52 protein-coding genes and 1 tRNA gene (1 of these 53 running past the window's edge) are annotated in these 56,738 nt (G+C 68.7%); 13 read left to right on the top strand and 40 right to left on the bottom strand.

The window, feature by feature from the left end; translation table 11 throughout:
• From MET9862_RS04565 to MET9862_RS04625, 13 genes are all read right to left on the bottom strand, one after another.
• The coding region (locus MET9862_RS04565) for a hypothetical protein (protein ID WP_142581927.1) at positions 1-474 on the bottom strand (474 nt) is incomplete at its 3' end.
• A gap of 120 nt (positions 475-594) precedes the next feature.
• A complete protein-coding gene (locus tag MET9862_RS04570; protein ID WP_142581928.1) occupies positions 595-1,584 on the bottom strand; it encodes a nickel/cobalt transporter in 990 nt (329 codons plus the stop codon).
• A complete protein-coding gene (locus tag MET9862_RS04575) occupies positions 1,575-2,243 on the bottom strand; it encodes a DUF1007 family protein (RefSeq protein WP_142581929.1) in 669 nt (222 codons plus the stop codon). The genes MET9862_RS04570 and MET9862_RS04575 overlap by 10 nt, the downstream gene beginning before the upstream one ends.
• Before the next feature lie 256 nt (positions 2,244-2,499).
• Positions 2,500-3,228 (bottom strand): amino acid ABC transporter ATP-binding protein, encoded by a 729-nt coding sequence (locus MET9862_RS04580; protein WP_185156751.1) that lies wholly within the window; start codon positions 3,226-3,228, stop codon positions 2,500-2,502.
• A gap of 160 nt (positions 3,229-3,388) precedes the next feature.
• Entirely contained in the window at positions 3,389-4,081 is a 693-nt protein-coding gene (locus MET9862_RS04585) for an amino acid ABC transporter permease (RefSeq protein WP_142581931.1), read from the bottom strand.
• The gene (locus tag MET9862_RS04590; protein WP_142581932.1) at positions 4,081-4,803 is read right to left on the bottom strand and encodes an amino acid ABC transporter permease; all 723 of its coding nucleotides are present in this window, start codon (positions 4,801-4,803) and stop codon (positions 4,081-4,083) included. The genes MET9862_RS04585 and MET9862_RS04590 overlap by 1 nt, the downstream gene beginning before the upstream one ends.
• Positions 4,804-4,957: 154 nt before the next feature.
• A complete protein-coding gene (locus MET9862_RS04595) occupies positions 4,958-5,881 on the bottom strand; it encodes an amino acid ABC transporter substrate-binding protein (protein WP_142581933.1) in 924 nt (307 codons plus the stop codon).
• A gap of 417 nt (positions 5,882-6,298) precedes the next feature.
• Positions 6,299-7,417: a branched-chain amino acid ABC transporter substrate-binding protein gene (locus MET9862_RS04600; protein ID WP_142581934.1), complete on the bottom strand. Its 1,119-nt coding sequence runs from the start codon at positions 7,415-7,417 to the stop codon at positions 6,299-6,301.
• A 69-nt stretch (positions 7,418-7,486) separates the two neighbouring features.
• Positions 7,487-7,858, bottom strand: a complete 372-nt coding sequence (locus tag MET9862_RS04605) for a DUF6867 family protein (RefSeq protein ID WP_142581935.1) — start codon at positions 7,856-7,858, stop codon at positions 7,487-7,489.
• 2 nt (positions 7,859-7,860) lie between these two features.
• Positions 7,861-8,658, bottom strand: a complete 798-nt coding sequence (locus MET9862_RS04610) for an ABC transporter ATP-binding protein (protein WP_142581936.1) — start codon at positions 8,656-8,658, stop codon at positions 7,861-7,863.
• On the bottom strand, positions 8,655-9,560 hold the full coding sequence (locus MET9862_RS04615) for an ABC transporter ATP-binding protein (RefSeq protein ID WP_142581937.1): 906 nt from the start codon (positions 9,558-9,560) through the stop codon (positions 8,655-8,657). The genes MET9862_RS04610 and MET9862_RS04615 overlap by 4 nt, the downstream gene beginning before the upstream one ends.
• 6 nt (positions 9,561-9,566) lie before the next feature.
• Positions 9,567-10,946 (bottom strand): high-affinity branched-chain amino acid ABC transporter permease LivM, encoded by a 1,380-nt coding sequence (gene livM, locus MET9862_RS04620; RefSeq protein WP_142581938.1) that lies wholly within the window; start codon positions 10,944-10,946, stop codon positions 9,567-9,569.
• Positions 10,946-11,863, bottom strand: a complete 918-nt coding sequence (locus MET9862_RS04625) for an ABC transporter permease subunit (protein ID WP_142581939.1) — start codon at positions 11,861-11,863, stop codon at positions 10,946-10,948. The genes livM and MET9862_RS04625 overlap by 1 nt, the downstream gene beginning before the upstream one ends.
• 235 nt (positions 11,864-12,098) lie before the next feature.
• Between MET9862_RS04625 and MET9862_RS04630 the strand changes: the two genes are divergently transcribed.
• Positions 12,099-13,382 (top strand): dicarboxylate/amino acid:cation symporter, encoded by a 1,284-nt coding sequence (locus tag MET9862_RS04630; RefSeq protein ID WP_142581940.1) that lies wholly within the window; start codon positions 12,099-12,101, stop codon positions 13,380-13,382.
• An 8-nt stretch (positions 13,383-13,390) separates the two neighbouring features.
• The gene (locus tag MET9862_RS04635) at positions 13,391-14,284 is read left to right on the top strand and encodes an amino acid ABC transporter substrate-binding protein (protein ID WP_142581941.1); all 894 of its coding nucleotides are present in this window, start codon (positions 13,391-13,393) and stop codon (positions 14,282-14,284) included.
• Here MET9862_RS04635 and MET9862_RS29150 read toward each other — a convergent pair whose 3' ends face one another.
• Positions 14,285-14,455, bottom strand: coding sequence for a hypothetical protein (locus MET9862_RS29150; RefSeq protein ID WP_185156745.1), 171 nt, complete (start codon positions 14,453-14,455; stop codon positions 14,285-14,287).
• Positions 14,456-14,837: 382 nt separating this feature from the next.
• Positions 14,838-16,253, bottom strand: a complete 1,416-nt coding sequence (locus tag MET9862_RS04645; protein ID WP_142581942.1) for an FAD-binding oxidoreductase — start codon at positions 16,251-16,253, stop codon at positions 14,838-14,840.
• A 179-nt stretch (positions 16,254-16,432) separates the two neighbouring features.
• Between MET9862_RS04645 and MET9862_RS29155 the strand changes: the two genes are divergently transcribed.
• Positions 16,433-16,585: a hypothetical protein gene (locus MET9862_RS29155; protein WP_185156746.1), complete on the top strand. Its 153-nt coding sequence runs from the start codon at positions 16,433-16,435 to the stop codon at positions 16,583-16,585.
• A 49-nt stretch (positions 16,586-16,634) separates the two neighbouring features.
• Here the strand turns inward: MET9862_RS29155 and parC are convergent, their stop codons facing one another.
• Positions 16,635-18,881: a DNA topoisomerase IV subunit A gene (gene parC, locus MET9862_RS04650; RefSeq protein ID WP_142582009.1), complete on the bottom strand. Its 2,247-nt coding sequence runs from the start codon at positions 18,879-18,881 to the stop codon at positions 16,635-16,637.
• A gap of 157 nt (positions 18,882-19,038) precedes the next feature.
• The gene (gene recO / locus MET9862_RS04655; protein WP_142581943.1) at positions 19,039-19,755 is read right to left on the bottom strand and encodes a DNA repair protein RecO; all 717 of its coding nucleotides are present in this window, start codon (positions 19,753-19,755) and stop codon (positions 19,039-19,041) included.
• Positions 19,756-19,865: 110 nt separating this feature from the next.
• Here recO and MET9862_RS04660 point away from each other — a divergent pair, with 110 nt between their 5' ends.
• Positions 19,866-20,276, top strand: a complete 411-nt coding sequence (locus tag MET9862_RS04660) for a hypothetical protein (RefSeq protein ID WP_142581944.1) — start codon at positions 19,866-19,868, stop codon at positions 20,274-20,276.
• A 47-nt stretch (positions 20,277-20,323) separates the two neighbouring features.
• Positions 20,324-21,049 (top strand): gamma-glutamylcyclotransferase, encoded by a 726-nt coding sequence (locus tag MET9862_RS04665; RefSeq protein WP_142581945.1) that lies wholly within the window; start codon positions 20,324-20,326, stop codon positions 21,047-21,049.
• Here MET9862_RS04665 and MET9862_RS29160 read toward each other — a convergent pair.
• Positions 21,030-21,173, bottom strand: a complete 144-nt coding sequence (locus MET9862_RS29160; RefSeq protein WP_185156747.1) for a hypothetical protein — start codon at positions 21,171-21,173, stop codon at positions 21,030-21,032. The two genes, MET9862_RS04665 and MET9862_RS29160, sit on opposite strands and share 20 nt — an antisense overlap.
• Before the next feature lie 163 nt (positions 21,174-21,336).
• Between MET9862_RS29160 and MET9862_RS04670 the strand changes: the two genes are divergently transcribed.
• On the top strand, positions 21,337-21,891 hold the full coding sequence (locus MET9862_RS04670; RefSeq protein WP_142581946.1) for a hypothetical protein: 555 nt from the start codon (positions 21,337-21,339) through the stop codon (positions 21,889-21,891).
• Positions 21,892-21,910: 19 nt separating this feature from the next.
• Here MET9862_RS04670 and dnaE read toward each other — a convergent pair whose 3' ends face one another.
• The 22 genes from dnaE to MET9862_RS04780 all read right to left on the bottom strand — a co-directional run bounded on the left by dnaE (position 21,911) and on the right by MET9862_RS04780 (position 49,015).
• Positions 21,911-25,441, bottom strand: a complete 3,531-nt coding sequence (gene dnaE / locus MET9862_RS04675; RefSeq protein ID WP_142581947.1) for a DNA polymerase III subunit alpha — start codon at positions 25,439-25,441, stop codon at positions 21,911-21,913.
• Positions 25,442-25,935: 494 nt separating this feature from the next.
• Positions 25,936-26,643: an ABC transporter ATP-binding protein gene (locus tag MET9862_RS04680; protein WP_142581948.1), complete on the bottom strand. Its 708-nt coding sequence runs from the start codon at positions 26,641-26,643 to the stop codon at positions 25,936-25,938.
• A 19-nt stretch (positions 26,644-26,662) separates the two neighbouring features.
• The gene (locus MET9862_RS04685; protein WP_142581949.1) at positions 26,663-27,976 is read right to left on the bottom strand and encodes a lipoprotein-releasing ABC transporter permease subunit; all 1,314 of its coding nucleotides are present in this window, start codon (positions 27,974-27,976) and stop codon (positions 26,663-26,665) included.
• 10 nt (positions 27,977-27,986) lie between these two features.
• Positions 27,987-29,312: a proline--tRNA ligase gene (gene proS, locus MET9862_RS04690; protein ID WP_142581950.1), complete on the bottom strand. Its 1,326-nt coding sequence runs from the start codon at positions 29,310-29,312 to the stop codon at positions 27,987-27,989.
• 701 nt (positions 29,313-30,013) lie between these two features.
• Positions 30,014-30,349, bottom strand: a complete 336-nt coding sequence (locus MET9862_RS04695; protein ID WP_244612569.1) for a DUF1467 family protein — start codon at positions 30,347-30,349, stop codon at positions 30,014-30,016.
• 4 nt (positions 30,350-30,353) lie between these two features.
• Positions 30,354-30,758: a methylmalonyl-CoA epimerase gene (gene mce, locus MET9862_RS04700; RefSeq protein ID WP_142581951.1), complete on the bottom strand. Its 405-nt coding sequence runs from the start codon at positions 30,756-30,758 to the stop codon at positions 30,354-30,356.
• A gap of 332 nt (positions 30,759-31,090) precedes the next feature.
• Positions 31,091-32,764: a ribonuclease J gene (locus tag MET9862_RS04705; RefSeq protein WP_142581952.1), complete on the bottom strand. Its 1,674-nt coding sequence runs from the start codon at positions 32,762-32,764 to the stop codon at positions 31,091-31,093.
• A 16-nt stretch (positions 32,765-32,780) separates the two neighbouring features.
• Entirely contained in the window at positions 32,781-33,605 is an 825-nt protein-coding gene (locus MET9862_RS04710; protein ID WP_280178950.1) for a biotin--[acetyl-CoA-carboxylase] ligase, read from the bottom strand.
• Between the two features lie 5 nt (positions 33,606-33,610).
• Positions 33,611-35,056 carry an NADH-quinone oxidoreductase subunit NuoN gene (gene nuoN / locus MET9862_RS04715; RefSeq protein ID WP_142581954.1) on the bottom strand — a complete coding sequence of 482 codons (1,446 nt, stop codon included), beginning with the start codon at positions 35,054-35,056 and terminating at the stop codon, positions 33,611-33,613.
• A gap of 8 nt (positions 35,057-35,064) precedes the next feature.
• A complete protein-coding gene (locus MET9862_RS04720) occupies positions 35,065-36,585 on the bottom strand; it encodes an NADH-quinone oxidoreductase subunit M (RefSeq protein ID WP_142581955.1) in 1,521 nt (506 codons plus the stop codon).
• Positions 36,585-38,708 (bottom strand): NADH-quinone oxidoreductase subunit L, encoded by a 2,124-nt coding sequence (nuoL, locus tag MET9862_RS04725; RefSeq protein ID WP_142581956.1) that lies wholly within the window; start codon positions 38,706-38,708, stop codon positions 36,585-36,587. The genes MET9862_RS04720 and nuoL overlap by 1 nt, the downstream gene beginning before the upstream one ends.
• Before the next feature lie 81 nt (positions 38,709-38,789).
• Positions 38,790-39,095, bottom strand: coding sequence for an NADH-quinone oxidoreductase subunit NuoK (gene nuoK / locus MET9862_RS04730; protein WP_066921598.1), 306 nt, complete (start codon positions 39,093-39,095; stop codon positions 38,790-38,792).
• A 23-nt stretch (positions 39,096-39,118) separates the two neighbouring features.
• Positions 39,119-39,739 carry an NADH-quinone oxidoreductase subunit J gene (locus MET9862_RS04735; RefSeq protein ID WP_142581957.1) on the bottom strand — a complete coding sequence of 207 codons (621 nt, stop codon included), beginning with the start codon at positions 39,737-39,739 and terminating at the stop codon, positions 39,119-39,121.
• A 138-nt stretch (positions 39,740-39,877) separates the two neighbouring features.
• Positions 39,878-40,366, bottom strand: a complete 489-nt coding sequence (nuoI, locus tag MET9862_RS04740; protein WP_066921602.1) for an NADH-quinone oxidoreductase subunit NuoI — start codon at positions 40,364-40,366, stop codon at positions 39,878-39,880.
• Between the two features lie 25 nt (positions 40,367-40,391).
• The gene (nuoH, locus tag MET9862_RS04745; protein WP_142581958.1) at positions 40,392-41,414 is read right to left on the bottom strand and encodes an NADH-quinone oxidoreductase subunit NuoH; all 1,023 of its coding nucleotides are present in this window, start codon (positions 41,412-41,414) and stop codon (positions 40,392-40,394) included.
• Between the two features lie 8 nt (positions 41,415-41,422).
• On the bottom strand, positions 41,423-43,492 hold the full coding sequence (nuoG, locus tag MET9862_RS04750; protein ID WP_142581959.1) for an NADH-quinone oxidoreductase subunit NuoG: 2,070 nt from the start codon (positions 43,490-43,492) through the stop codon (positions 41,423-41,425).
• Between the two features lie 40 nt (positions 43,493-43,532).
• Complete coding sequence (nuoF, locus tag MET9862_RS04755; RefSeq protein ID WP_142581960.1) at positions 43,533-44,834, bottom strand: NADH-quinone oxidoreductase subunit NuoF; 1,302 nt, start codon at positions 44,832-44,834, stop codon at positions 43,533-43,535.
• A 9-nt stretch (positions 44,835-44,843) separates the two neighbouring features.
• On the bottom strand, positions 44,844-46,139 hold the full coding sequence (gene nuoE, locus MET9862_RS04760; protein ID WP_142581961.1) for an NADH-quinone oxidoreductase subunit NuoE: 1,296 nt from the start codon (positions 46,137-46,139) through the stop codon (positions 44,844-44,846).
• Between the two features lie 24 nt (positions 46,140-46,163).
• Positions 46,164-47,354, bottom strand: a complete 1,191-nt coding sequence (locus MET9862_RS04765) for an NADH-quinone oxidoreductase subunit D (RefSeq protein ID WP_142581962.1) — start codon at positions 47,352-47,354, stop codon at positions 46,164-46,166.
• 12 nt (positions 47,355-47,366) lie between these two features.
• A complete protein-coding gene (locus MET9862_RS04770) occupies positions 47,367-48,014 on the bottom strand; it encodes an NADH-quinone oxidoreductase subunit C (protein WP_142581963.1) in 648 nt (215 codons plus the stop codon).
• Positions 48,015-48,022: 8 nt separating this feature from the next.
• A complete protein-coding gene (locus tag MET9862_RS04775) occupies positions 48,023-48,610 on the bottom strand; it encodes a NuoB/complex I 20 kDa subunit family protein (protein WP_142581964.1) in 588 nt (195 codons plus the stop codon).
• A gap of 39 nt (positions 48,611-48,649) precedes the next feature.
• A complete protein-coding gene (locus tag MET9862_RS04780) occupies positions 48,650-49,015 on the bottom strand; it encodes an NADH-quinone oxidoreductase subunit A (protein ID WP_109950907.1) in 366 nt (121 codons plus the stop codon).
• Positions 49,016-49,373: 358 nt separating this feature from the next.
• Between MET9862_RS04780 and MET9862_RS04785 the strand changes: the two genes are divergently transcribed.
• The 7 genes from MET9862_RS04785 to MET9862_RS04815 form a co-directional block, all read left to right on the top strand.
• Positions 49,374-49,450: transfer RNA gene (locus MET9862_RS04785), tRNA-Asp, on the top strand.
• A gap of 248 nt (positions 49,451-49,698) precedes the next feature.
• Complete coding sequence (locus MET9862_RS04790) at positions 49,699-49,989, top strand: hypothetical protein (protein ID WP_142582011.1); 291 nt, start codon at positions 49,699-49,701, stop codon at positions 49,987-49,989.
• Positions 49,990-50,067: 78 nt separating this feature from the next.
• Positions 50,068-51,825 carry an ABC transporter ATP-binding protein gene (locus MET9862_RS04795; RefSeq protein WP_142581965.1) on the top strand — a complete coding sequence of 586 codons (1,758 nt, stop codon included), beginning with the start codon at positions 50,068-50,070 and terminating at the stop codon, positions 51,823-51,825.
• Positions 51,826-51,900: 75 nt separating this feature from the next.
• The gene (locus MET9862_RS04800; RefSeq protein ID WP_142581966.1) at positions 51,901-52,779 is read left to right on the top strand and encodes an aldose 1-epimerase family protein; all 879 of its coding nucleotides are present in this window, start codon (positions 51,901-51,903) and stop codon (positions 52,777-52,779) included.
• A gap of 6 nt (positions 52,780-52,785) precedes the next feature.
• Positions 52,786-53,481, top strand: a complete 696-nt coding sequence (locus MET9862_RS04805; RefSeq protein WP_142581967.1) for a uroporphyrinogen-III synthase — start codon at positions 52,786-52,788, stop codon at positions 53,479-53,481.
• 443 nt (positions 53,482-53,924) lie between these two features.
• Positions 53,925-55,667: a hypothetical protein gene (locus MET9862_RS04810; RefSeq protein ID WP_244612570.1), complete on the top strand. Its 1,743-nt coding sequence runs from the start codon at positions 53,925-53,927 to the stop codon at positions 55,665-55,667.
• 68 nt (positions 55,668-55,735) lie between these two features.
• A protein-coding gene (locus MET9862_RS04815) for a heme biosynthesis protein HemY (RefSeq protein ID WP_142581968.1) crosses the window boundary here: on the top strand, positions 55,736-56,738 show its 5' portion. The gene runs 488 nt beyond the window's last position; the window shows 1,003 of its 1,491 coding nt (coding positions 1-1,003); its start codon is at positions 55,736-55,738; its stop codon lies off the right edge, out of view.

The following is a 56,738-nucleotide window of genomic DNA, read 5'->3' on the forward strand; positions in this document are numbered from 1 at the left end:
GTGGCGGCGGTGGCTGGCGTCCTCGGCGCGCAGGCCGCCATGCCAGGCAGCCGAGCGGGCGGCGGCGAGCGCGGCGTCCCCCGTCTCGGCCGCCGCGCAGCGTTCCGCGAGCTCGGGCAGGCCGGCGACGCCGCAGAGCGGGCCGAGAATGCGCCGGATGCCCGCCACGGCAAGATGACGGGTGCGTGCGGCCTCGATCTCCGGCCGGTCGGCCGAGCCCGAGAGGCGCAGCACGAAGACCATCAGGCGATGCCGCTCGGCATCGGGCATGGCATCGTTCAATCCGAGCGCGTAGGCCGCGAGCGGATGCGAGAAGCAGGGCGGGCAATCGGCGCTGGAGCGGATCGCTCGGTAGGGCAGACCGGCCGCCACCACCGCCGCCTCGTTGATGCAGGTGCCGCCGTCCGGCCCCGGAAAGGGGTGCGATCCGGCGAGCAGGCGCCAGTTGAGGATATGCCCGAAGCCGTCAGCCATGCCGTCCTCGTCGTCCCGCGGGAGGCCGAGGAGCCTGCCACGGCACGGCGGGCTTGGCGAGGGGCACTCGCAGCCGCGCCCCTCTGCGGGACCTGAGATCCGCGTCGGCTCGCAGCGCTCTCAGGCGCCGCCGATCCCGAGCGCCAGGCCGGTGAGCATGGCGAGGCCCAGAACGAGCACGAAGGCCGCGGCCACGAGCTCGAGCCCGCCCAGGGCGATCTCGCCGGCCCGCCCACGCCCGCCCGCAAGGCGCAGGGCCGCGGTCTTGGCGAAGACCGCGAGGCAGGCGAGCGCCGTGGTGGTGAGCGCGGTGCCGAGCGCCATCGCCAGGACCGCGAGCATGCCGGCCCAGAGCACGCCCTGCGACAGGGCGAAGACCAGGAGCAGCACCGCGCCCGCGCAGGGCCGCGAGCCTGCGGCGAGCACCACGCCCGCGCGCTCGCGCCAGGATTCGGCCCGCGGATCGAGGCGGATATGGGCGCAGTCCGGGCCGCAGGCCGCCGGGTTCGCCGCCGCGAGGCGCCCGGCCTTGCGCCAGGTCACTGCGAGGCCGATCAGCGCCACGAGGGCGAAGCTCGCCGTTTCCACGAGGGTGCCGGCTCGCGACAGCGCCGCGGCCGTGGCGCCGAGGATCAGGCTGCCGATCCCGACGATCGCGATGGCGACGGCAGCCTGCAGCATCGCGGCGGCGAAGCTCAGGGCGCAGCCGCGCCGAAGCGTGCGCTCGCCGGCCACGATGTAGCCTGCGATCACCGCCTTGCCGTGGCCCGGCCCGGCGGCATGGAAGACCCCATAGGCGAAGCCGAGCAGCGCGAGCGGCATCCCGTCGCCGCCCGCCTTCAGCGCCTGGACGGCCGCCTGAAGGCTGCGGGAGAAGCTCGACTGGACGGCGAGCAGCCAGCCGCCGAGGCCCGTCGCGGCTGGCGCGGCCTCGCGGAAGCCGATGCCGAAGGGCGAGCGCGGGGGCGGCGCGACCGCACCTGGCATCACCAGCCAGGACAGGCCGGCGAGCAGAAGCGCAGCGGCCGCGATCGCCCCGGCCATCAGCGCGAGGCGCCGCGCGAGACGGCCGCGCGGCGCCTCAGCCGCCAGCCCGATGCTCACGGACATGCGACGAGAACCCGCTGCGCGTATTGCACGCCGTAATTGGAGGCCGCCGTCAGCGCCTCGAAGAAGGCTTCCGTCATGCCGGGCTTGGCCGCGTCAGCGGTTTTGGGATCGGGCGTCTTCGGCCGGGTGATCGTGGCGGCGCAGCCGGTGGGCGCCCCGGCGAGCCGCGCCGCGTCCGCGCCCTCGGCCAGGCCGAAGGAGACGAAAAAGGTCGGATCGTAGACTTCGAGCGCGACGACGCCGCGTCCCTGCGTCGCCGGCGCCTTCAGGGGCAGCAGGAAGCTCAAGGTCAGCGCGTCGCCCTCCATCGCCATGCGCGGCTCGGTGGGCTCGGCGAAGGTCTGCTCCTTGCCGGCGACCTTGAGCTTCGTGAAGTAGCCGAATTCCGCGAGGTTCTGGGTGTTCTCGGCCGCAAGTCCCGCAAGCTCGTCGGGCGTCAGCTTGCCGTCGCCGTTCTTGTCGAGCCCCTGCGTGACGAAGGCCGAGTAGGCCGCGTCGAACGTCCAGCTGTGACGGATGCCGGTGACCTGACCGGATGCGTAGTCGATCTCGGCCTTCGCGGTGACCCAGACATGCGGGTGGGCCGAGGCGGACGTGGCCGCCAGGACGAGAAGGCCGGCGACGGTGGCGAGGCGGAAGGCGGGCGCGGCGGTCGGCATGGGTCGGACGCTCGCGGGCTCTGGTAAAGGATCGGTGAACGCGCTTGCCCGCTTCATGGGGCGAAAGCGAGGCGTCCCGATCGTCCAGGCCTCGCGACGCGGTCTCGGGGGGAGCCCCGGGACTGCGCTGTCCAATGACCGCTCCTGCGCGCCTTAGAGCCGCGCCCGATCGCGTTGCGACGGGGCACGGCTCCAAGCCATTGTTGTGACGCGCTCTCTTACGCCGAACCGGCATCCATTCCGGCTTAAGACCGCTCTAATGCTGCAGGATCTTCGACAGGAAGGTCTGCGCGCGCTCGGAACGGGGCTTGCCGAAGAAGTCTTCCTTCTGGGCGTCCTCGACGATCTCGCCGCGGTCCATGAAGATGACGCGGTCGGCGACCTTGCGGGCGAAGCCCATCTCGTGGGTCACGACCATCATGGTCATGCCCTCCTTGGCAAGCTCCACCATCACGTCGAGGACCTCGCCGACCATCTCCGGGTCGAGGGCCGAGGTCGGCTCGTCGAACAGCATCACCACCGGGTTCATGGCGAGCGCCCGGGCGATCGCCACGCGCTGCTGCTGGCCGCCCGAGAGCTGCCCCGGGAATTTATGGGCGTGGGCCGAGAGGCCGACGCGGGCCAGCAGGTCGAGGCCGCGCTTCTTCGCGTCCTCGCCGCTGCGCTTCAGGACCTTGCGCTGGGCGATGGTGAGGTTGTCGGTGATCGTGAGGTGCGGGAACAGCTCGAAATGCTGAAACACCATGCCGACCCGCGAGCGGAGCTTCGGCAGGTTGGTCGACTTGTCCAGGACCTTGGTGCCGGCAACCGTGATCTGACCCTTCTGGAAAGGCTCCAGCGCATTCACCGTCTTGATCAAGGTGGACTTGCCCGAACCGGAGGGGCCGCAGACCACCACCACTTCGCCCTTGGAGACGCTGGTGGTGCAATTCGTCAGCACCTGGAAGTCGCCGTACCATTTGCTGACGTTGTCGATGGCGATCATCGTCTCGCCCGTGCGGGTCCCGGGCTGGATCAGGCTTCCCTGCTGCAGACCGTCATCGGTGGGCGCCTGGCCCGCCGGAGCGACGGGATTGGAGGGCGTGGGGGCCGGCATCGGCGTGGAGGTCATGGCACGATCCTCGTTGAAGCTGCGGCTTGCGCGCTCAGCGGATGATGGCGACGCGGGCCTGAAGGCGCCGCACCAGGAACGAAGCGGTCAGGCAGATCGCGAAATAGACGACAGCCGCGAAGAGATACATCTCGACGAGGCGGCCGTCGCGCTGCGCGACCTTCGAGGCGGCGCCGAGGAAGTCGGTCAGCGACAGCACGTAGACGAGCGAGGTGTCCTGAAAGAGCACGATCGTCTGCGTCAGCAGCAGCGGCAACATGTTGCGGAAGGCCTGGGGCAGGACGACGTTCTGCATCGCCTGCCAGTAGTTCATGCCAAGCGCCGAGGCCGCAGCCGTCTGCCCCTTGGGGATCGACTGGATGCCTGCGCGCATGATCTCGGAGAAGTAGGCCGCCTCGAACAGCGTGAAGGTGATCAAAGCCGAGGGGAATGCTCCGACCTGGATCGGATTCGAAGCGCCGGTCACGTAGGCGCCGATATAGGGAACCAGGAAGTAGAACCAGAAGATCACCAGCACGAGCGGCAGCGAGCGCATCAGCTCGACATAGACCTTGGCGATGTGCTTGAGGCCCGGCACGCCCGAGAGACGCGCCATGGCAATGAGTGTTCCCAGTACGATGCCCATGCCCGCCGCCATGGCGGTGAGCGAGACGGTGAACACCATGCCCTGCCCGAACAGGTAGGGCAGTGACGAGACGATGACGCTGAAGTCGAAGTTCGAAAGCATCAGCGCTGCCCCGGGATCGTCACGGCGCGCTCGATGAACGAGGCCGCCGTGATCACGACGATGTTGATGAGGACATAAAGGAGCGTGGCGGCCGTGAAGGCCTCGAACACCTGGAAGGAGAATTCCTGCATCGAGCGCGCGCGGGCGGTGAGCTCGAGGAGGCCGATGGTGAGCGCCACCGACGTGTTCTTGAGGTTGTTCAGGAATTCGGAGGTGAGCGGGGGCAGGATGATCCGATAGGCGTTCGGCAGCAGCACGTAGCGGTAGGTCTGGGTGACGGTGAAGCCCATCGCGGTGCCGGCCATGCGCTGCCCGCGCGGAAGTGACTGGATGCCGGCACGGACCTGCTCGGCCACGCGCGAGGCCGTGAAGAAGCCGAGGCAGACCACGCCCGTGTAGAACGGTGCGTTCGGCAGCTGCTTCAGCCAATTCCCCCAGGACGTCGGAAGGACTTCCGGCAGGACGAAGTACCAGAGGAACATCTGGACCAGCAGCGGAATGTTGCGGAACAGCTCGACATAAGCGGTGCCGACTGCGTTTGCCGCCTTGTTCGGCAGGGTGCGCAGGACGCCGATCACCGAGCCGAGACAGAAGGCCATCACCCAGGAACACAACGCGGTGGCGATGGTCCAGAGAAGCCCGGAGAGCAGCATGTCGGCATAGGTGCCGGCGCCTTCAGGCGAGGGCTCGAAGAAGATGCCCCAGTTCCAATTGTAGTTCATTGATTCGAGACTTCGCCGAGTCCGGGCCGAGGGAGGTTCAGCTCAGTCGAGCAGATCGCGTGCGGATGCGCCGCTGGAAACCGCTCGATGGGCCTGTTTCTGCACAGGAACCTCGCGTGGGACTCGCAAGCCCCACGCGAGGCGCAACGCCGGATCAGTAGACAGCCGGATCCGGGCTGTCGCTCGGGGTCTTGAACTGCTTCTCCATCGCCTCGGTCATCGGCAGCTTCAGATTGATGCCCCGCGGCGGGATCTCCTTGGTGAACCACTTGTCGTAGAGCGCCTTGCCCTCAGGGCTGGTGTAGAGCGCCTTCGTCGCCGCGTCGGCGACGGCCTTGAAGGGCGCGTCATCCTTGCGCAGCATGATGCCGTAGGGCTCGGGCTTGGAGAGCGCCTCGGTCGAGATCGCGTAGGCGTCAGGCGTCTTCGAGCTGGCGGCGAGCGAGGCGAGCAGCACGTCGTCCATCACGAAGGCGGCGGCCCGCCCGGTCTCGACCATCAGGAAGGCCTCGGCATGGTCCTTGGCCGGGAGAATGGTGAGGCCGAGTTTGCGCTCGGTGTTCGCCTCGTTGATCTGCTTGATGTTGGTGGTTCCGGAGGTCGAGACGACGGTCTTGCCCTTCAGATCCTCGATGGTCTTGAGGTTCGCGTCCTTCTTGGCGACGTAGCGGGTCGCCGTGAGGAAGTGAGAATTCGTGAACGTCGCCTGCTTCTGGCGCTCGGCGTTGTTCGTCGTCGAGCCGCACTCGAGATCGATCGTGCCGTTGGCGATCAGCGGGATGCGGGTCGCGGAGGTGACCGGGTTGAGCTTCACCTCCATCTTGTCGAGCTTGAGATGCGCCTTCACCGCCTCGGCAATCTTGTAGCAGATGTCCATCGCATATCCGACCGGCTTCTGGTTCCCGTCGAGGTAGGAGAAGGGCACCGAGGAATCGCGGTAGCCGATGGTGATGGCGCCGGTGTCCTTCACCTTCTTGAGCGTTCCGGTGAGTTCCTCGGCCTGGACTGAGCCGGCGAACAGGGATGCGCCGAGGGCGAGGCCGAGTGCCACTCCGCGACGATCGAATTGAAACTGCATCAGAACGAAACTCCCAATCATGCCGAGCGGGCGTCGGCGTGCGCCAAAGGCGCGCCCGGCGTGCAGGCGCGCCTTTGCAATGATGGTGCCGGTTTGCGGGGTTGGATCACGGAGATGCGAGCCGACCGGGCTGCCGCGCAGGGACGATGCAGGCCATATTCGACCCGGTGGTCGGGCGTGCTGCCGCGGCGAAGGCCGGATCTGCCCAGGTTATCCACTCTGATCGTCCGCCCACGGCGCCGAGCCGGGCGAGTTCGCCCGTGCCGCGTGCATCTTGCACATTCCTTGTGCGTCCGCACCGGGTTTCCGGTGCGGCCGGAGAGACGTTCCACGGGCGATGTAGCGGCTGGATGCGAACGGGGCCGCCCCGCGCATGCGCGGACCGGCCCCCATTCGCTCGGCTTGTTCCGCGACCGGCTACTGGGTCACCTCGTTGCCGGTGTAGTCCACCGTGCCCTTGTCGTTCTTTTTCCAGGTATACATCACGTAGTCGGGCTTGGTGATGTCGCCCTTCTTGTCGAACGAGATCGGCCCGAGCACCGTGGTGAACGGCTTGCCCTCGCGCATGAAGGCGGCGACCTTCTTCGGATCGGCCGAGCCCGCGCCCTCGATCGCCTGCTTGAAGATCTGCACCGCGGCGTAGGCGTAGAGGGTGTAGGCTTCGGGATCGATGCCCTTGGCCTTGAAGGCGGCGACCGCGTCCTTGGCGTTCGGATTCTTGCGGGCGTCCGGCGGGAACGTGGTCAGCGTTCCCTCGGCACCGGGACCTGCGATGGCGACTAACTCCTTGTCGACCATACCGTCGCCGCCCATCATCGGCGCCTTCAGACCCTGATCCCGCATCTGCCTGATGATCAGGCCGGCCTCGGTGTAGTAGCCACCGAAATAGACCACGTCGATGCCGTTCTGCTTCAGCTTGGAGACAAGCGCCGAGTAGTCCTTCTCACCCGGGTTGATGCCCTCATAGAGGGTTTCCTTGCCGCCCTTGGCCTTGAAGGCCTTCAGTGTCTCATCGGCCAAGCCCTTCCCGTAGGGGGTCTTGTCATGAATGATCGCGACCTTCTTCCCCTTGAAGTTCTTCACTAGGTAGTCGCCCGCCACCGCGCCCTGCTGGTCGTCGCGGCCGCAGGTGCGGAACACGTTCCACAGGCCGCGCTCGGTGAACTTCACGTTGGTCGAGGCCGGCGTGATCTCGACGATGCCGGCATCGGCGTAGACGTCGGAGGCCGGGATCGACACGCCCGAGTTGAAGTGGCCCACCACGAACTTCACGCCATCCGAGGCGAACTTGTTCGCCACCGAGACGCCCTGTTTCGGGTCGGAAGCGTCGTCGCCCGACGAGAACTCGACCTTCTGGCCCTTGATGCCACCCGCCTTGTTGATGTCCTCGACGGCCTGGGAGACTCCGTTCTTGAGCTGGGCGCCGAAGGCGGCGCTGTTGCCCGTAATCGGACCACCCACCGCGACCTTCACCTGCGCCTGGGCGCCCGAGGCCAGGAGGCCGAGCGCGAGGCCCGCCAATAGTACTGCTCTCATCCCGGTCGTCTCCTTCGCTACTCACGATCCTTGCGCGGAATCAGTCGGCGCAAGGCGTTCCGGATCGGATCATGGCCGCTGCTGCTCGGCACCGGAAGGGCGCTCGCGCCAAGTCAGCGGTGAGGTCTTCTCGTAGAGCCAACGGTACTGCGTGGTCATCTGCCGGGTTCGGGTCGCCCGGAAGCCGAGCGCGCCGATCAGCATCACCACGGCGGCGTCCGCGAGATAGTATTGCGCCGAGAGAAGCGTGCCCTCGAACAGGGCGAAATGGATGAAGCGCACCGCCGCCGCGACGAGGAGCAGCGAGAGCGCCGCTTGCCAGAAGGGGCGCCAGGCCCGCGCGACGGCGCGCGCCGCCATCCAGCCGGCCCAGCCGCCCATCACGAGGGTGACGAGGAGGAAGAGCCAGACTGAAGGCTCTTCGTAGACGATGCCCTGCATGGTCAGGCTCCCGCAGCGACACCATGGCCGCCCTCGAGATAGGCGGATTTCACCGCGGGATCGTCGAGGAGCTGGCGGCCGGTCCCGCTCATCGTGACGCGTCCGTTCACCAGCACGTAGCCGCGATGGGCGAGCTTGAGCGCGTGATAGGCGTTCTGCTCCACGAGGAAGATCGTCATCCCGTCCTGGCGGTTGAGATCGCGGATCGCGTCGAAGATGCCCTTCACCACGAGAGGCGCGAGGCCGAGAGAGGGCTCGTCAAGGAGAAGGAGGCGCGGCCGGCTCATCAGGGCGCGCCCGATTGCCAGCATCTGCTGCTCGCCGCCCGACATGGTGCCGGCCCGCTGCTGAAGGCGCTCCTTGAGTCGCGGGAACAGGGCGCAGACACGCTCCAGGTCCCCGGCGAAGTGGCGGCCGCCGTGTAGGCTGGCGCCCATCTGGAGATTTTCGAACACGCTCATGCGGGGAAACACCCGCCGGCCTTCCGGCGACTGGGCGAGGCCGAGGCGGGCGATGGCGTGGGTCGGCAGGCGCGTGATGTCCTGGCCGGCATAGACGACGGACCCCGTCCGGGCCTGGGGCGCGCCGAAAATCGTCATCATCAGGGTCGACTTGCCGGCCCCGTTGGCGCCGATCAGCGTGACGATCTCGCCCTCGCCAACCTCAAGATCGACGCCCCGGAGGGCGGCGACGCTGCCGTAATAGGTCGAGACGTCGCGAATCGCGAGGAGCGGCGCCGTGGCCGCGGCCTGGCGGGCGCGAGTCTCCTCCACGAGCACGTTGATGCCGGCGACGCTCATGCTCCGGCCTCCCCATGACTTATGCCGACCTCAGCCTCGACGCGCTCGACCTCCTCGTCCTCGACGCCAAGATAGGCGGCGACGACCTTGGGATCGGCGCGGACCTGGTCGGGCGTGCCGTCGGCGATCTTGCACCCGTAATCGAGCACCACGACATGGTCGGAGATCTGCATCACCACCGACATGTCGTGCTCGATGAGGAGCACGGAGGTGTGGTGCGCGTCGCGGATGTAGCGCAGAAGCGCGTTGAGCTCGGCGCTCTCGCGCGGGTTGAGGCCGGCGGCTGGCTCGTCCAGGCAGAGGAGCACCGGATCGGTGCACATGGCGCGAGCGATTTCAAGGCGTCGCTGCGCGCCGTACGGGAGCGCGCCGGCAGGATCGTCGGCGCGATCCATGAGGCCGATGCGGTCGAGCCAGCCCTTCGCCGTGTCGATCGCTGCCGTCTCGGCCGAGCGGTAGCCCGCGAGCCCGAGAAGCCCGAGCACGGTGAAGCCGGAGGCGCGCATCAGCGGCTTGTGCTGGGCGACGAGCAGGTTCTCCAGCACGGTCATGCCTGGGAACAGGCGGATGTTCTGGAAGGTGCGCGCCACGCGCGCCGTGCGGTTCACCGCGAAGTTCGGCAGCCGCTCGAGGAGATGCACGGTGCCGTCCGCATGCGCCAGGCGCAGCATCCCCTCGGTCGGCTTGTAGAAGCCGGTGATGCAATTGAAGACCGTGGTCTTGCCGGCGCCGTTCGGGCCGATCAGCGCGGTGATGTCGCCGGCCCTCGCCTCGAAGGAGAGGTCGTTCACCGCGGTGAGGCCGCCGAAGCGCATGGTGAGGTGGACGACGGAGAGGACCGCGTCGCGGCCGACGGCGATCCTCTCGGCGGTCTTCGGGTTCGCGGGGGTCAGGACCGTCATGCCGTTCTAGCCGTGTCCTTCGCTGACATGGGCGCCCGATATGGCGCGGCGCTCCCCCAGCGACACGGAGGGCACGCGCACCGAGATCAGGCCCCGCGGGCGCCAGACCATCATCGCGACCATGGCGAGGCCGAACAGGAGCAGGCGGTACTCGTTCGGGTCGAACCCCTCGCCGAAGACGGCGCTCAGGAAGCCGAGATTGCGCAGCAGCTCCGGTCCGCCGACCATGGCGACGGCCGCGATCGCGACGCCGACCTGGCTGCCCATACCGCCGAGCACCACGATCGCCAGGATGATCGCGCTCTCGAGGAATGTGAAGCTCTCCGGGCTGATGAAGCCCTGGCGCACCGAGAAGAACGAGCCGGCGAAGCCTGCGAAGGCCGCGCCGAGGGCGAAGGCCGTGAGCTTCGTCGTGGTGGTGTCGATGCCGAGGGAGCGGCAGGCGATCTCGTCCTCGCGCAGGGCCTCCCAGGCACGGCCGATCGGCATGCGCCGCAGGCGCAACGTCGCGAAGTTGGTGAGCAGCGCGAGCCCCAGGATCAGGTAGTAGAGGAACACCACCCGGTGCATGGAATCGAACTCCAGCCCGAAGCGCGCCGCGAAGCCGTCCTCGTCCGCCGAGAACGGGATGCCGAAGAAGCTGGCGCGGGGGATCGAGGAGATGCCGGCCGCGCCGCCGGTCAGGTCGGTCCAGTTGATCAGGACGAGGCGGATGATCTCGCCGAAGGCCAGCGTCACGATGGCGAGGTAGTCGCCGCGCAGGCGCAGCACCGGAAAGCCCAGCACCATGCCCCAGGCCGCCGCGAACAGGCCGGCCAGCGGCAGGCACACCCAGAAGGACAGGCCGAAGGTGGTGGAGAGCAGCGCGTAGCAATAGGCGCCGACCGCGTAGAAGGCGACGTAGCCGAGGTCGAGCAGGCCCGCCAGGCCGACGACGATGTTCAGGCCCCAGCCGAGCATCACGTAGGTGAGGATCAGGATGCCGAGATCGATCCAGTAGCGCGCCGGACCGAGGCCTCCGCTCGCGAGGGAGGCGATCACCGGCAGGGTGAGGGCGATGCCGAGGAAGGCGTAGAGGCCGAAGGTCGACACGCGCTGGCCGGCATCGGGCTCGCCCTGGACCGCCTCGGTGGCCTGGGCCGGCGACGGCGTCAGGGCGCGGCGCGCGTCGCGGCGGGCGAGGATCAGGCGCTGGACCACCCGCAGGACGAAGATCGCGGCGCAGAAGGCCGCCACCAGCGGCCAGCGCGGCGTCAGTTCGAGCCCGGTCGGGCCCGCATTGGTGCGGTAGGCGACGATCGGGATGCAGAGGCCGAAGGCGACGAGGGCGTAGAGGCCGGCATCCCGCAGGATGTCCGGCAGGCTGGAGGTGCGCGCGTCCGCCATCAGACCTTCTCGACCTCGGCGCGGCCCAGGATCCCCGAGGGCATGAAGATCAGCACGATGGCGAGAATCGAGAAAGCGGCCACGTCCTTGTACTCGATCGAGAAATAGGCCGACCAGAACACCTCGATCAGGCCGATGATCAGACCGCCGAGCACGGCGCCCGGCAGCGAGCCGATACCGCCGAGCACGGCCGCGGTGAAGGCCTTCACGCCGGGGACGAAGCCGTCCGAGAACGAGACCACGCCGTAATAGAGCAGGTAGAGCACGCCGGCGACCGCTGCGAGCGCCGCGCCCAGCACGAAGGTCAGCGAGATGGTGCGGTCCACGTCGATGCCGAGCAGCGCGGCCATCTTGCGGTCCTGCTCGCAGGCGCGTTGCGCCCGGCCGAACGGGGTGCGCTGGACGAGGTACCAGAAGCCGGTGAGCAGCACGGCCGTCACCGTCATGATCAGCACCTGCTTGTAGGACAGGAAGACGGTGTAGCCCTCGCTCTGCATCAGCGCGATGCCGCCCTCCAGCATCGGCGGCGTCGACTTGTTGCGCGCGCCCTGCGTCACCTGCACGAAGTTCGACAGGAAGATCGAGACGCCGATGGCCGAGATCAGCGGGGCCAGACGGAACGAGCCGCGCAGGGGCCGGTAGGCCACCCGCTCGATCGCCCAGCCCCAGAGCGCGGTCAGCGCCATCGCCAGCACGAGCACGATCAGCAGGGCGAGCGCCACGGAGCTGATCCCGAGCCAGGCCGTCAGGATCAGGAACGCGATCAGCGCGATGAAGCTCGACACCATGAAGACGTCGCCGTGGGCGAAGTTCACCATGCCGATGATGCCGAACACCATCGTGTAGCCGATGGCGATCAGGCCGTAGATCGAGCCGAGCGTGAGCCCGTTGATGAGCTGTTGAAGGAAGACGTCCATCGCGGTCCCGTGATGCCTCGCCGCCGTTCAGCAAGTCCCGTACCGCACTGCCGCGCTTGCCGCCAGCCGGGTTCGGTGACGGCTGCTCCCGTCTGACGCCACGTACCGTGCGCGCAGCTTTACGAACAGAACAGGCAAATCATCCCGCACGCCCGGCAAAATCCCTTGCCAGTGGCGCGGAAGATGCGTCAGCCTTCGCATCACAGATTAAGCCTGTGGGCGGAGGAGACGGCGCATGGCAGGGTCACGCCTCACCACGATGATCTTCATCGGCATGTTGCTCGGCATCGTCGTCGGCTACCTCTGCAGCATCACCTGGCCGAATCCGCAGACGGCCAAGGAGATCGCGGGGTATATCTCGCTGGTCAGCGACATCTTCCTGCGGCTGATCAAGATGATCATCGCGCCCCTGGTGTTCTCGACGCTGGTCGTCGGTATCGCCCACATGGGTGATACCGCCTCGGTCGGCCGCGTCGGCGGCAAGGCTCTGCTCTGGTTCGTCGCGGCCTCGTTCTGCTCGCTGATGCTGGGGCTGATTCTCGTGAACCTGCTCCAGCCCGGCCACAACCTGAACCTGCCCTTGCCGGAGGCCGGGGCGGGCACGGGCCTCAAGGCGGCCTCGCTCTCGCTGAAGGAGTTCGTCACGCATCTGGTGCCCAAGAGCGCCGTCGAGGCGATGGCCAACAACGAGATCCTGCAGATCGTGGTGTTCTCGATCTTCTTCGGCGTGGCGCTCGCCGCCCTCGGCGAGAAGGGGCACGCCCTCGCCCACGGCATCGAAGCCCTCGCCGACGTGATGCTGAAGGTCACGGGCTACGTGATGCTGTTCGCGCCGCTCGCCGTCTTCGCGGCCATCGCCGCGACGATCACCACGCAGGGCATCGGCGTGATCGTCACCTATACCAAGTTCATGCTGGAATTCTACGCGAGCCTCGCGGTGCTGTGGTGCCTGCTGCTCTTCGCGGGCTTCCTGCTCGTCGGCTCCGGCGGCATCCGGCGGCTCGTCAACCTGATCAAGGAGCCCTTCGTGCTCGCCTTCTCGACCGCGTCGAGCGAGGCGGCTTATCCGAAGACCCTGTCGAACCTCGAACAGTTCGGCGTGCCCAACCGCATCACCTCGTTCGTGCTGCCGATGGGCTACTCGTTCAACCTCGACGGCTCGATGATGTACTGCACCTTCGCGGTGATGTTCATCGCCCAGGCCTACAACATCCCGCTCACCTGGGGGCAGCAGCTCACCATGCTGCTTCTCCTGATGGTGACCTCGAAGGGCATGGCGGGCGTGCCGCGCGCCTCCCTGGTGGTGATCTCGGCGACGCTCTCGCAGTTCAACATCCCCGAGGCGGGGCTGCTGCTCATCATCGGCATCGACCAGTTCCTCGACATGGGCCGCTCGGCCACGAACGTCCTCGGCAACAGCGTCGCGACGGTCGCGGTCGCCAAATGGGAGGGCCAGCTCGCGACGGAGGACCAGAGGCTCGACCGGGACGTCAGCCCCCTGCCCTCTCCGGCGGAATGAGGCGGGCCATGTCGGTGCGCCGGCTCGCCGTCGCCTTCGGGCTCGTCCTCCTCGCCCTGCCCCTGCCGGCCCAGGCCGTCGAGGTCCTCACCGGCGCGCTGAAGGCGATCGCCGAACGCGGCGAGGTGGTGATCGGCTACCGCGAGACATCGGTGCCCTTCTCCTTCCTCGATCGCGGACGGCCGGTGGGCTATGCGATCGACCTCTGCGGCGAGATCGTGGACGAGATCGGCCGCGCCACCGGCCGGTCCGACCTGCGCGTGCGCTACGAGCGGGTGACACCCGATACCCGGATCGAGGCGGTGAAAGCGGGCCGGATCGACCTCGAATGCGGCTCGACCACCGCCAATGCCGAGCGCCGGCGCAGCGTCGCCTTCTCGCCCGTCACCTATGTCAGCGCGACGACGCTGCTGGTGCCGCGCGACTCCGACATCCGCTCCTACCGGGATCTCGGCGGCCGCAGGGTGGTGGTGACCTCGGGCACGACCAACGAGGCGGCCCTGCGCGGCCTCGTCGCCAAGCTGAAGCTCCAGACCGAGATCCTGACGGCGCCCGATCACGCCGCCGCCTTCGCGATGGTGAAGGAGGGCCGTGCCGACGCCTTCGCCACCGACGACGTGCTGCTCTACGGGCTCATCGCCGATGCGGGCGCCGAGGGCGGGCGCTTCACGGTCCTGCCGGACAAGCTCTCCTTCGAGCCCTACGGCATCATGTTCCGCAAGGACGACCCCGACCTCGCCGCGACCGTGAACGCGGCCTTCGTGCGGCTGGCCGAATCGCGCGAGCTGCGCTGGATCTACGAGCGCTGGTTCCTCAAGCGCCTGCCGAACGGGGAGCGCCTCAACGTGCCGATGTCGAGTGAATTGCGCACCAGTTTCCAGCTGATCGGTCTGGAGGACTGATCAAAAAAGCGCCCGCCGGGCTGAGACCGCGGCGGGCGGAGGGGTCGAGAAGCGAAGAATACCCTCGTTGCCATGAACGGGCGGAGAGGAAGACTTCATCCGTCCGCGCGTTTCGAAATCGCGCCGCTCACGGCCGATGCGGATGCCGAAGATCACCTCGTCGGGCAGCACACACGTCCTCTCCTCTCTGCGGTCTGCCGGATTCAAACGGTCCCGTTGATCGAACCGGACCGCCGCGGATCCCCTCACCCCGCTTGCGGGGAGAGGGCTCAGCCGACCTCGTCGTCGGCTGAGCGAGGCGGCAGCCGAAGGTGAGGGGGCTTGAACGGAGGTGTCTCTTCCGGAATCACCCCCTCACCGCCGCTTCGGCTTCGCCTCTCGCTTCCCACAGGGACGACAAGGTCCCCGTGGGCCTCTCCCCGCCCGGCGGGGAGAGGGGGCGCGTCGCGCCTGATGGGAGGCGGGGCGTGATCCGTGCCGATCTGTGAATTCCTGTGGCCGCTGGTTGGCGCAAGGCCTGCAGGCATTCCCGTCTGGGCCGTCCGGCCGCCCCTCACCCGCGCAGCACCTTGCCCGGATTCATGATCCCCAGCGGGTCGAAGGCCTGTTTCAGGCTGCGCATGAGTGCGACCGCCTCGGGGCCGTGCTCCGCTTCGAGATAGCGGATCTTCTTCTGCCCGATGCCGTGCTCGCCGGTGCAGGTGCCGTCCATGGCGAGCGCCCGGGCGACCAGGCGGTCGACGAAGCCGGCGACGCGCGCCACCTCCTCCGGATCGTCCACATCGACCACCGGCTGGACGTGGAAATTGCCGTCGCCGACATGTCCGACGATCGGCGCGACGAGGCCGGTCTCCAGGATGTCGCGCTTGGTCTCGGCGACGCATTCGGCGAGCCGCGAGATCGGAACGCAGACATCGGTCGCCACCGCCCGCCCGCCCGGCCGCAGGGCGAGCGCGGCCCAGTAGGCATCGTGCCGGGCCTGCCAGAGGCGGTTCCGCGCCTCCGTCTCCCTCGCCCAGCTGAAGGGGGCGGCACCCTCCCCCCCCGCGATCTCGCCGAAACGGGCGGCCTGCTCGCGCACGGAGGCGTCGGTGCCGTGGAACTCGAGCAGCAGGAGCGGCGTCTCGGGCAGGGAGAGCTTCGAATAGGCGTTGCAGGCGCGAACCTGCATCTCGTCCAGAAGCTCGATCCGCGCGACCGGGATGCCGGTCTGAATGGTCAGGATGACGGCGTCGCAGGCCGCCTTCACGCTCGGGAAGGAGCAGATGCCGGCCGAGATCGCCTCCGGGATGCCGGAGAGGCGCAGCGTCAGCTCCGTGATCAGGCCGAGCGTGCCCTCCGAGCCGACGAGGAGACGGGTCAGGTCGTAGCCGGCGGCCGATTTCCGGGCGCGGCTCCCGGTGCGGACGATCTCGCCGTTCGGCGTCACCGCGGTGAGCGCCAGCACCGCGTCGCGCATGGTGCCGTAGCGGACGGCGTTGGTGCCCGAGGCCCGCGTCGCGGCCATGCCGCCGAAGGAGGCGTCCGCACCCGGATCGATCGGGAAGAACAGGCCCTGGTCGCGCAGGGCGACGTTCAGCGCCTTGCGGGTGAGGCCGGCCTCCACAACGCAGTCGAGATCCTCGGCGTTGACCGCGAGGATCCGGTTCATGCCGGACAGGTCGACGCTGACGCCCCCGAACGGCGCGTTGACGTGGCCCTCCAGCGACGAGCCGGTGCCGAAGGGGATGACCGGGACGCGGTGCTCGGCGCAGAGGCGCATCACCGCCTGCACCTCCGCGGTGGAGGTCGCGAAGACCACCGCATCCGGCGGCTGGCTCGGCGCCCAGGTGAGCGTGCTCGCGTGCTGCTCGCGCACCGCCTGGCCGGTGGAGAGCCGGTCGCCGAAGCGGTCGCGCAGGCCCGAGACCACAGCCGCGACGGCGTCGCTACCGGGTGCGGTCAGCGGAGGCGTGGCTGTGGCTTGCATCGGAGGATCGGGTCTCGCCTGTGAGCAGGCAGGCCATAGCTCGTCCGACGCGTGCCGGCAAAGCAGCGTGGAGCCGCACGCGGCCAGGGCGGCGCTCATCCCGGCCGGGTCTCTGTGCCGCGTTGCGGGAGCCTTTCGCGGCGCCGCGCATTCGGACCCGATGACAGGTCGGACGACGGGTGGACGACATGCAGGACGATGCGGGGCGCCGCGCCTATCTGAGACGCGACAGACGCCAGTCGATCCAGACCGTCGGTGTGGTGGCCGCGCTGATCCTGTTCATCTGCGTGGTCTTCGGCGGCCTGTTCGGCGCGGCGCAGTTCCTGGGATAGGGCGTGGTCCGCGGCGGGGGCGATCGTCCCCGCCGCCGTCACGCCCGGCTCAGGCCCCGAACCGCTGGAAGGTCGGGAAGCTGCGCGACATCAGGCTGCCGGTATCGGCGCGATGGCCCATGAACTTCTCGAGCATCTGCTGGGTGGCGAGACGGCCCTGGCCGGCGCCGTCCCGCCAGGGCAGGCCCTCGGCCAGCCTGAAGACCTGGGCCGCGGCCAGCGTGGTCTGGCGGCAGCGCAGCAGGCGCACGCCCTTGCCGCGGGTCAGCTCCGACAGCTCCGTGACCGGGAAGACCAGCAGGAGCTTGTCCGCGCTGCAGACCGCCACGTGGTCGCCCTCGGCCGGCACCAGGAGCGCCGCCGTCGCGTCCCCGTCGAGGCCGAGCACGCCCTTGCCCTTGCGCGTGTTGGCGACGAGCGCGTCGGCCGGGGCGATGAAGCCGCGCCCGTCCGACCCCGCGATGAGGAGCTTGCTCTCGGGCCTGTAGGGGAGCGCGGCCACCACCTCGGTGCCGTCGTCGAGATCGACCATCAGCCGGACCGGGTCGCCGAAGCCGCGCCCGCCCGGCAGCTTCGCGGCCTCGATGGTGAAGACCTTGCCGTTCGAGGCGAGCAGCAGGATCTTGGCCGTGGTCTCGCTCGGGAAGGCGATCTTGAGCGCGTCGTCGCCCTTGAAGGCGACGCCCGAGAGGTCGGCCACGTGGCCCTTCAACGCGCGGATCCAGCCCTTCTCCGAGACGATCACGGTGATCGGCTCGCGCTCGACCAGCGCCGCCGTGAAGTCGACGCCCGCGGTGTCGGGCGGGTTCTCGAGCGTGGTGCGGCGGCGGCCGAGCTTGGTCTCGGGGCCGAAGGTCTTCTTCACGGCGCGGATCTGGGCCTGCACCGTCTTCCACTGCTTCTCGTCCGAGCCGAGCAGGTCCTCGATCTCCGCCTTCTCGGCGGTGAGCGCCTCGAACTCGCGCTTCAGTTCCATCTCCTCCAGCTTGCGCAGGGAGCGGAGCCGCGTGTCGAGGATGGCGTTGGCCTGGATCTCGGTCAGCGTGAAGCGGGCGATGAGCGCGGCCTTGGGCTCGTCCTCCTCGCGGATGATGCGGATGACCTCGTCGAGATCGAGATAGACGATCAGCAGGCCGCCCAGGATCTCCAGGCGCCGCTCGATCTGGCCGAGGCGGAAGCGCGAGCGCCGCTGCAGCACCACGCGGCGATGGTCGACCCACTGCCTCAGGCACTCGGCGAGGCCGATCACCCGCGGCACGAGGCCGTCGACCAGCACGTTGAGGTTCAGCGGGATGCGCGCCTCGAGCTCGGTCAGCCGGAACAGCGATTCCATCAGGATGACCGGATCGACGCTGCGCGAGCGCGGCTCGAGCACGACGCGGACGTCCTCGGCCGATTCGTCACGCACGTCGGCGAGCAGCGGCAGCTTCTTCTCCTGCAGCAGCTCGGCCATCTTCTCGATGAGCCGGCTCTTCGGCACGCCGTAGGGAATCTCGGTGACGACGATGTTCCAGGTGCCGCGGCCGAGCTCCTCCTTGGTCCAGCGGGCGCGCACGCGGAAGGCGCCGCGGCCGGTGCGGTAGGCCTCGGCGATGCTCTCGGCCGAATCCACGAGGATGCCGCCGGTCGGGAAATCCGGACCCTGCACGAACCGGCCGAGCTGGGCCGAGGTCGCCTCCGGATGGCTGATCAGATAGAGCGCCGCGTCGCACAGCTCGGCCGCGTTGTGCGGCGGGATCGAGGTCGCCATGCCGACCGCGATGCCCTGGCTGCCATTGGCCAGGAGGTTCGGGAAGGCCGCCGGCAGCACGACCGGCTCCTCCTTCTCGCCGTTGTAGGAGGGCCGGAAATCGACCGTGTCCTCGTCGATCCCGTCGAGGAGCAGGCGCGCCACCTCGGTCAGCCGCGCCTCGGTGTAGCGGTAGGCCGCCGGGCCGTCGCCGTCGATATTGCCGAAATTGCCCTGGCCATCGACCAGCGGATAGCGCTGGGCGAAATCCTGGCTGAGCCGCACCAGCGCGTCGTAGATCGCCTGGTCGCCGTGCGGGTGGAAGTCGCCCATCACGTCGCCGACGATCTTGGCGCATTTCTTGTGCGCCGTGTTCGGGTCGAGCCGCAGCAGGCGCATGCCGTAGAGGATGCGCCGATGCACGGGCTTCAGGCCGTCGCGCGCGTCCGGGAGGGCCCGGTGCATGATCGTGGAGAGCGCGTAGGCGAGATAGCGCTCTTCCAGCGCGGATTTCAGCTCGACGCTCTCGATGCCGTCGCCGGACGGCGGCTCGAAGGGCTGGCCCATGACGGCTCCGTTCATTCCTCTCGTTGCAGGGCATCCGGCGCGGTGCCGGCGACCCTGCGCCCGGCGGACGATCGCCGCCCGGCAGGCGCGGGCGCGGATCGCACCGGGCGCGGCTCAGCGCGCTCCGCCGCCGGGTCGGAACATAACACGAACATCCTCAGCCATCACGCTGGCTGAGTGCGACGAATCGTGCCCGTTCCTCCGGCACCGGCAGGGCCCGCGGGCCCCAGATGTGCTGATTGAGGAAATAGCCCGTCAAGGTAAACCCCTTGGTAACGTCGTCCGGTCCGAGCCCCTCGCCCCGGAGGAAGCCCGGCAGCGGCAGCAGCCGGTCGCGATAGGGCTCGCCCGCCGAGGCGCTGACGGCGCGCCCGGAGCGCGGCGACACGTAGATCAGGGCATCGTTCGTGCCGGTCGCCGCGCAGGCCCCGAGATCGAGGCCGAAGCCGAGTTCGGCCAGGACGGCGAGTTCGAACCGCACCATCAGCGGCGGGGCGATGTGCGGATCGTCCAGCCGCTCGATCAGGATGCAGGCCGCCTCGTAGAGTTCGGGATGGGGATCGCGCTCGGGCAGGAGCCTGAGCAGCCCCGCCATGTGCGTGACGCCGTAGAGGGCAAGCGAGGAGCCGATCAGCCGCGACACCACCGATTCCACCGGCTCGACCGCGTAGGAGCCGAGACTCTCGTCGAGCCGCGCCCGCCAGGTCAGGCGCACGCGGTTGCCCGGTTGCAGCACGGGCTGCATGCGGCGCGAGCGGCCGCCATGGACGAGGCCGAGATGGCGTCCATGCGCGCGGGTCATCGACTCCAGGACGGTGCCGGTCTCCCCGTGCCGACGCACGCCCAGAACGATGCCCTCGTCGATCCACTGCATGGGGCAGAGATAGTCGTTCCGCGCGCATTCCGGGAGCGCGGTTCGAGCCCCGAATTCGGTTCAGCCGGTGCCGGTTGCGGCCTATACTCCCAGCATCGGAGGAGAATCGGATGCCGGTTCGGATCGCGTGCTGCGCTGTCGTGGTGGCTCTCGGCCTCGGCGGCTGCATGGCGCGCCGAACGCAGCTGGACACGGCGCTGTCAGCGGACGCTGGAAGCCTGCGCGCGCGCATCGCCCGCGTGGCGCTCGACCGGGTGGAGTTCGGCTCGGTCTCGCTGATCCCGGTGCGGTTCGAGCACAGCCGGATCAGCGGCCCGTTCGAGGATGGCGGCCGCACGCTCTACTGTGTCTCGACCCACATGAAGGGCCGCACCTTCGGCAAGGCCGAGCGGCCGAAGATCGTGGTGCAGGAGGACAAGGCGGCGGGCCGGCTCCGCGTCATCGAGGACGACGAGGTCTGCACCGGCCACCGCACGGAGCCGTTCCCGGAACTGGAGACGCTCGGCAACCCGAGCGCCTGAGCCTGCCACGCTTGCGCCCCGGCACGCGGCATGCTGGGCTCGCCGCCATGCCGAGCCTCACGGACGACCTCGACCTCAACCTCGACCTGATCGCACGCGCCCACAGCGTGCCCGTGCCGGACGACGAGACCGCGCTTCGGCTCATGACCGACGAGGAGCTGCGGCCGGGCCTCGCCCAGATCATCGCGGACCGGCGCGGCGACGACGAGATCTGGGTCTTCGCCTACGGCTCGCTGATGTGGCGGCCGGAATTCGCCTATGCCGAGAGCCGGCTCGGCACCGTGCGCGGCTTCCATCGCCGGTTCTGCCTGCTGCAGCGCCGCTTCCGCGGCACGCCGGACCGGCCGGGCTTCGTGCTCGCCCTCGACCGGGGCGGGATCTGCCGCGGCGTCGCCTTCCGGCTCACCGGCACGGATCTGCACGAGACGCTGATGCCGGTCTGGCGGCGGGAGATGCGCGGCATGGGCTATGTCGCGCGCTGGCTTCCCGTCGAGACGGAGGGCGGCACGGTCTCGGCGCTGACCTTCCTGGTGAACCGGGCGAGCGACCGCTACAGCGGCCGCCTCTCGGATGCGGAGATCGCCGACAAGATCGCGGCCGCCTGCGGGCATATGGGGCCGAGCGCGGAATACCTGTTCCGCACCGTCCAGGCCTGCGCCGAGCTCGGCATCCGCGACCGCCACCTCTGGTCGCTGCAGAAGCTGGTGGCGGAGCGGCTGAGGGCCTGCGCGGTCGATGCGCGCGAGGGCGCGCTCAGATCCAGGTCCGCTTGAGCGCGAGCACGGCGCGGCCGGAATGGTGCTCCGCATCGGGGTTGCGCAGCTCACGAAAACCCGGCGCCTTGCCGTTCATCAGGTAGACGAACAGCGTCAGCGCCAGAACCACCTTGGTACGCATCGAACCGGTCTCAACAGCCTTAAGCGCGGCTGTTTAAGCTCGATCGCATCTGACGGACTTGCGCTGGCGCACATGGGCCCGGCGTCATCCCGGGCGCTTGCCGGTAGGGTCAAGAAAGGGTTGATGCGCCCGGACGGGGGCTGAAGGGACGGAAGGGACGAGGATGACGGCAGGGATCTGGCTCGGCGTGACGGCGGCCCTCCTGGCGGTGACCGCCCAGGTGGCGGGGATCACCCAGGCTTCTGCGGAGAGCCTCGATCTCGCCGGGACGGCGGCACTCGGGCCCGAGAGCCGCGCCGTGACGCTCCGTCTCACCTGCGAGCCCAAGACCGGCATCGCGGCGACGCTGACCGTCCCGCTCTTCACGGGGCTGTCCTTCGATTTCGATGGGCTCGAGGGCCCGAGCGGCAGCACCGCGCCGCTCGCCGAATTGCGCACCGTCACGGGCTCCGGGGTTCGTACCACCCGGGTTCGGGCGAGCGGCGCGGTGGCCGCCGATCCGGCCACGAGCTTCACCCTCACCGTCGCGCCCGCCCGGCGCGGCGAGGCGCCCCTGCGCGAGGTCGCCCTGGCGCTGGCCGAGCCCGGCGCCAAGCTCGTCTGGACTCAAGGCTCGCCGCGCAAGGGCGATGCGCCTGTGGTGGCGACCTTCGTCGTCGCCGAGGGGCAGACGGCATCCCTGCGCACGACGGTGAGCCCCTGCCTTCAGGGATTTTGAACGCCCCGCTCGGCGGCGCTCAGTTCACCTCCACTTGAACCACGCCCGGCACGGCGCGCAGTGCGCCGGCGATCGCGGGGGTCGCCTGGTACTTGCCGGGCAGGCGCACCTCGACCTCGCTGGCACCGTCGAGCATCAGGATCAGCGAGACCTCGCCCTCGCCGCGCAGGCCGAGCTGCTTCTGCACGGCCGGGATCGGGCGCTCGTCGCGCAGATAGATGCGCATCCCCTTCTGGTAGCGGGCGACCGCGGCATCCAGGGGTTCGGCGGTCTGGATGCGGGCGCGCACGTCCTCGCCCTCCAGGTTCGCCTGGAGCTGGAGCACCAGCGGCTTCCCGGGTTCGAGGATGTCCCGGTAATGGCCGAGCCCTTCCGAGAAGATGATCGCCTCGAAATGCCCGGTCTGGTCGGAGAGGGTGACGATGCCGAGCTTGTTGCCGCTCTTGGTGCGCCGCTCCGAGCGGTCGAGCACGGAGGCCGCCACCCGCCCGACGCTGGTCGTGCCCGCGCGCACCGAGCGGCAGAACTCGGCCCAGCTCTGCACCCGCAGCTTGCCGAGGAGATCACCGTACTCGTCGAGCGGATGGCCTGAGACGAAGAAGCCGATCGCCGCGTATTCCCGTTTCAGCTTGTCGGCCATCGGCCAGAGTTCGTGGGGCGGGATGCGCAGGGAGACCGTGTCCGAGGCGACGCCGCCGAACATGTCGCCGATGCCGGTCGATTCCGCCTCCGCCGCGCCCTGGGCGAGCTTCATCATCGGCTCGATCGCCGCGAAGGCCCGCGCCCGGTCCGGCTCGATACAGTCGAGGGCGCCGGCCTGGACGAGGCTTTCCAGCACGCGCTTGTTCACGGCGCGCGGGTTGAGGCGCCGGGCGAGGCAGGCCAGATCCTTGAACGGCTTGTCTCCGCGGGCCTGCACGATGGCGCGCACCGCCTCGCGGCCGACGCCCTTGATCGCGGCGAGCGCGTAGCGGATGTGCCCGTCATGCACCTCGAAGACCTCGCCCGAGGTGTTGATCGAGGGCGGATCCACCGGGATCTTGAGGCGCTGTGCGTCCTGCCGGAATTCGGCGAGCTTGTCCGTGTTGTCGATATCGAGCGTCATCGCCGCGGCGAGGAACTCGACCGGGTAATTCGCCTTCAGATAGGCCGTCTGGTAGGTCAGCAGCGCGTAGGCCGCCGCGTGGCTCTTGTTGAAGCCGTAATCGGCGAACTTCGCGAGCAGATCGAAGATCTCGTCGGCCTTGGCCTTGGTCAGATCGCGCTCGACGCAGCCCTTCACGAAGCGCTCGCGCTGCGCGTCCATCTCGGCGCGGATCTTCTTGCCCATGGCGCGGCGGAGCATGTCGGCCTCGCCGAGCGTGTAGCCGGCGAGGACCTTGGCGATCTCCATCACCTGTTCCTGGTAGACGATGATGCCGAAGGTCTCCTTCAGCATCGGCTCCAGCTTGGCGTGCGGATACCAGTTGGCCTCGTTGCCAGCGTCGCGGCCGAGCTTGCGCTCGCAATAGACCGGGATGTTGGCCATCGGGCCCGGCCGGTAGAGCGCCACCAGCGCGATGATGTCCTCGAACCGGTCGGCCTGCATCTCGCAGAGCGCCTTGCGCATGCCCGCCGATTCCACCTGGAACACGCCGACGGTCTCGCCCCGGCCCATCGGCTCGTAGGTCCCGCGATCGTCGAGAGGCAGCGAGGCGAGGTCGATGTCGATGCCGCGCTGCTTCAGCAAGTCGGTGCAGCAGCGCAGCATGGTGAGCGTCTTCAGGCCGAGGAAGTCGAACTTCACCAGCCCGGCCTGCTCGACCCATTTCATGTTGAACTGGGTCACCCGCATGCCCGTCTTCGGGTCTCGGTAGAGCGGGACCAGCTCCTCGAGCGGCCGGTCGCCGATCACGACGCCGGCGGCGTGGGTGGAGGCGTGCCGGTGCAGGCCTTCCAGCTTCTTGGCGATCTCCATCAGCCGGGCCACCACCGGCTCCTCCTCGATGGCGCTCTGCAGCTTCGGCTCGCCCTCGATGGCCTGGGCCAGCGTCACGGGATTGGCCGGGTTCTGCGGCACCAGCTTGGTCAGCTTGTCGACCTGCCCGTAAGGCATCTCCAGCACGCGGCCGACGTCGCGCAGCACGCCGCGCGCGAGCAGCGTGCCGAAAGTGATGATCTGCGCCACCTGCCGCTCGCCGTAGCGGCGCTGCACGTACTGGATCACGCTCTCGCGGCCCTCGACGCAGAAATCGATGTCGAAATCCGGCATCGAGACGCGCTCGGGGTTGAGGAAGCGCTCGAACAGCAGGCCGAAGCGGAGCGGGTCGAGGTCCGTGATGAGCAGCGACCACGCCACCAGCGAGCCGGCGCCCGAGCCGCGGCCGGGCCCGACGGGGATGTCGTGCGCCTTGGCCCACTTGATGAAGTCCGAGACGATCAGGAAGTAGCCCGGGAACTTCATCTTGACGATGACGTCGAGTTCGAAGGCCAGACGCTCGCGGTATTGCTGCTCGGTGAAGCCGGGTGCGGGCCCGTGCTTGGCGAGACGGGCCTCGAGGCCGGCCTCGGCCTGCCGGCGCAACTCGGTCGGCTCGTCGGCCGTGATCGCTTCCGCGACGGCGGTGGTCGCCTCGGCGGCGAGCGCCGCCTCCTGCGCCTGCTGGCTCTCGGCGAGGCCTTCGGGCGCGGCGCTGCCGAAATTCGGCAGGATCGGCTTGCGGGTGCGCACGCGGTAGGCGCAGCGCATGGCGATCTCGACGCTGGCCTGGAGCGCGTCCGGCAGGTCGCGGAACAGCTCCGCCATCTCCGCCCGCGTCTTGAATGCGTGGCGCGGGGTGAGCTTGCGGCGGCGGTCGTCCGAGACCACGCGCCCGTCCGCGATCGCGAGCAGCGCGTCGTGCGCGTCGTAGTCGCTGGGCTTGGCGAAGAAGGGCTCGTTCGCCGCGACCAGCGCGAGGCCGTGCGCGTCGGCGAGGTCGATCAGGCCGTCCTCGATCCGGCGCTCGTCCTCCAGGCCGTGACGCTGGATCTCCACGTAGAGCCTGTCCTCGCCGAAGGCCGCTTTCAGCCGGGCGAGCCGCGCCTCGGCGAGGTCGCGCCGCCCGGCCCGCAGCGCCGTGTCGAGGGGGCCGGTGAGGCCGCCGGTGAGCGCGATCAGGCCCCGTCCCGAATCGACCAGCGCGTCGGCGGCCACCCGCGGCGCCTCGCCGAGCGGCGTGTCGAAATAGGCCCGGCTGCCGAGGCGCAGCAGGTTGCCGTAGCCCTCCTCGTCCTGCGCCAGCAGCACGATGTTGGCCGAAGACGGCCCGGCGCGGCCCATCGGGTCGGCGGCCTCGAAGGTCACCGCGAGCTGGATGCCGGCGATCGGCTGGATGCCGGAGCCGGCGGCCTTCTCGGAGAATTCGAGCGCGCCGAACAGGTTGTTGGTGTCGGTGAGCGCGAGGGCCGGCTGCCGGTCGGCGATCGCCGCCTTCACGAGGTCGCCGACCTTCAGGGCGCCCTCGAGCAGGGAATAGGACGAGTGGACGTGGAGGTGGACGAAGCCGACCTCCTTGAGCTGACGCGCCATGACCGACCTTGCGATGGGTCGGACAGGGTGGCCGATCTGGCCCTCGGGAGTCTGTCACCGGGGGGCCGCACAGATGGCGTTATCAACCGATTCGACGCCCCGCCCGACCGGCAGTCCCCGCTTTCCGAGCCGAATGCGCGCGGGGGTCGGATTTCTGTGAACAAGTGCGGAACCTGGGAACGAACCGCGATTCCGTTGCGCGCCCTTAAGGCACGGGGGCCAAGGCTACGCCCCAGGCCGCCACCGCGACCGTGAGGAGACCGAAGGCCATGAACTCCGCCAGGCCGGTCATGAGGATCCGCTTGAGCATCTCGGCTGCCTCCTGAAGAACAAAACCAGTATGTTCGTGTTTTGTTCTTATGAGAAGGTTCGAGCGACGAGGACTTCCCGGCATGGTTACTGAGATCTGAACGCAGCCGCGACCTCCCGCCCGCGGCGCGCGGAGGCCTCTCACGTCGAAGGCGCGGCCGAGCGGACGGGCCGCCGCGGGGGCTTCAGTCGAGCTGGCGGATCAGGCCGTCCTGGATCGTCACCCGGCGGTCCATGCGGGCGGCGAGCTCCATGTTGTGGGTCGCGATCAGCGCCGCGAGGCCGGAGGCGCGCACCAGCGCCAGCAGGATCCCGAAGACGTGGGCCGCCGTCTGCGGATCGAGATTGCCGGTGGGCTCGTCGGCGAGCAGCAGGCGCGGCCCGTTGGCCACGGCGCGGGCGATGGCGACGCGCTGCTGCTCGCCGCCCGACAGCTCGGCCGGGCGGTGGATCAGCCGGTCCTTCAGCCCCAGGAACGAGAGCAGCTCGGTGGCTCGGACCCGCGCCTCCGCCTGCGGCAGGCCGCGGATGAGCTGGGGCATCACCACGTTCTCCAGCGCCGAGAATTCCGGCAGCAGGTGGTGGAACTGGTAGACGAAGCCCATCTCCTCGCGCCGGAACCGGGTGCGCTCGGCGTCGCTCATCGCCGCGGTCGGATGCCCGCCGACATAGACCTCGCCGCCATCCGGCCGCTCGAGAAGGCCAGCGAGGTGCAGCAGGGTCGACTTGCCGGCGCCCGAGGGCGCGACGAGCGCGACGAGCTCGCCCGGCCAGATCGCCAGGTCGGCCCCGCGCAGGATCTCGAGCGCGCCCTCGGCCTGCGGATAGCGCCGCTCCACGCGGGCGAAGAACAGGGCCGGCACCGGCTGGGCGCCAGTGGCATCTACGCTCATGCGGTCGGGTCCCTGAGTCTCAGCCGTAGCGCAGCGCCTGCACCGGATCGAGCCGGGCCGCGCGCCAGGAGGGATAGAGCGTCGCGACGAGCGACAGCAGGAAGGCGGTGATGACCACCACGACGACCTCGGCGGTGTTCATCTGCGCCGGGATCTCGGCGAGGAACCGCACGGTCGGATCCCAGGCCCCGGGGAAGAGCACGCGCTGGATCGGCTTGATGTTGAGGGTGATGACCACCCCGAGCACCAGCCCCGCCAGTGTGCCGACGAGCCCGATCAGGGCCCCGTTGATCAGGAAGACGCGCATGATCGTGCCGGGCGTGGCACCCATGGTGCGCAGGATCGCGATGTCGCTCGACTTGTCGCGCACCAGCAGGATCAGGCCGGAGACGATGTTGAGCGTCGCCACCACGACGATCAGGCTGAGGATCAGGAACATCACGTTCCGCTCGACCTCCAGCGCGCCGAAGAAGGTGCGGTTGCGCTGACGCCAGTCGGTGAACAGGATCGGCCGCTCGGCCGCCATCTCCAGGGGCTCGCGCATCGCGGCCACCTCGTCGGGATGATCGATGTAGATCTCGATCATCGTGACGTCGCCCTCCTTGTTGAAGAAGGCCTGCGACTCGGCGAGCGGCATGAAGACGAAGGTCGAATCGAACTCCGTCATGCCGATCTCGAAGATCGCCTTGACGGCGTAGCTCTTGGTCCGCGGCGCGGTGCCGAAGGGTGTGGTCGAGCCCTTCGGCGTCGAGAGGGTGATCGTGTCGCCGGCCTGGAGGCCCAGGCTGTCGGCCAGGCGCCGGCCGATGAGGACGCCCGAGCCGTCGTCGAAATCGGCGAGCGTGCCGCCGCGGATCGATTTCGAGACCGCGGCCATGGCGTCGAGATCCTCGGCCCGGATGCCGCGCACGAGGACGCCGCTGCCGCCATAGGGCGAGGAGGCGAAGGCCTGTCCCTCGACGAGGGGGATCGCCGCGCGCACGCCGGCGACCTTCGACAACCGGTCGGACAGGTCGGCGTAGTCGGTGAAGGTGCGGTCGATCGGCGTCGCGAAGACGTGGCCGTTGATGCCCACGATCTTCGACAGCAGCTCGGAGCGGAAGCCGTTCATCACCGAGAGCACGATGATGAGGGTGGCGACCCCGAGCGCGATGCCGAGCACGGAGAAGAAGGCCACGACCGAGACGCCGCCGCCGCGCCGCCGCGCCCGCAGGTAGCGGCCGGCGATGATCCACTCGAAGAGGGCGAACGGCGCTGTCGCGCCCGGACGCGGCGCGAGCGCGGCGAGCCGCTTCTTCCAGGCTGGTGTCGTCTCCGTCGCGCCGGCGCCCATCGCAGCCGCCTCAGACGCGCTTGATCCGGGCCACGAGGTCGACGGGCGCCAGCGTCTCGCGCTCGCCCCCCGCGCGCCGCTTCAGCTCGACCTTGCCCTCGGCCAGCCCCTTCGGCCCGACGACGACCTGCCAGGGCAAGCCGATCAGGTCGGCGGTGGCGAACTTCGCGCCCGGGCGCTCGTCGCGGTCGTCGTAGAGCACGGAGAGGCCCGCCGTCTCGAGTTGAGCCTGGATCTCCGCGCAGGCGGCGTCGGTGCCGGCATCACCGACCTTCAGGTTGATGAGCGCCACGTCGAAGGGCGCGACCGCATCCGGCCAGATGATGCCCGCCTCGTCGTGGCTCGCCTCGATGATCGCGGCCACGAGCCGGCTCGGACCGATGCCGTAGGAGCCCATATGGACCGGGCGCTCGATGCCGTCGGGACCCGTGACCTTGGCGCCCATCGGCTCGGAATACTTGGTGCCGAAATAGAAGATGTGTCCGACCTCGATGCCGCGGGCCGCCATGCGGCTCTCCTCGGCCACCTCGGCGAAGGCGTCCGGCTCGTGCATCTCGTCGGTGGCGGCGTAATGCGAGGTCCAGGCATCGACGAGGCCCTGGAGCCCGGCGACATCCTCGAAATCGGTGGTGGCCGGCGGGATCTCGAAATCGAGATAGGCCTTGTCGCAGAAGACCTCGCTCTCGCCGGTCTTGGCCAGGATGATGAACTCGTGGCTGAGGTCGCCACCGATCGGCCCCGTATCGGCGCGCATCGGGATCGCCTTCAGGCCGAGTCCCGCGAAGGTGCGGAGATAGGCCACGAACATGCGGTTATAGGCGTGGCGGGCGCCGGCCTGATCGAGATCGAAGGAGTAGGCATCCTTCATCAGGAACTCGCGCGAGCGCATGGTGCCGAAGCGTGGGCGGACCTCGTCGCGGAACTTCCAGGAGATCTGGTAGAGATTCTTGGGCATATCCTTGTAGGATCGCACGCTCGCGCGGAAGATCTCGGTGATGACCTCCTCCGCGGTCGGACCATAGAGCATCTCCCGGTCATGACGGTCCTTGAGGCGCAGCATTTCCTTGCCATAGGCCTCGTACCGGCCGGATTCGCGCCAGAGCTCGGCCGATTGCACGGTCGGCATCAGCAGCTCGACGGCTCCGGCACGGTCCTGCTCCTCGCGGATCACCGCGCAGACCTTGTTGAGCACCCGCAATCCCAGCGGCAACCACGCGTAGATGCCCGCCGCTTCCTGGCGGACGAGGCCGGCCCGCAGCATCAGGCGGTGGGAGACGATCTCCGCCTCCTTGGGCGTCTCGCGCAGGGTGGGGAGAAAATAGCGGGAGAGACGCATGGCGGTCCGATGGCGATCCGGGTGCAGCTGAGCACCGGGCGTAGGCCCGATGCCGTGGGCACACAACACATTGCCCCGGGAAAACACAAGCGTCGCGCGGGCTTGGCCATCGTCGCAGGGCCGTTTCGGCGCGCCCTGAGGTCCCGCCGCACACCCTTCGGCCGCGAGGGCAGTTGGAGACGCTCTTTCGGCGGCAAAAAAGAGCAAATTTCTGCCACGAGGGTCGTGACAGCACGAACTGTTGTTCCTATAAGCGTCGTCGCGATGTTTGCGACGCCCGCTTGAGGTGGCGCAGGGTCCGAGTCTCGGGAGGAAAACGCGACCGCCGCGCAGCCAATGCGCAGGTTCTCAAAGGTCCAGCCATCTACGGAACGTCTCACAAGCAAGGCCTCAGGCCTTGCTTTTTTGTTTTCAGACCCCGTTTGAATGCTGGCCGTGGGCGATCTGCCCGGATCTGGTCCCTGCGTGGTCCCGCCGACCGGGGGTGGCTGCGGCGGCCAGAGCCGTTCCCGATCGCATCGCAATCGAGAGAGCTTCTGGAGCATTTTCCACGATCCCTGGATCACGGAAAATGCTCTGTCTGTTTGATTGGGCCGCATCTTCTTTCGCGGAACCGGCGACCACTTCCGCGGAAAATGCTCTAGGTCATTGTTTTTACACGCTCTTTTGCCGAGCGGGTATCCATTTCGGCGGAGGGCGCTCTACAGACCGGCGAGCGGGAAGATCGCGAGCGCGGCCAGGAACACCGCTCCGGCGAACAGAGTGGTCCAGACCGCCTTCTCCCGCAGGCGCGGGGTCGCCGGCGCCCCGGGATCCTGCCCCGGCACGATGTGTTCGGGCCGGATCTCGGGCTGGTTGCGGATCGGCAGGATCGCGAACAGAAGCGTCCACCACACGACGAAGTAGAGCGCGGCGGCTCCGAACACGGTCAGTTTGAACAGCGCCACCGCCGCCGCCACGAAGGCGGCGACCAGCACGACGACCAGTGCGAGGGTCCGCCAGGTCGATTGCGCCACGGCTGCCAGGAGCCCGCTCACCGGATCAGACCTGCTCCAGCTCGACCAGGGTGCCGAGGAAGTCCTTCGGATGCAGGAACAGCACCGGCTTGCCGTGCGCGCCGATCTTCGGCTCACCGGTGCCGAGCACGCGGGCGCCCTGCGCCTTGAGCTTGTCGCGGGCGGCCAGGATGTCGTCGACCTCGTAGCAGACATGGTGGATGCCGCCGCCCGGATTGCGCTCGACGAAGGCGGCGATCGGCGAATCCTCACCCAGCGGCGACATCAGCTCGATCTTGCTGTTGGGCAGTTCCACGAACACCACCGTGACCCCGTGCTCGGGCTGCGGCAGCGGCGGCTTCACGGTGGCGCCCAGCGTGTCGCGATAGGTGGCGACCGCCGCGTCGAGGTCGCGCACGGCGATGGCCACATGGTTCAGGCGCCCGATCATAGTCCCACTCCCCATTGTTGCGGCGGAGCCCTGCGGGGCCGCCTGCTCTGTTCTATGCCGTACCAGCGGCGATCCGAAGAGTCGCCGCGCCGGCCCATTCTACGGGACCGGCGCGGCGCGCAGCATCGGACTTTCGTCGGCCGGACCGTCAGAGCCGCACACGATCGCGTTGCAATCGGGTGCGGCTCTAAGCTCTTGTTGTGATGCGCCCTCTTTCGCCGAACCGGCATCCACGTTGGCGGAGGGTGCTTTAGACCACCTCACAAAACTCCCGGCGGCCGGGAGATCTCCCTCTGGGCACGACGGCACAGCGGGAGCTTTGCGAGAGGCTCTTAGACCTCGACGACCTGGATGTGGCAGGCGGGCTTCTTGCCCCAGGCCTCGTTGAGGGCCGTGCGGATCGCGCGGTCCACCGCCTTCTCGACGCCCTCCGAATCCTTCAGCTTGCCTCGCGAGAGGCCGCCGAGCGTGTCGGTCACGGCATCGACCACCACGTCGATCAGCGCCTGACCGCCGCGGCTGCGGTTCGGCAGGCCGATGATGTCGACCGCGGGCTCGCCGAGCACGACGCCGTCCTCATCGATGGCGATCGCGACCGAGACCAGGCCCGCCTGGGCGAGCTTACGCCGCTCGGGGACCGCGCGGTCCTTGTCGTCGATGAGGATGTTGCCGTCCTTGAACAGGCGGCCGGCCTTGACGTGCTCCACCACCTCCGGCTTGCCGGGCGCGAGGCGAACCAAGCTGCCGTTGCGCGCCTTGACCACGTTGCCGACGCCCTGCGCCCGGGCGAACCGGGCGTGCTCGTCGAGATGCAGCGCCTCGCCGTGGACCGGGATCGCCGTCTGGGGCCGGGTCCACGCATACATCTGCACCATCTCGTCGCGGCGCGGATGGCCGGAGACGTGGACGAGCTCGGTGCGGTCGGTGATGACCTCGACCCCCTGCTCGATCAGGTCGTTGATGATGGAGCCGACATCGCGCTCGTTGCCGGGGATGGCGCGCGAGGAGAAGATCACCTGGTCGCCGCCGGCGAGCTGGATGTCGGGATGGTCGCGGCGCGAGACCCGGGCGAGCGCCGCGCGCGGCTCGCCCTGCGAGCCCGTGAGCAGGGCCACGACGCGCTCGCGGGGGAGGTTCCGCCACGAATCGGAGCGGCGGAACTCGGGCAGGCCGTCGAGATAGCCGCATTCCCGTGCCACATCGATGACGCGGTCCATGGCGCGCCCGACCGCGATGACCTCGCGCCCGCAGGCCTGCGCCGCCTCGGCCACGGCCCGGATGCGGGCCACGTTGGAGGCGAAGGTCGTCACCGCGACGCGGTGAGGCGCCTCGGCGATGAGCTTGCGCAGCGTCTGCGACACCTCAGCCTCCGACGGCGAGAAGCCCTCGCGCACGACGTTGGTCGAGTCGCAGACGATCGCCAGCACGCCCTCGTCGCCGAGCGCCTGGAAGGCGGCGGCCTCGGTGACGTTCCCGGCCACCGGATTGGGATCGATCTTCCAGTCGCCGGTATGCAGCACGAGGCCGGCCTTGGTCCGGATCGCCACCGCATTCGATTCCGGGATCGAGTGCGAGACCGGCACGAAGTCCAGCTCGAACGGGCCCACCGTGACGCGCTTGCCGGGCTTCACCTCGCGCAGCTCGACCTTGGGCGCGCCGGGCTCGCCGAGACGCCGCGCCTCCAGCAAATTCTTGGCGAAGCGCGTGGCGTAGACCGGCACCTTGAGGCGCGGCCACAGCTCGCTGATCGCGCCGATATGGTCCTCGTGCGCGTGCGTGATGAAGATGCCGAGGAGATCCTTCCGCCGCTCCTCGATGAAGGAGAGATCCGGGAACATCAGGTCGATGCCGGGCATCGCCTCTTCGCCCGCGAATCCCATTCCGCAATCGATCATGATCCATTTGCGGCCCTTCTCCGGCCCGAATCCGTAGAGCGCCGCGTTCATGCCGATCTCGCCCACCCCGCCCAGCGGCAGGAAGACGAGCTCGTCCTGTCCAGTCGTCATCGTCCGTCGTCCAATCTCACGCCGCCGTCGCGGCCGTTCCAAAATGCACCTCGCCCGCCGTCACGGTGTGTCGCGTGTCGTCCGGGGCGTGGATGACGAGCCGCCCCCCCTCGTCGATCCCATCGAAGCGGCCCCGAAGGGTCACTGTGCCGGTCTCCACCGCGATCGGCCCGCCGAGCCCCGCGGCGCGCGCCAGCCAGCGCTGGCGGATGCCCGCGAATCCCCGGCCGCGATCCCAGGCCGAGGCCACAGCTGCGAACCGGTCGCTCAGATGCGCCAGCAGGGCGCCCGCATCCGTCACGTAGCCGGATCCGGCGAGCGAGGCCGCCCGGTCGATCTGCGTAGCCGGCACCCCGGCGACGTTGACGCCGAAGCCGATCACCACCGCGCGCCGCCTGCCGGGCAAGGTCTCGGTCTCCAGCAGGATCCCCGCGAGCTTGGCCGAGCCGATCAGCACGTCGTTCGGCCATTTCAGCCGGAAAGGTCGTTCCGCCCCCGCCTCGGTGACATCCGGCGCAGTGCCGCAGGCCGCGCCGAGCGCCTCGGTGAGGGCCCCCCCCGCCACGAAACCGAGCGTTGCGAGCTGCTCGGGCTCGATTCCCGTCGCCGGCCACAGCACGCTCGCCGCGAGATTGCCCGGAACCGAATCCCAGACATTGCCCCGGCGCCCGCGGCCGGCCTCCTGTCGCCGCGCCGCGATCCAGAGCGGACCAGCCTCCCCGGCACGCGCGAGCGCCATCGCCTCCGCGTTCGTCGACCCGAGCCGGTCGTGAACGTGGAGGCGATGGCCCGAATCCCTGGCGCCGCTGCCGAGACGATAGCCCGTCGATAGATCGGCCAAAGCGCTCAGAACAGCGATTTGGCGGCCGCTCCCGCCGCGCCGACGAGAGGCGACGGCAGCAGCCAGAACAGGATCACGACGATGCTCGACAGGGTCAGCACGATCAGCGAGCCGGCCGGCATGGCCTCGTAGGGTGCCTTCGGCTCGTCGAAATACATGATCCGCACCACGCGCAGGTAGTAGTAGGCGCCGACCACGCTGGTCACCACGCCGATCACCGCGAGCACCACGAGGCCCGCCTTGATGGCGGCGGCGAACACGTAGAACTTGGCGAAGAACCCGGCCAGCGGCGGGATGCCGGCCAGCGAGAACATCATCATCGCGAGGCAGAACGCCATCCAGGGATGGGTGCGCGAGAGGCCCGACAGGTCCTCGATCGACTCGAACATCTCGTCGCGACGGCGCATCGACAGGATGATCGCGAAGGCGCCGAGCGTCATCGCCAGGTAGATGATCATGTAGATCACCACGCCGCGGATGCCCTCCTCGGAGCCGGCGGCGAGGCCGATCAGGGCGTAGCCGATATTGCCGATCGAGGAATACGCCATCAGGCGCTTGATGTTGCGCTGGCCGATCGCGGCGAAGGAGCCGAGCGCCATCGAGGCGATCGCGATGAAGACGATGATCTGCTGCCAGATCGCGGTCACGTCCGGCAGGGCGCCGATGAAGACCCGCACGGTCATCGCCACCGCGGCCATCTTCGGCGCCGAGGCGAAGAAGGCGGTGACCGGCGTCGGCGAGCCCTCGTAGACGTCGGGCGTCCACATGTGGAACGGCACCGCCGACATCTTGAAGGCCATGGCCGCGGCCACGAACACGATGCCCAGCACGATGCCGAAGCCGGCATTCTCGTTCAGCACCGAGACGATGCCCGGGAAGGAGACCGTGCCGGTGAAGCCGTAGATCAGCGACGCGCCGTAGAGCAGCATGCCCGACGACAGGGCACCGAGGACGAAGTACTTCAAGCCCGCCTCGGTCGACTTCAGATCGTCGCGGTGGAACGAGGCGATGACGTAGGCGGCGAGCGATTGCAGCTCGAGGCCGAGATAGAGCGCGATCAGGTCGTTGGCCGAGACCATGACCATCATGCCGATCGTGCAGAGCACGATCAGGATCGGATATTCGAAGCGGTCGATGCGCGCGCGCTGGAAGTAGTCGCGCGAGAGCAGGATGGCGGCCGCCGAGCCCAGCAGCACCAGCGCCTTCATCACCTTGGCGAAGCCGTCCTGGATGAAGGCGCCCGACAGCGTCGTCACCTTGGTGCCGGGCGCCTGCCCGATCACCACGAAGAAGGCGAGGACGAGCAGGATCAGCGCGCCCACATTGACGCCCTCGGTGGAGCGCTCGCCGCGGAAGGCGCCGTAGAGGATCAGCACCATCACCCCGACGCTCAGGATGATCTCGGGGATGAGCGGCGCCAGGGTGGGCAGGACGGAGTGCACGGTCGGCATCGGTGATCTCAGCGCGCGAGCGGCAGCGCCGCGGCCGCGGTCTGCGTGTTCGAGAGGGCGGTGCGGATGCCGGCCATCAGCTGCTCCGTCGAGGGCGCGAACACGTCCAAGATCGGGGCCGGATGGACGCCGTAATAGATCGTCAGGGCAACGAGCGGCGCGAGGATGATCTTCTCACGGGTATCGAGGTCGAGGATGCCCTGCAGGTTCGGCTTCTCCAGCTTCCCGTAGATCACCCGCGCGTAGAGCCAGAGCGCATAGCCGGCCGACAGGATGATGCCGAACACCGAGAAGAAGGCGACCGTCGGGTTGGCCTTGAAGGCCCCCATCATGGCCAGGAACTCGCCGACGAAGCCGGAGGTGCCGGGCAGGCCGACATTGGCCATGGTGAAGACCATCATCGCCGCCGCGTAAAGCGGCATGCGCTTCACGAGGCCGCCATAGGCCGCGATCTCGCGGGTGTGCATGCGGTCGTAGACCACGCCGACGCAGAGGAAGAGCGCGCCCGACACGATGCCGTGCGAGATCATCAGGAACAGCGCGCCCTGGATGCCCTGCTCGTTCAGCGTGAACAGGCCGAGCGTCACGAAGCCCATATGCGCCACCGACGAGTAGGCGATCAGCTTCTTGATGTCGGTCTGCATCATCGCGGTGAGCGAGGTGAAGATGATTGCGACGATGGAGAGCGCGAAGACCAGCGGCGCGAAGTTATGGCTCGCGTCTGGCAGCATGGGCAGCGAGATCCGGATGAAGCCGTAGCCGCCCATCTTGAGCAGGATGCCGGCCAGGATCACCGAACCCGCGGTCGGCGCCTCGACGTGGGCGTCGGGGAGCCAGGTATGGACCGGCCACATCGGCATCTTCACCGCGAAGGAGGCGAAGAAGGCGAGCCACAGCCAGGTCTGCAGATGGGCCGGGAAGCGGGTCTGCAGCAGGGTCGGGATGTCGGTCGTGCCGGCCTGCCAGTACATCGCCATGATGGCGAGCAGCATCAGCACCGAGCCCAGCAGGGTGTAGAGGAAGAACTTGAAGCTGGCGTAGATGCGCCGCTTGCCGCCCCAGATGCCGATGATCAGGAACATCGGGATCAGGCCGGCCTCGAAGAAGAGGTAGAACAGCACCAGATCGAGGGCGCAGAACACGCCGATCATCGTCGTCTCGAGGACGAGGAAGGCGACGAAGTATTCCTTCACGCGGGTGTCGATCGAGTGCCACGACGCGCCGATGCAGAACGGCATCAGGAAGGTCGTCAGCAGCATCAGCGGCATCGAGAAGCCGTCGACGCCGAGCTTGAACCGGATGCTCTCCGTCAGCCAAGCGTGGCTCTCGACGAGCTGGAAGCTCGGCGAGGACGGGTCGTAGCGGTTCCAGGCGACCAGCGAGAGCAGGAAGGTCACGATCGTCGTCGCGAGCGCAGCCCAGCGGGCATTGCGCTTCACACTCTCCTCGTCACCGTTGAGGGTGAGGATGAAGGCCGCGCCGCAGAGCGGGACGATCAGGAGGCCGGAGAGGATCCCGAGGCCGAACATCAGTGGGCACCTTTGGGCAGGCCGGTCATCAGGTACCAGCTGATCAGGCCGGCGACGCCGATGAGCATCACGAAGGCGTAGTGGTAGACGTAGCCGGTCTGGAAGCGGACCACGCCGCGGGTGACGTCCACCACGCGGGCGGCGATGCCGTCGGGACCGGCGCCATCGATGGCGCGGCCATCGACCTGCTTCCACAGGAACAGGCCGAAGTCTTTGGCCGGCCGGACGAAGATCCGGTCGTAGATCTCGTCGAAGTACCACTTGTTGAGCAGGAACCGGTACAGGACGGGCTGCTGCTCGGCGAGCCGGTGGGGCATGTCGGGCCGGCGGATATACATCCAGAAGGCGACGAGGAAGCCGAGCACCAGCATCACGAAGGGCGAGAGAGAGACCCAGCGCGGCGCGTTGTGGATCTCGTGCATGATGTGGTTGTCGGGCCCGTGCGCCAGGGCGTGGCCCCAGAAGGCATCCATGCCGTCGCCGATGAACTTGTTCTTGAAGACGAGGCCCGCCAGCAGCGCGCCGACTGCGAGCACGGCGAGCGGGATCGTCATCACGAGCGGGCTCTCGTGGGGCGTGTGCGGACCGTGGTCGTGATGCTCGATCGTGCTGTGCGAGGCGGGCTCGACATCGTGGCCGTGATCGTCGTGGGCGACGCCCTCGTGATGGCCCGGCGCACCGTCCGCCTCATGCGCGGTCGCGGCATGGGCGACCGCATGCGCCGCGGCCGGGGCGTGGTGGTCGTCGTGACCATGCGCATCGTGGGCGTGCGCGCCGTGGCCGGCCCAGCGCGCCTTGCCCTCGAAGGTCATGAAGAACAGGCGCCAGGAGTAGAACGAGGTGAAGAAGGCCGCGATAACGGTGGCGAAGAAGGCCAGCGTGTGCCCCGGCCGGGTCGACATGTAGGCCGCCTCGATGATGGCGTCCTTCGAGTAGTACCCGGCCGTGAAGGGGAAGCCGATCAGGGCCAGCGTCCCGATCGCCATCATCGCCGTGGTGAAGGGGATGTAGGGGCGCAGCGCGCCCATGTTCCGCATATCCTGCTCGTGGTGCATCGCGTGGATGACCGAGCCGGCCCCGAGGAACAGCAGCGCCTTGAAGAAGGCGTGGGTGAACAGATGGAACACGCCGGCCGCGTAGGCGCCGACGCCCAGCGCCACGAACATGTAGCCGAGCTGCGAGCAGGTCGAGTAGGCGATGACGCGTTTGATGTCGTTCTGCACGAGGCCGACGGTGGCGGCGAAGAAGGCGGTGATGCCGCCGATCACGGTGACGACGATCAGCGCATTCGGGGCGAGCTCGAAGAGCGGCGACAGGCGCGCGACCATGAACACGCCGGCGGTGACCATGGTGGCGGCATGGATGAGCGCCGAGACCGGGGTCGGGCCCTCCATCGCGTCCGGCAGCCAGGTGTGCAGCAGAAACTGCGCCGACTTGCCCATCGCACCCATGAACAGGAGCAGGCAGGCGAGCGTCAGGGCGTGCCAGTCGTAGCCGAGGAAGTGGAAGCTCGCGTCCTTGAACTCCTCGACGCGCGGGAAGATGCCGTCGAAGGCGACCGAACCGAACAGCACGAAGACCAGGAAGATGCCCAGCGAGAAGCCGAAATCGCCGACGCGGTTGACGATGAAGGCCTTCATCGCGGCGGCGTTCGCCGAAGGCTTCTCGTACCAGAAGCCGATCAGCAGGTAGGAGGCGAGGCCGACGCCCTCCCAGCCGAAGAACATCTGCACGAGGTTGTCGGCCGTCACCAGCATCAACATGGCGAAGGTGAACAGCGACAGGTAGGCGAAGAAGCGCGGCCGATGCGGATCCTCGTGCATGTAGCCGACGGAGTAGAGATGCACGAGGGTCGAGACCGAGGTCACGACGACGAGCATCACCTTGGTCAGCGTGTCGATCCGGAAGGCCCAATCGACGGTGAGGCTGCCGGCGGTGAACCAGGTCGCGACCTGCACGCGCGTCGCGTGCTCGCCGTCGATGAAGACGCCCCAGGCGAGCAGCGCCGAGAAGGCGAGGCATGCCGTGGTGACGTACTCGCTCGCCCGCGCGCCGATGAAGCGCCCGAACAGACCGGCGATCAGCGCACCGATGAGCGGGAAGAAGACGATCGCGTGATACATCGTTCTCGTGCAGTCCGGCCTCGGGGGCGGCGATGCCGCGCCCCGCGTTTCGGGGACAGGGCGAAGCGGGAAAGACCGCCTCTAGCCCTTCATCATGCTCACGTCCTCGACCGCGATCGAGCCGCGGTTGCGGAAGAAGACCACCAGGATGGCGAGGCCGATCGCGGCCTCGGCGGCGGCGACCGTGAGAACGAACAGGGCGAAGACCTGCCCCGTGATGTCGTTCAAGTGGGTCGAGAACGCCACCAGGTTGATGTTCACCGCGAGCAGGATCAGCTCCACGGACATCAGGATCACGATGATGTTCTTGCGGTTGATGAAGATGCCGAGCACGCCGAGCGTGAACAGGATCGCAGCGACCGTCAGGTAATGGCTCAGGCCGATCATGTGCTTTGCCCTTATCCCGCCGCTCAGACCTCGACGCCCTGGCGTGAGGGGACCTTGATGGTCTCGACCGCCGTCGCCTGGGTACGCGCGTTCTGCACGGCGATGTTCTGCCGCTTGACGCCGGGCCGGTCGCGCAGGGTCAGCACGATCGCGCCGATCATCGCCACCAGCAGGATCAGGCCGGCGAGCTGGAAGAAGTAGACGTATTCCGTGTAGAGCACCCGGCCGAGGGCGGCCGTGTTGGTCATGTTCTCGCCGGCCGCCACGTTGCCGAGCGGCGCCTGCACCAAGCCCGGATCGATGGTCCAGGAGCCGACGACGAGCAGGATCTCGATCAGAAACACGACGCCGATCAGGCCGCCCACCGGCAGGTAGCGCTGGAAGCCGTTGCGCAGCTCGGCGAAGTCCACGTCGAGCATCATCACGACGAAGAGGAACAGCACCGCGACCGCGCCGACATAGACGACGATCAGGATCATCGCGAGGAACTCGGCGCCCATCAGCACGAACAGGCCGGCCGCGTTCACGAAGGCGAGGATCAGGAAGAGGACGGAGGTGACGGGATTGCGCGAGGCAATCACCATGAAGCCCGAGGCGATGGCGACGCCCGCGAACAGGTAGAAGAAGGCGGCTGCTGCGGTCATGCGCGTGTCGGGTCGGCCGCGTGCGCGGCCCCTTCTGCCTCGTGGGACGAACGGCCAGCGCGGGCTGGCCGTCCTATAGAACCGGGTCCCGCGCCGCACAAGGTTCGGAAGCCTCGGCGCAGGGGACGCGTGACCGCCTCAGCGGTAGGGCGCGTCCATCGCGATGTTGCGGGCGATCTCGCGCTCCCAGCGGTCGCCGTTCAGAAGGAGCTTCTGCTTGTCGTAGAGCAGCTCCTCGCGGGTCTCGACGGAGAACTCGAAGTTCGGCCCCTCGACGATGGCGTCCACCGGGCAGGCCTCCTGGCACATGCCGCAATAGATGCATTTCACCATGTCGATGTCGTAACGGGTCGTGCGCCGCGTGCCGTCGTTGCGGCGCGGGCCCGCCTCGATGGTGATGGCCTGAGCCGGGCAGATCGCCTCGCAGAGCTTGCAGGCGATGCAGCGCTCCTCGCCGTTCGGATAACGGCGCAGGGCGTGCTCGCCGCGGAAGCGCGGCCCGCGGTGACCCATCTCGAAGGGGTAGTTGATCGTCGCCTTCGGCTTGAAGAAGTATTTCATGGCGAGGACGAACCCCGACACGAACTCCTTGAGCAGCAGGCTCCGGGCGACCTGATCGAGCTTCATGCCCGAATCTCCGATTGTGCTGGCATCACGCTCCCGGCGCGAGGCCGGTGAGCTTGAGGACGAAGGCCACGACGATCACCGAGATCAGCGACAGGGGCAGGAACACCTTCCAGCCGAGCCGCATGAGCTGATCGTAGCGGTAGCGCGGAACCATGGCCTTCACCATGGCGATCATGAAGAACAGGAAGCTCGCCTTCAGCGCGAACCAGATCACGCCCGGCACCCAGGTGAAGGGCGCGAACGGGATCGGCGAGAGCCAGCCGCCGAGGAAGAGCACCGTGCCGAGCGCGCACATGGTCATGATGGCCACGTACTCGCCGAGCATGAAGAGCAGGTACGGGGTCGAGGAATACTCGACCATGTAGCCGGCCACGAGCTCCGATTCGGCCTCGGGCAGGTCGAAGGGCGGGCGGTTCGTCTCTGCGAGCGCCGAGATGAAGAACACCACGAACATCGGGAACAGCCACAGCCAGTACCAGCCGAAGAGGCCGAGCGCCGTGTCCTGCGCCATGACGATGCGCGAGAGGTTGAGCGAGCCGGCGCAGAGCAGCACGCAGATGATGACGAAGCCGAGCGAGACCTCGTAGGAGATCATCTGCGCGGCCGAGCGCAGCGCGCCGAGGAAGGCGTATTTCGAGTTCGACGCCCAGCCGCCCATGATGACGCCGTACACGCCGAGCGACGAGATCGCGAAGATATAGGTGATGCCGACATTGATGTCGGCGATCGCCCAGCCCTCGGCCAGTGGGATCACGGCCCAGGAGGCCAGCGCCAGCGTCGCGAAGACCAGGGGCGCCAACAGGTAGATGCCCTTGTTGGCCCCGGCCGGGATCACCGGCTCCTTGATCACGAACTTGATCAGGTCGGCGAAGGACTGGAACAGGCCGAAGGGCCCGACCACGTTCGGGCCGCGGCGCAGCTGCACCGCCGCCCAGATCTTGCGGTCGGCGAGCAGCGCATAGGCGATGAAGACGAGGAGCAGCGCGAGGAGCACGAAGCTCTTCAGCGTGATCAGGAGCACGGTCCCGATGACGTCCCAGGTGGTCATAGGGCCTCCTACTCGGCCGCCTCGAGCGCGCGCCCGCGGGCGAGGCTCGAGCATTCGGCGAGCACCCGCGAGGCGCGGGCGATGGGGTTGGTGAGATAGAAGTCGCGCACCGGCGAGGCGAAGGCGCCGCGGGCGCCCTCCCCGCTCCGGCTCGCCAGCTGCTCGATCGCGCCGGCCACGTCGGACTGTGCGACCGCGCCGAGGGCGGCGAAATGCGGGTGCTCGGCGTAGAGCGCGCGGCGCAGCGCGGTCAGCGAATCGTAGCCGAGCTTGTGACCGAGCACGTCCGAGAGGGCGCGCAGGATCGCCCAGTCCTCGCGGGCGTCGCCCGGCGGGAAGCCGGCGCGGTTCGTCATCTGCACGCGGCCCTCCGTGTTCACGTAGGTCGCGTTCTTCTCGGTATAGGCAGCGCCCGGCAGGATCACGTCGGCGCGCTGCGCGCCGCGGTCGCCGTGGGTGCCCTGGTAGATGACGAAGGGGCCGGGCGCGATCTCGCACTCGTCGGCGCCGAGATTGAACAGCACGTCGACGCCGCCGCCGACGATCCCTGTGAAGTCGAGGCCGCCCTCACCCGGCACGAAGCCGAGATCGAGGGCACCGACGCGGGCCGCGGCGTTGTGGAGGATGCCGAAGCCGTTCCACTCGGGCGTCACCGCGCCGACCGCCTGGGCGAGGCTCGCCGCCGCCGCAAGCACGCCGGGCTGGTTCGCCGCCGATTCGCCCACCACGATGAGCGGGTGCTGCGCCGCCTTCAGGGCCTCGAGGAAGCTGTGTTCGCCGCGGGCAAGCGCCGCGAGCGACTCCGGCCCCGCGCCGATCTGGACATGGGGATAGGTCAGATCCGCCGGCTCGCCGATCAGGCCCACCGCGAGGGGCGCCATGCGCCAGCGCTTGCGGATGCGGACGTTGAGGAGCGAGGCCTCGAGCCGCGGGTTGGTGCCCACGAGCAGGATCGCGTCGGCCTGCTCGATGCCGGGAATGGTCGGGTTGAAGGTGTAGGCCGCGCGGCCCAGCGCCGGATCGAGGCCGGGTCCGGCCTGCCGGCAATCGAGATGGGCCGTGCCGAGGCCCACCATCAGCTGCTTGAGGGCGAAGACCTCCTCCACGGCGGCGAGATCGCCGACCACGGCGCCGATGCGCTTCAGATCCGTTCCCTTGATCTTATTCGCGATCGCCTGGAACGCCTCGCCCCACGAGGCCGGACGCAGGCGGCCGTTCTCCCGCAGGAACGGCCGGTCGAGGCGCTGCACGCGCAGACCGTCCACCGCGTGACGGGTCTTGTCGGAGATCCACTCCTCGTTGATGTCCTCGTTGACGCGCGGCTCGATCTGCATGACCTCGCGGCCGCGGGCATCGACGCGGATCGCCGAGCCCACCGCATCCATCACGTCGATCGATTCGGTCTTGGACAATTCCCAGGGCCGGACATTGTAGCTCTGCGGCTTGTGCACGAGCGCGCCCACCGGGCAGAGATCGGCCACGTTGCCCTGAAGCTCCGAGCCCATCGCCTGCTCGAGATAGCTCGTGATCTCCATGTCCTCGCCGCGGCCGATGGCGCCGAGATCCGGCACGCCGGCCACTTCCGCCAGGAAGCGCACGCAGCGGGTGCAGTGGATGCAGCGGTTCATCGCCGTCCGCACCAGCGGGCCGATATACTTCTCCTCGACCGCGCGCTTGTTCTCCTTGTAGCGCGTCGAATCGACCCCGTAGGCCATCGCCTGGTCCTGCAGGTCGCAATGGCCGCCCTGGTCGCAGATCGGGCAGTCGAGCGGATGGTTGATGAGGAGGAACTCCATCACCCCCTCGCGCGCCTTCTTCGTCCCGCCCGACCGCGTCAGCACCTCCGGCGGCTCGCCATTGGGACCCGGCCGGCAATCCTTCACCGCGTAGGCGCAGGAGGCGACGGGCTTGGGCGCGCCCTTCAGCTCGACCAGGCACATGCGGCAATTGCCGGCGATCGACAGGCGCTCGTGGAAGCAGAAGCGCGGGATCTCCGCGCCCGCGACCTCGCAGGCCTGGAGCAGCGTGTACTCGGCCGGGACGTCAACCTCGATGCCGTCGACGAGAATTTTCGTCATCTGTCTTTCTCGGGCTCGGACTGCGCGGGCGCGGAGCGGATCACTCCGCGGCCATCGGCACGGGGTCCGTGTGCGGGTTGGCGGTGTAACGGTCGATGCGCTTCTCGATCTCGGGCCGGAAGTGCCGGATCAGGCCCTGGACCGGCCACGCGGCGGCGTCGCCCAGCGCGCAGATGGTGTGGCCCTCGATCTGCTTCGTCACCTCGAACAGCATGTCGATCTCGCGCTTCTGCGCGCGGCCATGGGCCATGCGGGTCAGCACGCGCCACATCCAGCCGGTGCCCTCGCGGCAGGGCGTGCACTGGCCGCACGACTCATGCTTGTAGAAGTACGAGATCCGCGTGATGGCCTCGACGATATCGGTGGATTTGTCGAGTACGATCACCGCCGCGGTGCCGAGGCCGGAGCCGAGGCCGCGGAGGGTGTCGAAATCCATCTTGGCGTCGATGATCTGCTCGGCCGGCACCAGCGGCACCGAAGAGCCGCCGGGGATCGAGCAGAGCAGGTTGTCCCAGCCGCCGCGCATGCCGCCGCAATGGCGGTCGACCAGCTCGCGGAAGGTGATGCCGAGCTCTTCCTCGACGTTGCAGGGCTTGTTGACGTGGCCGGACACGCAGAACAGCTTCGTGCCGGTGTTGTTCTTGCCGCCCAGCCCCGCGAACCAGGCGCCGCCGCGGCGCAGGATGGTGCCGGCGACAGCGATCGACTCGACGTTGTTGACCGTCGTGGGGCAGCCGTAGAGGCCCATATTGGCCGGGAACGGCGGCTTGAGCCGGGGCATGCCCTTCTTGCCCTCGAGGCTCTCCAAGAGGGCTGTCTCCTCGCCGCAGATATAGGCGCCCGCGCCGTGGTGGACGTAGATGTCGAAGGGATAGCCGTGGACGTTGTCCTGGCCGACGAGCCGCGCCTCGTAGGCCTCGTCGACGGCCTTCTGCAGGGCATGCTTCTCCGCGACGTACTCACCGCGGATATAGACGTAGCAGGCATGCGCCCCCATCGCGAAGGAGGCGAGCATGCAACCTTCGATCAGGAGATGCGGGTCGTGCCGCATGATCTCCCGGTCCTTGCAGGTGCCGGGCTCCGACTCGTCGGCGTTGACCACGAGGTAGTGGGGGCGCCCGTCCGACTTCTTCGGCATGAACGACCATTTGAGGCCCGTCGGGAAGCCGGCGCCGCCGCGGCCGCGCAGGCCAGAGGCCTTCATCTCCTCGATGATCCAGTCGCGGCCCATCTCCAGGAGGAACTTGGTTCCGTCCCAGGCGCCGCGCTTCTTCGCGGCTTCGAGCCCCGGCGAATGGAGGCCGTAGAGGTTGGTGAAGATGCGATCCTGATCGGAGAGCATGTCAGATCCTCACTGCCCCGACGGAGCCAGGGCCTTCGCCTGGCCGACCCAGTTCTCGCGATCGATCCGCCCGGGGAACGCGAGATAGGTGCCGACCCACGCGATCTCCGCAGGGCTCCAGGCGGCGATCTGGTCGAAATGGAAGATGCCGAGCTCGTTCAGCTTGGTGCGGTTGCCCGGACCGATTCCCTTGATCCGGGTCAGGTCGTCGGGCATGCCGGCGCGCGCCGCGTCGAGGGCCTTCGGCCGTGTGCCGACCGCGTCGGCCTTCTGTTCGGGGCTCGCATCCTTCGGAAGGGTCGCGAGCGTGTCGGCGACGCGGGCCTCCTCGGCCTCGGCCGTTTTCTCGGCGTCACTCGCGCCCGAGGTGGCGGGAGCGGGCGGCGGCACGTCGCGCGCGAGGGCGGATTGCGCTCCGGCCTCGGCGCCGGCCGGCTCCAGGTCCTTGATCGCCTTCGGGGCATCCGCGCCCTCGGCCGCATCGGCGCGGTCGCCGGCCTTCACCGGCGTCTCTCCCGCCGCGGCGCGCTGGGCCGGCGCGTCCGTCGACGGCCGCTCGATGGCGCGGCCCGCATCGGGATGGGCCGGCTTCGGTTCCACGGCCGCGCGCTGCTCGGAGGATCTCGCCTCGTCGCCGCCATCGGCGGCCTGAGTCTGCTCGAAGCGCTTCCGCCACGCGCCGACACGGGAGCCGTCGAACAGGGTCGGATCGGTCAGCGTGTCCGCGCCGCCCAGCGGCTCGGAGGCGTTGCGGCCCGTCTGCGAGCCGACCTTCACAGGCCGGCCGGCCGCCAGATCGTCCATCAGCGTGCCGAGGGATTCGGGCGTCAGGTCCTCGTAATAGTCCTGATTGATCTGGACCATCGGCGCGTTGCAGCAGGCGCCGAGACACTCGACCTCGAGCCAGGAGAAGTTGCCGTCCGCATCGACATGGCCGGGGGGGCCGAGCCGCTCGTGCAACATCTCCTTGAGCCCGCGCGCGCCACAGGAATCGCACGGGACCGTGCCGCAGACCTGGATCCAGTAGCGGCCGACCGGCTCAAGGGCGAACATCGTGTAGAAGGTGGCGACCTCCAGCACGCGGATATGCGGCATGCCGAGCGTGTCGGCGACCGCCTCGATCGCCTTCTGCGGCAGCCAGCCGCCGTTCTGCTCCTGGGCGCGCCAGAGCAGCGGGATCACGGCCGAGGCCTGGCGCCCCTCTGGGTACTTGGCGATCTGCCCCTTCACCCACGCATCGTTCTCCGGCGTGAACGCGAAGCTCGCGGGCTGCTCGGCGGCGGGGGCTAGTCTGCGGTTGGCCATCGTCTCTTCCGAACTCGTCCGGCTCTAGCGGTCCACCTCGCCGAACACGATGTCGAGTGTGCCGAGCACGCAGGACACGTCGGCAAGGAGGTGGCCGCGGCACATCCAGTCCATCGCCTGGAGATGGGCGAAGCCGGGAGCGCGGATCTTGCAGCGGTACGGCTTGTTGGTCCCGTCCGAGACCAGATACACGCCGAATTCGCCCTTGGGGGCCTCGACCGCGGCGTAGACCTCGCCGGGCGGGACATGGAAGCCTTCGGTGTAAAGCTTGAAGTGGTGGATGAGCGCCTCCATCGAGCGCTTCATCTCCCGGCGCGGCGGCGGCGCGAACTTGCCGTCGATGGCCGCGATCGGGCCCTGGCCGGCCGGCTCGCGCAGCTTCGCGCAGCACTGCTTCATGATGCGCACCGACTGGCGCATCTCCTCCATGCGGATCACCTGACGGTCGTAGGTGTCGCCGTTCTTCCCGACCGGAACGTCGAACTCCATCTCCTCGTAGGCTTCGTAGGGCTGTGCCTTGCGCAGATCCCACGGGATGCCGGAGCCGCGCACCATCACGCCCGAGAAGCCCCAGGCCATGCACTCGTCCACCGAGACGATGCCGATATCGACATTGCGCTGCTTGAAGATGCGCGAGCCCATGACGAGCTCGTCGAGGTCGTCGACCACCTGCGGGAAGGTCTCGCAGAAGGCCTCGATGTCGTCGATCAGCTTGGGCGGCAGGTCCTGGTGCACGCCGCCGGGGCGGAAGTAGTTGGCGTGCATGCGCGCCCCCGAGGCGCGCTCGTAGAAGATCATCAGCTTCTCGCGCTCCTCGAACCCCCAGAGCGGGGGCGTGAGCGCGCCGACATCCATGGCCTGCGTCGTGACGTTGAGGAGATGGGAGAGCAGCCGGCCGATCTCGCAGTAGAGGGTCCGGATCAGCTTGGCCCGGCGCGGCACCTCGATCCCGGCGAGCCGCTCGATCGCGAGGCAGAAGGCGTGCTCCTGATTCATCGGCGCGACGTAGTCGAGCCGGTCGAAATAGGGCGTCGCCTGCAGGTAGGTCTTGTACTCGATCAGTTTCTCGGTGCCCCGGTGCAGGAGGCCGATATGCGGGTCGACCCGCTCGACCACCTCGCCGTCGAGTTCCAGCACGAGGCGCAGCACGCCGTGCGCCGCCGGGTGCTGCGGTCCGAAATTGATCGCGAAGTTACGGATGTTGTGTTCGGTCATGGCCGCGCCCGATCAGGCCGACGTCTTCTCGTCGCCCGGCAGCACGTAATCCGTGCCTTCCCAGGGCGAGAGGAAGTCGAAGTTGCGGAACTCCTGCGTGAGCTTCACCGGCTCGTAGACCACGCGCGCCTCGTCCTGGTCGTAACGGACCTCGACGAAGCCGGTGAGCGGGAAGTCCTTGCGCAGGGGGTGGCCCTCGAAGCCGTAATCGGTCAGCAGCCGGCGCAGGTCCGGATGGCCCGAGAACAGGATCCCGTAGAGATCGTAGGTCTCGCGCTCGAACCAGTTCGCGGCCGGGAAGATATCGATGACGGAGGGGACGGGGGTCACCTCGTCGGTCTGCACCTTGACGCGGATGCGCACGTTATGGCGCAGCGAGAGCAGGTGGTAGACCACGTCGAAACGCCGCTCGCGGCCGGGATAGTCGGCGCCGCAGATGTCGATGAAGCAGCGGAAGGCGCAGTGCGGATCGTCGCGCAGATAGGTCAGCGCGTAGACGATGTCCGAGGCCTGAACCACGAGGGTCAGCTCGCCGAAGGCGATGGTCCGCTCGACGATTGCCGGGCCGAGGGCGCCCGCGACCCGATCGGACAGGGCCGCCAGCGCCGCGTCGCCGAGCGTCGGCTGCGTGTGGGACAGGATGGAGATGCCGTTCGTCATGGCCGGCCTCAGCGCTCGATCGTGCCGATGCGGCGGATCTTCTTCTGCAGCAGCAGGACCCCGTAGAGGAGCGCCTCCGCGGTGGGCGGACAGCCCGGTACGTAGATGTCCACCGGCACCACACGGTCGCAGCCGCGCACGACGGAATAGGAGTAGTGGTAGTAGCCGCCGCCGTTGGCGCAGGAGCCCATCGAGATCACGTAGCGCGGCTCCGGCATCTGGTCGTAGACCTTGCGAAGCGCGGGGGCCATCTTGTTGGTGAGCGTGCCGGCCACGATCATCACGTCGGACTGGCGCGGGCTGCCGCGCGGGGCGAAGCCGAAGCGCTCGCAATCGTAGCGCGGCATCGACATCTGCATCATCTCGACCGCGCAGCAGGCGAGGCCGAAGGTCATCCACATCAGCGAGCCGGTGCGCGCCCAGTTGATGAGCTCGTCCGTCGTGGTCAGCAGGAAGCCGCGGTCGGCGAGTTCGTCGCTGATCGACAGGAAGGTCGGGTCGTCGGCGCCGATCGGCCGGCCGGTATTGGGGTCGATGATGCCCTTCGCCTGCGGGGCGATCGTGGGGGCGCGAGAGAGTTCAGGCGTGAAGGCCATGGATGCCTCAAGGAGCGAGCGGCGGGGCGGCGGTCGTCTCTAGTCCCACTCGAGGGCGCCCTTGCGCCACTCGTAGACGAAACCGACCGTGAGCACCCCGAGGAAGACCATCATCGACCAGAACCCGAGCCAGCCGAGCTCGCCGAAGGTGATGGCCCAGGGGAACAGGAAGGCCACCTCGAGATCGAAGATGATGAACAGGATGGCGACGAGATAGAAGCGCACGTCGAACTTCATGCGCGCATCATCGAAGGCGTTGAAGCCGCACTCGTAGGCCGAGAGCTTCTCCGGATCCGGGCTGCTGTAGGCCACCAGAAAGGGCGCCACCAGAAGCGCTGCGGCGATGAAAAGCGAGACGCCGATGAAGACGATGAGCGGCAGGTAATCCGCCAGAAGACCGGTCATGCGACGCTCCGCAACCGTGTGAGACCGCAGCGCCATCGGGCCCGACCCCGCCGGCGGATGGAATTGCTCCAATGCCAGAGTGCGCGTGGCGGAGGCTTAGTCGAGCAGCCGGGGTGAGACAAGGGCATTGCGCGTCGCACAAACGACCTGTCCGCGACAGAGATGGTGCGGTGTTCGGCACGCCGCATCCGGGCATATGCGCGCAGTCCAGCGCGTCCATCCGCCGGATTTTCGGGGGTGCGGATCGATTTCAGGAAAGCTGCGAAAGGCTGCTTGACAGGGCGTCTCACCACCCATAAACCCCGCCTCGTCGCCGGACACGGCGGCCACGCCGCCGACACAGAGGCGGCCACGCCACGCGGGCGTAGCTCAGTTGGTTAGAGTGCCGGCCTGTCACGCCGGAGGTCGCGGGTTCGAGCCCCGTCGCCCGCGCCACGTTCACGAACGTGCATCTCCCCAAAAATCATCGATCGTCGTCAAGCTAAGCATCGCGCTTTCGCGAACTGCTGTACGCTTGGTCCGGTCTGCGGAACCCGTTGCGGCTTTCGCGCCTCGTCGCGCAGAGCGTCCCGGGACCGCATCGGATCGGTGACCGCTCCAGCACCGGCCGTGCCGACCGGATGCAACCGAATCCTCGGCTCCGCGTCTGCCTCGATGACGCATCGAGACGGAGGGTGAAGCTGATGGAGCCGATGAAGCCGATGGCGCCGATCAAGATGGCACCGATGCGGGACGAACAGCCCTGGTGGGATTCCGGTCTGGGCGAGCCCGCCACGTCCGGCAGCCAGAACGGCCTGCGCTACGCGTTCTTTCCCGAACGCCGCCGCCTCCTCGTCGAGAAGGATGGCCGGGTCACGGCCTATGACAGTGGCGAGCGCCATATCGACGGCGTGTCGCAGCAGAGCGGTGGATCGGTCACGTTCCGCGATCAGAACGGCGAAGTCGACCTCGACGCCCTGACGGTCGCACGCTGAGGGCAAGGCGGCTTCGCGTGGACAGGGACGGCGCGGGACCGTATCGGGCCCCATGGCAAGTCCCCGATGTCACCGCCAATGCGCCCGCTGATCGAACTGCTGCGCGCCTTGCCGCCGGCGGAGCGCAGGCGCCTCCTCTTCATCGCCCTCGGCCTCGCCGGCGCGGGCTTGCTGGAGGTGATCGGCGTCGCCGCAGTGATCCCGTTCCTGACGCTCGTCGGCGATCCGGCCGCCGCCGACAGGCTGCCCTGGCTGGCTGCCTGGCGCGATGCGCTGGGCCTCGCCGAGCCGCGCGCCTTCCTGCTCGCCACCGGCGCCGCGGCGCTCATCGCGATCCTGACGACGGCGGTCGCCAATGCTGCGCTCACCTACGCGCAGCTGCTGTTCACCCACCGCGTCGGCTACGGCATCGCCCGCCGTCTACTCTTCGGCTACGTCGCGCGCGAGCGCCTGTTCTTCGCCCAGGCCAACAGCGCGGAACTCGCGAAGAACGTGCTCAGCGAGACCGACCGTCTCGTCGTCGGCGTGTTGACGCCGCTGACCGTGATCGCCTCTCGCGTCGTCTCGGCGCTCGCCGTGATCCTGTTCCTAGTGGCCTACGCCCCGGGCCTCGCGTTGGTCCTCGGCGGCGGCTTCGGCGGGCTCTATGTCGGCATCTTCCTGTTCGTGCGGCGACGCCTCGCCCGGATCGGGGCGCGGGCCGTCGCCGATAACGAGATGCGCTTCCGGGTGGTGCAGGAGACGCTCGGCGCTTTGACCGAGCTGAAGCTCTACGGCCGCGCCGAGCGCTTCGCAGCCCGCTTCGACGGCCCCGCCCAGGCCTATGCCAGCGACAGCGCGGCGAGCCTCGTCACCGGCCAGATGCCGCGCTTCGTCATCGAGGCGCTGGCCTTCGGCGGCGTCATCGTCGTCGTGCTGTTCGCCCTGGCGCAGGGGCTCGACACCGCCGGCATCCTGCCGCTGCTCGGCCTCTTCGCCTTCGCCGGCTACCGCATGCTGCCGGCCTTCCAGAACATCTTCAATTCGCTGGCGCTTCTGCGCTTCCACCTGCCCGGCGTGCGTCTGATCGTGGATGCGTTGCGCGTCGAGACCAATCCGCTGCCCCGCGGTTCCGAGCGCCTGCCGTTTCGCGAGGCGATCCGCTTCGAGACTGTCGGTTTCGATTACGAGCCCGGACGGCCGGCACTGTCGCGAATCGACCTGACGATCCCGGCAGGCGCGACGGTCGGGCTCGTCGGCCGCACCGGTGCGGGCAAATCCACCCTTGTCGGCCTGCTCCTGGGGCTCCTGAGCCCGAGCGAGGGACGGATCCGCGTTGACGGCCGGTCTCTCGGCCCCGGGACGCTTCCGGCTTGGCAGAACCGGATCGGCTATGTCCCGCAGGACGTGTTCCTGATCGATGGGACGGTGGCGGAGAACATCGCGCTCGGTCTCGATACCCCGGATCTGGAGCGCGTCGAGCGGGCGGCGCGCCTCGCGGGCGCGCACGACTTCATCGCGGCGCTGCCGGAGGGATACGGGGCACGGGTCGGGGAGCGCGGCTCGCGCTTGAGCGGCGGCCAGCGCCAGCGGATCGGCATCGCCCGCGCGCTCTATCATGAGCCCGACGTGCTGGTCTTCGACGAGGCCACTTCGGCGCTCGACGGTGAGACGGAGGCGGCGGTGATGGCGGCGCTTCGGCGTTTCGCGGGCGGCCGCACGCTGATCATGATCGCCCACCGCCTGACGAGCCTGGAGGGTGCCGACACCGTCTACGTGCTGGAGAGCGGCCGCATCGTCGCCTCCGGTCCGCTGCCGACGGTCTTGCCGTATCTCGGCCCTTCGGCTGCGGCTTGATTTCCTGGGGGTGGCGCTGGCCCGCCGCCCACGCCATCGCGTAGGAACGTTCGGCACACGGCAGGGGACATCGAGATGCGCGAGACCATCGAGCTGACGGCCGCGGACGGGACCACGGCGCGGATCGCCCGTGACGGTGCCGAGCCGGTCTCCTGGCAGATCGAAGGGCGTGACTATCTCTGGAGCGGCGACCCGGCGCATTGGAATCGGCACGCGCCCTGGCTCTTTCCGGTGGTCGGCGCATCGGTTGACGGTCATGTTCGCGTCGGGGCGCGCGATTACCCCATGGCCCAGCACGGCTTCGCCCGCGACCTCTGCTTCGCCGTGGTGTCGCGGCAGACGGATGCCGTCACGTTGCGCTTGGAGGACGGGCTTGAGACGCGAGCGCATTATCCCTTCGCTTTCCAGCTCGAGGTCACGGCGCGCGTGCGCGACCGTGGACTCGATTTCGACGTCGTGGTCCGCAATCCCGGGCCCGACGTCCTGCCCTACGCGCTCGGTTTCCATCCGGCCTTTCCCTGGCCCTTCGCGGGTGGGGAACGCGCGAAGGGGGGTGGCTACGCGGTCGTCTTCGAGCACCCGGAGCGGCCCTTCGTGCCCGAGGTCGGCCAAGGCGGCCTCCTACTGCGCGATGAGCGGCCGGTGCCCCTCCTCGGCGACACGCTGCCTCTGGAACCGGCTCTCTTTACGGAAGCGCTGGTGTTCCGCGATGCGCGCAGCCGGATCATGCGGTTCAAGGGGCCAGGCGGCCGGGCGATCCGTATGGAGGTCGAGGATTTCCCGCATCTCGCCGTCTGGACGAAGCCAACTGCCCCCTTCCTCTCCCTCGAATGCTGGACTGGCCATGCCGATTGGGCCGGCTTCGCCGGCCTCTTGTCGGAGCGTGATTCGCAGCGCAGCCTCGCTGCCGGCGCCGAGGCGCGGCACGGCGTGCGCCTGACCCTCGAAGGCTGAGTCGCGATGCGGATCTGGGTGGCGCGCCCGGAGCCCGGCGCCTCCCGGACAGGCGCGCGCCTCGCGGCGCTCGGCCACGCGCCCCTGGTCGCTCCCGTGCTCGCGGCACGCGCCACCGGCCGCTCCATCCCGGATGTGCGGTTCGATGCGCTCCTTCTGACCAGTGCGCAGGCATTGCCCGCGCTCTCGGAGACCGATCGGGCTGCGCTGCGCGGCCGGCCGGTCTTCGCGGTCGGGCCGCGCACCCGCGCGACGGCGGAGGCCTATGGTTTCGGGACGGCCATCGAGGGCAGCGGCGATGCCGCCGACCTCGCCCAGGCAATTCGGGACAGGCTTGCTCCGGATGCGCACCTCCTGCTCGTCGCGGGAGCCGAGCGCAAGGCGGAGCCGGTCGCGTCCCTCTTGCGGGCAGGCTTCGACGTCCACGTCCACATCGCCTACGCGGCGGAGCCGGTGGCTCTCCTGCCCTCGGCGGTGGCGGAGGCCCTGCCCGGTCTCGATGCGGCCCTGCACTACTCGCGCCGCAGCGCCGAGACGGCACTCGATCTCGTGCACGCTGCAGGCCGAGCCGAACCATTCCGCATGATACGACATTACTGCCTGTCGGACGACGTGGCCTTACCCCTGGCAGCGGCGGGATGCCTGATCCATTTCGTGCCGGCGCGACCGCGCGAGGACGATCTCCTCGCCGGTCTGTGCTGACGCTCGTCATCGAACTGTCGCGCCCCCTCTCGCCCCGGCGAAGCCTGCGGTGATAGGAGGTCGGCGGAGAAAGGGCCGGCGTGGCACCGCGAACGGTCCTGAGCGCGCATCCGGTGGCGCACGCGCGTACGCGCGGCCCAGCGGCGAGGAATGGAGAGAGACGGCCCGTGAAGCCCCCATCCAATGACGCGAACCGTCCGAACCAGCCGGGCCAGGACAAGGGCCAGACTGCGGGCAAGCCTGCCCCCTCCGCGCCGGTGACTCCGCCGACCACCAAGCCGGAGCCAGGCAAGCCGGAGCCGGGTAAGCCCGCCGCAGGGAGCCCTGCTCCCGTGAGTCAAAATTCGACGCCGAAATCCGATGTGCCGCAGCCGGCGAAAGCGGAGCCGCCGAAACCGGCCGCAGCGTCACCCGCGACGGGGCCGGGTTCCATACAGAAGCCCGTGCCGGAGAACGCGGACGCCACCAAGCCGGACAGCCCGAAGCCAGCCATGGCGTCGGGCGCACCGAAGGCTGATGTGCCGAAGGATCCGGCCAAGGCCGAGCCGCCGAAACCCGAGCCTGCAAAGCCTGCCGCATCCGATCCCGAGCCGCGCAAGCCCGAAGGACCGGGCTCCGCACCACGCCCGGCTGGTGGTTCGGTCACGGATGGACCGATCATCGACCTCAAGGCCAAGCGCGTTCCGGATCCGGCCGAGACGGCGAAAGCCGCTGCGGGCGCACCAGTCGCTGCGAAACCCGATGCCCCTAAACCCGGGCAGGCCGAGCCGGCGAAGCCGGCGACGGCGTCGAGCCCGGCTCCGAAGGCCGCCCTTCAGGCCGAGCCACAGCGCGGCGCAGGGTTCGGCTCGATCGCGGCTGCCGGCCTTCTCGGCGGCGTGATCGGTGCCGGACTGCTTCTCGGCGCTGACCGCACCGGCCTCCTTGGCCCGCGGGACGATGCACGTCTCAACGCACTCGAGCAGCGCGTCTCCACGCAGGTTGCCGCCCTCGCGCCGCGCGACGCCGTCACCGCCCTCGACAAGCGGGTCGCCGCCAATGAAGCCGCGCTCAAGCCGCTGCCTGACGCGGTGAAGAATGCAGAATCCGCGGCCAAGCAGGCCCTCGCGCAGGCGACCGGCGGGGCGACCGGTGGCGAGGGCAACCCGGCCCAGAGCCTGCCGCCCGACATCGTCTCCCGGCTCGACAGCCTCGACCAGCGCGTCTCGGCCTTGCAGGAAGAGCCTGGCAAGGAGCCGGCGGCAGGTGAAAGGACTGGTTCCCAAACGGCCGATCTCGCCGCGCTCGGCGACCGGTTGAAGGCGCTGGAATCGGCCAACGGTGCCAAGCCGGCGCAGGGTGACTTCGATGCGAAGCTTGCCGCTTTCCAGGGTGAGGTCGAGAGCCGCATCAAGGCGAATGCCGAGGCCGATCAGGCATTGGGCCAGCGCCTCGATGCCTTGCAGAAGACGCTCGATGAGCGCGTCAAGGCCGCAACCGAGGCAGTTCAGAGCGCGACCCAGGCGAGCCAGCAGGCCGCCGAGGCCGGTCGTGTCCAGGCGCAGGAAGCTGCCAAGACCGCGGAACGTAGCCTGCAGGAGCAGGCGGAGAAGATCGCGGCCCTCGACAAAGCCCTCGCCCAGCGTGCCCAGGCCACCACGGTCCAGGCGGCCCTGCGCGTCGTGGCGGCCGACCGCATCGCGACCGCGCTCGCGACCGGTGTCCCCTATGCGGAGCCTCTCGCGACGCTGCGCAAGCTGGAGACCGGCGATACGAGCCGTGTCGATGCCCTCGCGCCGTTCGCCGAGACGGGAGCACCCAGCGCAGCTCAGCTCGCTGCTGAGTTCCGGCCGATCGCCGAGAAGGCGGCAGCAGCTCGCCGCTCGGCCCAGGCGCGGACGGTGGCCGAGTCCGGAGATCTGAAGGCGAAGCTGCTGAGCATGGCCGACTCGATCGTGCAGGTTCGCCGTGTCGACGCGCCGCCCGCGTCCGGTACGGAGCCCGAGGCGGACCCGCTCGGCAAGGTCCAGGCGGCCCTGGATCGCGGTGCGCTCCAAGATGCAGCCAAGGCCTTCGATGCGATGCCCGATGCGGCCAAGGCGGAGGCTGCGTCCTTCGGCCAGCGCCTCAAGGCGCGCGCTGCCGCGGCTCAGGCGTCGCAGGCCCTGCTCTCGGACGCCTTCAAGACACTTCCGGCCGGCCAATAACGCCGTTCCGGCTTCCCGTTCATCCGTGCGGCGCCCGCCCGGCCGGCGCCGACAGGAGTACCTGACCCATGTGGCGCGCCCTCGCCTTCCTGGCCTTCCTCGCCCTCGCCGCCTACGGTGCGGTGTGGATCGCCGACCGGCCCGGCACGGTCACCATCGTCTGGAACGGCTACGAGATCGCGATGAGCCTCGCGATCGCGCTGGTCGGCGTCCTGGTCGCGGCGATCGTCGTCGGGCTGATCTGGGCGGTGATGCGCGGCATCATCAACCTCCCGGAATTCCTCGTGCGCGGCTCGCGAGACCGTCGGCGCGCCAAGGGCCTGAGCGCGCTCTCGCGGGGCATGGTTGCGGTCGGCTCGGGAGATCCTCTGGCGGCCCGTCGCCATGCCAGTGACGCGGAGCGGCTGCTCGGCGAGCAGCCGCTGACCCTGCTTCTGAAGGCTCAGGCCGCTCAGATCTCGGGCGATCGGCAGGCTGCGGAGACCGCGTTCCAGCGCATGGTGGACGAGCCGGAGACCCGCGTGCTCGGCTTGCGCGGCCTGTTCGTCGAGGCCCGGCGCCGTGAGGATGAGGTCGCGGCGCGCGCCTATGCCGTCGAGGCGGCTCGCCTGGCCCCGAGCGTCACCTGGGCGAACGAGGCGGTGCTGGAAGCCCAGTGCGCCGACGGCGATTGGACGGGGGCCCTTGAGACCGTCGAGCGGCGCGGCTCGCTCGGCCTCCTCGACAAGAGCGTGGCGCGGCGCCAGCGCGCCGTGTTGCTCACGGCCGCAGCCCAGCGCCGTGAGGCCGGGGAGCCCGAGGCTGCGACCGAGCGCGCCCTTCAGGCCGTAAAGCTCGCTCCGGGTCTCGTCCCCGCAGCCTGCCTCGCCGGTCGTCTGCTCGCGCGGCGTGGGGACCTCCGCAAGGCGGCCAAGATCGTCGAGGCTGCCTGGAAGGCCAATCCACATCCCGATCTCGCCAAGGTATATCTCAGCCTGCGCACGGGCGACTCGGTCCGTGATCGCCTCGCGCGTGCTGAGAATCTCGCCAAGTTGTCGTCCTGGGATCCCGAGGCGCGGCTTGCCGTCGCGC

Origin of the sequence: Methylobacterium symbioticum (assembly GCF_902141845.1) — a bacterium.
Classification (GTDB): Bacteria; Pseudomonadota; Alphaproteobacteria; order Rhizobiales; family Beijerinckiaceae; genus Methylobacterium; species Methylobacterium symbioticum.

Bases quoted from the DNA above. Each gene is read 5' to 3' on its own strand.
- MET9862_RS04570 (WP_142581928.1), bottom strand. From the start codon at position 1,584: ATGTCCGTGAGCATCGGGCTGGCGGCTGAGGCGCCGCGCGGCCGTCTC.
- MET9862_RS04575 (WP_142581929.1), bottom strand. From the start codon at position 2,243: ATGCCGACCGCCGCGCCCGCCTTCCGCCTCGCCACCGTCGCCGGCCTT.
- MET9862_RS04580 (WP_185156751.1), bottom strand. From the start codon at position 3,228: ATGATCGCCATCGACAACGTCAGCAAATGGTACGGCGACTTCCAGGTG.
- MET9862_RS04585 (WP_142581931.1), bottom strand. From the start codon at position 4,081: ATGCTTTCGAACTTCGACTTCAGCGTCATCGTCTCGTCACTGCCCTAC.
- MET9862_RS04590 (WP_142581932.1), bottom strand. From the start codon at position 4,803: ATGAACTACAATTGGAACTGGGGCATCTTCTTCGAGCCCTCGCCTGAA.
- MET9862_RS04595 (WP_142581933.1), bottom strand. From the start codon at position 5,881: ATGCAGTTTCAATTCGATCGTCGCGGAGTGGCACTCGGCCTCGCCCTC.
- MET9862_RS04600 (WP_142581934.1), bottom strand. From the start codon at position 7,417: ATGAGAGCAGTACTATTGGCGGGCCTCGCGCTCGGCCTCCTGGCCTCG.
- MET9862_RS04605 (WP_142581935.1), bottom strand. From the start codon at position 7,858: ATGCAGGGCATCGTCTACGAAGAGCCTTCAGTCTGGCTCTTCCTCCTC.
- MET9862_RS04610 (WP_142581936.1), bottom strand. From the start codon at position 8,658: ATGAGCGTCGCCGGCATCAACGTGCTCGTGGAGGAGACTCGCGCCCGC.
- MET9862_RS04615 (WP_142581937.1), bottom strand. From the start codon at position 9,560: ATGACGGTCCTGACCCCCGCGAACCCGAAGACCGCCGAGAGGATCGCC.
- livM (WP_142581938.1), bottom strand. From the start codon at position 10,946: ATGGCGGACGCGCGCACCTCCAGCCTGCCGGACATCCTGCGGGATGCC.
- MET9862_RS04625 (WP_142581939.1), bottom strand. From the start codon at position 11,863: ATGGACGTCTTCCTTCAACAGCTCATCAACGGGCTCACGCTCGGCTCG.
- MET9862_RS04630 (WP_142581940.1), top strand. From the start codon at position 12,099: ATGGCAGGGTCACGCCTCACCACGATGATCTTCATCGGCATGTTGCTC.
- MET9862_RS04635 (WP_142581941.1), top strand. From the start codon at position 13,391: ATGTCGGTGCGCCGGCTCGCCGTCGCCTTCGGGCTCGTCCTCCTCGCC.
- MET9862_RS04645 (WP_142581942.1), bottom strand. From the start codon at position 16,253: ATGCAAGCCACAGCCACGCCTCCGCTGACCGCACCCGGTAGCGACGCC.
- parC (WP_142582009.1), bottom strand. From the start codon at position 18,881: ATGGGCCAGCCCTTCGAGCCGCCGTCCGGCGACGGCATCGAGAGCGTC.
- recO (WP_142581943.1), bottom strand. From the start codon at position 19,755: ATGCAGTGGATCGACGAGGGCATCGTTCTGGGCGTGCGTCGGCACGGG.
- MET9862_RS04660 (WP_142581944.1), top strand. From the start codon at position 19,866: ATGCCGGTTCGGATCGCGTGCTGCGCTGTCGTGGTGGCTCTCGGCCTC.
- MET9862_RS04665 (WP_142581945.1), top strand. From the start codon at position 20,324: ATGCCGAGCCTCACGGACGACCTCGACCTCAACCTCGACCTGATCGCA.
- MET9862_RS29160 (WP_185156747.1), bottom strand. From the start codon at position 21,173: ATGCGTACCAAGGTGGTTCTGGCGCTGACGCTGTTCGTCTACCTGATG.
- MET9862_RS04670 (WP_142581946.1), top strand. From the start codon at position 21,337: ATGACGGCAGGGATCTGGCTCGGCGTGACGGCGGCCCTCCTGGCGGTG.
- dnaE (WP_142581947.1), bottom strand. From the start codon at position 25,441: ATGGCGCGTCAGCTCAAGGAGGTCGGCTTCGTCCACCTCCACGTCCAC.
- MET9862_RS04680 (WP_142581948.1), bottom strand. From the start codon at position 26,643: ATGAGCGTAGATGCCACTGGCGCCCAGCCGGTGCCGGCCCTGTTCTTC.
- MET9862_RS04685 (WP_142581949.1), bottom strand. From the start codon at position 27,976: ATGGGCGCCGGCGCGACGGAGACGACACCAGCCTGGAAGAAGCGGCTC.
- proS (WP_142581950.1), bottom strand. From the start codon at position 29,312: ATGCGTCTCTCCCGCTATTTTCTCCCCACCCTGCGCGAGACGCCCAAG.
- mce (WP_142581951.1), bottom strand. From the start codon at position 30,758: ATGATCGGGCGCCTGAACCATGTGGCCATCGCCGTGCGCGACCTCGAC.
- MET9862_RS04705 (WP_142581952.1), bottom strand. From the start codon at position 32,764: ATGACGACTGGACAGGACGAGCTCGTCTTCCTGCCGCTGGGCGGGGTG.
- nuoN (WP_142581954.1), bottom strand. From the start codon at position 35,056: ATGCCGACCGTGCACTCCGTCCTGCCCACCCTGGCGCCGCTCATCCCC.
- MET9862_RS04720 (WP_142581955.1), bottom strand. From the start codon at position 36,585: ATGTTCGGCCTCGGGATCCTCTCCGGCCTCCTGATCGTCCCGCTCTGC.
- nuoL (WP_142581956.1), bottom strand. From the start codon at position 38,708: ATGTATCACGCGATCGTCTTCTTCCCGCTCATCGGTGCGCTGATCGCC.
- nuoK (WP_066921598.1), bottom strand. From the start codon at position 39,095: ATGATCGGCCTGAGCCATTACCTGACGGTCGCTGCGATCCTGTTCACG.
- MET9862_RS04735 (WP_142581957.1), bottom strand. From the start codon at position 39,739: ATGACCGCAGCAGCCGCCTTCTTCTACCTGTTCGCGGGCGTCGCCATC.
- nuoI (WP_066921602.1), bottom strand. From the start codon at position 40,366: ATGAAGCTCGATCAGGTCGCCCGGAGCCTGCTGCTCAAGGAGTTCGTG.
- nuoH (WP_142581958.1), bottom strand. From the start codon at position 41,414: ATGACCACCTGGGACGTCATCGGGACCGTGCTCCTGATCACGCTGAAG.
- nuoG (WP_142581959.1), bottom strand. From the start codon at position 43,492: ATGACGAAAATTCTCGTCGACGGCATCGAGGTTGACGTCCCGGCCGAG.
- nuoF (WP_142581960.1), bottom strand. From the start codon at position 44,834: ATGCTCTCCGATCAGGATCGCATCTTCACCAACCTCTACGGCCTCCAT.
- nuoE (WP_142581961.1), bottom strand. From the start codon at position 46,139: ATGGCCAACCGCAGACTAGCCCCCGCCGCCGAGCAGCCCGCGAGCTTC.
- MET9862_RS04765 (WP_142581962.1), bottom strand. From the start codon at position 47,354: ATGACCGAACACAACATCCGTAACTTCGCGATCAATTTCGGACCGCAG.
- MET9862_RS04770 (WP_142581963.1), bottom strand. From the start codon at position 48,014: ATGACGAACGGCATCTCCATCCTGTCCCACACGCAGCCGACGCTCGGC.
- MET9862_RS04775 (WP_142581964.1), bottom strand. From the start codon at position 48,610: ATGGCCTTCACGCCTGAACTCTCTCGCGCCCCCACGATCGCCCCGCAG.
- MET9862_RS04780 (WP_109950907.1), bottom strand. From the start codon at position 49,015: ATGACCGGTCTTCTGGCGGATTACCTGCCGCTCATCGTCTTCATCGGC.
- MET9862_RS04790 (WP_142582011.1), top strand. From the start codon at position 49,699: ATGGAGCCGATGAAGCCGATGGCGCCGATCAAGATGGCACCGATGCGG.
- MET9862_RS04795 (WP_142581965.1), top strand. From the start codon at position 50,068: ATGCGCCCGCTGATCGAACTGCTGCGCGCCTTGCCGCCGGCGGAGCGC.
- MET9862_RS04800 (WP_142581966.1), top strand. From the start codon at position 51,901: ATGCGCGAGACCATCGAGCTGACGGCCGCGGACGGGACCACGGCGCGG.
- MET9862_RS04805 (WP_142581967.1), top strand. From the start codon at position 52,786: ATGCGGATCTGGGTGGCGCGCCCGGAGCCCGGCGCCTCCCGGACAGGC.